Origin of the sequence: Flavobacterium suncheonense GH29-5 = DSM 17707 (assembly GCF_000430025.1) — a bacterium.
Classification (GTDB): domain Bacteria; phylum Bacteroidota; class Bacteroidia; order Flavobacteriales; family Flavobacteriaceae; genus Flavobacterium; species Flavobacterium suncheonense.
In genome coordinates this window covers 1-55,292 of sequence record NZ_AUCZ01000003.1, presented here as the reverse complement: position 1 = coordinate 55,292, position 55,292 = coordinate 1, and the positions used below count along the sequence as shown (strand labels likewise).

Sequence of the window (55,292 nt, the reverse complement as noted above, 5' to 3'; positions counted from 1 at the left end):
TCGGTGCCGTCGTTTAACCAGACTTCAAAACCTTTTTCACCGTGTTCCCAATCTTTGGTAGCGCGGACAATCGTCTTGTTCGGAAAATGTTCTTTCAGAAAAGTATGCGCACCTTCCGGAAGCTGTGACGGATCAATTTTACGGCCTTGTGCATCGCAACTCAATAACGGCAGAAGCAGAAAAACCATTAAAGAAAATACTGTTTTCATACGAACGGATTTTAGTGTTGCTTAAGACTGTTAAAATTACGAAAAATCAACCGGGCGGGCAATCTGTTAAATTGTGAAAGTGTTGATTTTCAATATTTAAGATTTTTGTTTAACTTCCGGTTGATGCTGAAAAATGAAAAAACCTGTAAAATATTGAGCGATAATCAGTTAATAATTTCACTTAATAAATTATTGTGCTTAAATTTGCAGCCTTAATTTTTGACGACGATTTCATCAATTAAGCTTATTTATGGAAAACAGAAAAAAAGTTGCCTTTTACACGCTGGGTTGTAAGTTGAATTTCTCCGAAACATCAACCATAGCGCGAAGCTTTCAGGACGAAGGTTTCGACCGTGTCGATTTCGAAGACGTAGCCGACATTTATGTGATCAATACCTGCTCGGTAACCGAAAACGCCGACAAACAATTCAAACAGATTGTCAGAAAAGCCATGAAGCTCAACGATAAAGCTTTCGTTGCGGCGGTAGGCTGTTACGCGCAGTTGAAACCGGAAGAATTGGCCGATGTGGACGGAGTGGATTTGGTTTTAGGTGCAACCGAAAAATTCAAAATTACCGATTACATCAACGATTTGTCTAAAAACGACATGGGAGAAGTACATTCCTGCGAAATTGAAGAAGCCGATTTTTATGTAGGAAGTTATTCCATAGGCGACCGAACCCGTGCTTTTTTGAAAGTGCAGGACGGCTGCGATTACAAATGCACGTATTGCACCATTCCGTTGGCGCGCGGGATATCCCGAAGCGATACGATGGAAAACGTCTTGAAAAATGCCAGAGAAATTTCACAGCAGGGCATCAAAGAAATCGTCTTAACCGGGGTAAACATCGGCGATTACGGAAAAGGCGAGTTCGGAAATAAAAAGCACGAGCATACTTTCTTCGAATTGGTTCAGGCGCTTGACAAAGTGGAAGGCATCGAGCGTTTGCGCATTTCGTCCATCGAACCGAATCTGCTGAAAAACGAAACCATCGAATTTGTGTCGCAAAGCCGGACTTTTGTGCCGCATTTCCATATTCCGCTGCAATCCGGAAGCAATGACATTCTGAAAAAAATGAAACGTCGTTACTTACGCGAGTTGTATGCCGACCGCGTGGCCAAAATCCGCGAAGTGATGCCGCACGCCTGTATCGGTGTAGACGTCATCGTAGGTTTTCCGGGTGAAACGGACGAACATTTTCTGGAAACCTATCACTTCTTAAACGAACTAGATATTTCTTATCTGCACGTCTTTACGTATTCCGAAAGAGATAATACCGAAGCTACTGAAATGGAAGGTGTGGTGCCGGGTAATGTGCGTGCGAAACGCAGTAAAATGTTGCGTGGATTATCGGTTAAAAAACGCCGGGCTTTTTATGAAAGTCAAATCGGAACCAACCGAACCGTTTTATTTGAAAGCGAAAATAAAGAAGGCTACATCCACGGATTCACCGAAAATTACGTAAAGGTAAAAACGCCCTGGAATCCGGAATTAGTCAATACGCTACACGAAATCAACCTGACCAAAATAGACGAAGACGGTTCGGTACGCATGGAATTTGTAAACGTTCCGGTTTAGTATTTGTAGTGGAAGCGCAGTTTGGTGATGCGGTACACGTTTTCACCCAGTTTTTCGATAAATTCAAATTTGTTCCTTCCGGGTTGGTGGAACGATACGATGGAACCGGCGGAAATTTCGTAATACATGCCTTCGCCTTCCATCATAAAACGGTCGCCGGTTTTGCGGTAGGCCGAACGGATTAAATCGAACTCGAAGAGATTCCACGTAGACAAATCGGCACTGAAATCGCCATAAGAGTTGCAGATGCCTTCGGTAATTTCCGTTTTGCTGCCGTAGTATTTATCGATATCTTCGAAAAAATGAAGGATATCGGTGTAGAATTCTTCTTCTGTCATGCAATAAAAATACACTATTTTTTGAAAAATAAAAAAGTCGTCCTGTTTTGGGACGACTTTTCTTTTTTAAATTTTGATTCCCGGAGGCAGTAAGTCTTTGTAAGAAGGATTTTTTCTGAAAAAACTGGTAATCTTTGCATGCGTGGGAACTACTTTAAATTTTTTCTCCACGGCTATTGCCATGATGTTTTTCAGAAATTCGTCGATGGTTTCCTGTTCGAGTGTTTCGGCGTGATTCAGTTTAGTCAGGAATAATTTTCGTTCCTGTATGGAGTATTCAACGGTAAGTAAACCTTTGTCGGTTTGGTTTTCAAACTGTCGCAATAACTCATTGTTTTTGATTTCCATGACAGTGAAGTTAGGCGTGATGTAATAAATTAATGATAAATAAGACGGATTCGCATTGTGAAATCCTTTTTATTGGATTATTTTTATGCAAATTTCGGAAAAAATCACCGAAAATCATTAAACAGCAGCGTTAAAACATTCGTAATGAGTAAAATCCACGTTTATTTTATGCCGGGACTTGCGGCGAGTCCTAAAATTTTTGAAAGGATACAATTGCCGGAAGATACTTTTGAAATGCATTTTTTGGAATGGTTCTTGCCGGAGAAAAACGAACCGCTGGAAGTTTATGCCAAACGCATGACTGCTGAAATAAAACACGAAAATCCTGTTTTAATAGGGGTTTCGTTTGGCGGGATTCTGGTGCAGGAAATGGCTGAGCTTATTCCGGTGCGGAAAACCATTATCATTTCGAGTGTGAAATGCAGAGATGAATTTCCGATGTTGATGAAGCTCGCCAAAAACGCGAAAGCGTACAAACTGATACCAACCCGGATGTTTTCCAATGTGGAATTCCTGCTGAAATACGGTATCGGTGAAAAAGTGAAAGAAAGACTGGAATTGTACAAAATGTACCTTTCCGTAAACGATAAAAAATATCTCGATTGGGCGATTGAGCACGTCCTGATCTGGAACCGGAAAAAAGCAGACGAAAAAATCGTGCACATTCACGGCGATGCCGACGATGTCTTTCCGATTAAAAACATTAAAAACTGCATTGTGGTGAAAGGCGGGACCCATGCGATGATTCTGTTTAAATACAAATGGATGAATGAAAACCTGCCGGGAATTATTGCCGAATAACGTAAAAAGAGAACTATGCAAGTGATCAGGAGAATCTTAGTAATTGCAACCGTTGCGGTAGTCAGCGGATTGTTTATTTATGCGACGACCAGTTTAAGAAAAACGCATCCTTACGTCCATACAAGCCTTCCGTCGGAAATGGATTTCTGCGGTGAAAAAGTGCCGTTGCAGCTGGCAGATGTAAGCGAACGTTTTGATCGGGAATTAACCGTAAACACCAACCTTCATGCCACTACCGAACTGGTAATTAAAAGAGCCAACCGCGCTTTTCCGGTAATCGAACCGATTCTGAAAAAATACGGCGTGCCGGACGATTTTAAATATTTAGCCGTAATCGAAAGCGGACTGATTAACGCTACTTCGCCCTCCGGAGCCAAAGGAGTATGGCAGTTTATGCCGGCAACCGCCAAAGAACTCGGTATGGAAGTAAACGATATTGTAGACGAGCGTTACAATCTGGAAAAATCTACGGAATACGCCTGTAAATACCTATTGAAAGCCAAAGAAAAATCCGGAACCTGGACGCTGGCTGCCGCTTCCTACAACGGAGGCTTGAACGGTATCATGCGCATGAAAGACGAGCAGAAAGTAAACGATTATTACGACATGCTGCTAACCGACGAAACCTATCGTTATGTTTTCCGCATTCTGGCGCTGAAAGAAATCATGCAGAATCAGGAAAAATACGGGTACATGATGCCGAAAAGTGTTCTGTATCCTGTAATTCCGACCAAAAAAGTTGAGGTGTCGACAAATATTGACAATCTGGCGCAATTTGCTATTGATCAGGGAATTAATTATAAAATATTAAAAATACATAACCCTTGGTTGCGTGATAAAAAACTTGAAGTGCAGCCGGGAAAAGTGTACACGATTCAGATTCCGCTGGAAGGTTATACCCGTTAAAATGAAAAATATGGCGTTATCCACATTACTTATGTTAATGCTCATCGGGCTTCTGGCAGGAATGTTAAGCGGTCTGATTGGAGTAGGAGGCGGGATTATTATGGTTCCGCTGTTGTTACTGATGGGATTTTCGCAGCATCAGGCACAGGGAACAAGTCTGGCGGTGCTGGTTGTTCCGGTTACGGCGGTTGCGGTCTACAATTATTATAAAGAAGGTTATATTGACTGGCGATTTGCCGCGGTTATAGCCATCTTTTTTGTAGTTGGGGGTTACTTTGGAAGCAAGTTAGCAATCAGTGTCGACCAAAAAATACTGAAAAAAGTTTTCGGCGTAATTTTACTGCTGATAGCCGGAAAGATGATTTTGGGCAAGTAATCAGTGCGTCGCAAGTCTGCCTCTGCTTCGGCTTGTTCTTTCGTTGAGCAGCAACGTATTGATGCTTTTTTGAAACTGATTGAAACTAAGGTTAAACGCATCCGCAAAACTGATTTTGGGCCCGGGGTTGCTGTTGCCTCTTTTGATGTTAACCACATTCATGTTTTCATCGATTAAAAAAGTGGTCGGAAGCCCAAAGGTGTGTTTTAGGGTTGCCACCAGATACGCGTCTTTATTGTAGGTTTCGTGGGCGTAACAGACTTCAATCCGCCAACTGAATTTTTGCGCCATTTTCTTCATGTCGTTTTTCCGGTCCCAAAAGACTACCACAATCTGAATGTCTTTTTCGTATTTTTTGGCCAGTTTGTTCAGCGCGGGAATTTCACCTTTGGAAGGAATACACCAGGAAGAATACGTTAGCAGGTAAATCGGTTTTTTGAGGGTATTCAGATGCAGTTTTTTCTGGTTTACTCTTTTGAAGCTGAAGTTGTCAAATTTTGTTCCGATAAGATGGCTTTGTACTAAGGATTCGAAGAGGATTTGTCCGGAAGCGACATCGCCTTTTTCATAAGCGGAATTGGTTTTTTTTATGTAAGGTTTTATGTTCTTGTGCAGGTTGAAAGAGAGCAATTCATGGGCGCTATCTTGTGCGCAAACGGTATAAGATAGAAGAAAAACAACCGGAAACAAGAGGTAGTGTTGTTTCATTTTCTTCGTATTTCGGATACTCAAAATTACGCATTAAAAAGAGGAACGGTTTTTCTTTGTCGGTGAGCGGTTAATTTTACCGATGAAATACATGTAAATAAAAAAAACACCTTAGTGAATAAGGTGTTTTTTAAAACGTTGATAATCATAAAGTTATTAGATTTTTTTCAGCTGATCTTTCATCATTTTAATCTGATCTTTCAACATGTTCTGTTTGTCCAGCTTTTTGGCTTCGTTCAGCAAATTGGTGGCTTCCACTTTTCTTCTTTTGGTCATCGCGATGCCGGCCAATTGTAATTTGGCTAAGGCTAAGTCCTGATCCATGTTCAAGCCTAATTCGATGGCTTTTTTGAAATATTTTTCAGCGGCCGATAAATTCGTCTGCGACACTAAAATTCCATGTAAATAGTTGAAGTAACCCTGTTGTTTTCGCACTAAAGCCGCTTCCGGGTTTTTGATGTGGGAAAGCCATTTCTGGGCGCCTTCCATATTTTGTTTTCGCAACTGCAGAAAGGCAAGCAGAATAAATTCGTTTTTAAAATATAAGAAGATAAAAATAGTGGAAAACAGTAGTAAAAAGATTCCGTTTCCGATGTTGCTTTCCGTGAATTGCCAGATTCCCAAGGCGATGATTAATCCTGCAAGAATCAATTTGATATTTCTGTGAAACATAATGTGTTTAGTTTTGGATTGCAAATGTAGTAAATAGAAACGAGCCGTCAAATTAGTTTTCAGAAACAATGAAAGCCGGAAAAGTGTATCTTTGCCTGACTTTTACGGACGGCATTTGTAAAAAGATAAATATTTTTGAAAAAGGACTTGTCAGAAATAAAAGTCTTTGTATATTTGCACTCGGTTTTGAAGCGACAGATTCATTCAAAGCTGAAACCAATTTTAAAATCACGATTTAAAGATAAAAGCAATGAGTAAGAGAACGTTTCAACCATCGAAAAGAAAAAGAAGAAACAAACACGGTTTCATGGAAAGAATGGCTTCTGCTAACGGAAGAAAAGTATTAGCACGCAGAAGAGCTAAAGGAAGACACAAGTTAACGGTTTCATCTGAGCCAAGACACAAAAAATAATGATTTTTAAATCATAAATAGAGCGTTACTTTTTATCGGTAACGCTTTTTTTGTACCTTTTTGAAAAATTTTTACGCAACATACAACAACACAACACAATGCCTAAAGACACTTCAATAAAATCGGTTTTAATTATTGGTTCGGGCCCTATCGTAATTGGACAGGCCTGCGAATTTGACTATTCCGGTTCACAATCCGCACGCTCGTTACGTGAAGAAGGAATCGAAGTTATCCTGATCAACTCGAACCCGGCTACCATCATGACGGATCCGTCCATGGCCGATCACGTGTATTTAAAACCGCTTACCACCAAATCCATTATCGAAATTTTAAAGGCGCATCCGCAAATTGATGCCGTATTGCCAACGATGGGAGGGCAGACTGCTTTAAACTTATGTTTGGAAGCCGATGAAAAAGGGATTTGGCAGGATTTCGGAGTACGGTTAATCGGAGTGGACGTAAACGCTATCAATGTAACGGAAGACCGTGAGCAGTTCAAGCAATTATTAGCGAAAATTGACGTACCTGTTGCGCCGGCCAAAACAGCCAATTCGTTCTTAAAAGGAAAAGAAATTGCGCAGGAATTCGGGTTTCCGCTGGTAATTCGCCCTTCGTTTACTTTGGGGGGAACCGGAGCCGCTTTCGTACATAAAAAAGAAGATTTCGACGATTTGTTAACTCGTGGTTTAGAGGCGTCTCCAATCCACGAAGTATTGATTGACAAAGCGCTTTTAGGCTGGAAAGAATACGAATTAGAATTATTACGCGATAAAAACGATAACGTAGTCATCATCTGTACCATCGAAAATATGGATCCGATGGGAATTCACACCGGAGACAGTATCACGGTGGCGCCAGCGATGACGCTTTCCGACAGAACGTTCCAGAGAATGCGCGACATGGCGATTTTGATGATGCGCAGTATCGGAAACTTTGCCGGAGGCTGTAATGTACAGTTCGCCGTTTCCCCGGATGAAAAAGAAGACATCGTGGCGATTGAAATCAACCCGCGTGTATCGCGTTCCTCAGCTTTAGCCTCAAAGGCAACGGGTTATCCGATTGCAAAAATCGCTACCAAATTAGCGTTAGGCTATACGCTTGACGAATTACAGAACCAGATCACCAAATCGACTTCGGCTTTATTCGAACCGACTCTGGATTACGTAATCGTAAAAATCCCGCGTTGGAACTTCGACAAATTTGAAGGCGCCGACAGAACTTTAGGCTTGCAGATGAAATCCGTAGGAGAAGTAATGGGAATCGGACGTTCGTTCCAGGAAGCCTTGCACAAAGCCACACAATCTCTTGAAATTAAGAGAAATGGTTTAGGTGCTGACGGGAAAGGCTATAAAAACTACGACCAGATCATTGAAAAATTAACGTATGCCAGCTGGGACCGCGTTTTTGTGATTTACGATGCGATTGCGATGGGCATTCCGTTGTCGCGAATCCACGAAATCACGAAGATTGACATGTGGTTCTTAAAGCAATACGAAGAATTATACGCTTTAGAGAAAGAAATTTCCAACTATAAAATAGATACGCTTCCGAAAGATTTGCTTTTAGAAGCCAAACAAAAAGGCTACGGAGACCGTCAGATAGCGCACATGCTGGGCTGTCTGGAAAGCCAGGTGCACAAATTACGCGACGAAATGGGCGTGAAACGTGTGTACAAACTGGTAGATACCTGTGCCGCTGAGTTCAAAGCGCAAACGCCTTACTATTACTCCACTTTTGAAGCTGAAATCGAAAGACCGGACGGCACTCGTTACGTAGACAACGAAAGTATCGTTACCGACAGGAAAAAAGTGGTGGTCTTAGGTTCCGGACCGAACCGTATAGGACAAGGGATTGAGTTTGATTATTCTTGTGTTCACGGGGTTTTGGCTGCATCGGAGTGCGGTTATGAAACCATCATGATCAACTGTAACCCGGAAACGGTGTCTACGGATTTTGACACGGCAGACAAATTGTACTTCGAGCCGGTGTTTTGGGAGCACATTTACGACATCATTCAACACGAGAAACCGGAAGGTGTAATCGTGCAGTTGGGCGGTCAGACGGCGCTTAAATTGGCAGAAAAATTAAACAAATACGGAATCAAGATTTTAGGAACTAGTTTCGATGCATTGGATTTAGCCGAAGACCGTGGTCGTTTCTCAGAACTATTAACCGAGCTGAACATTCCGTTTCCAAGATTCGGAGTGGCGGAAAATGCGGAAGAAGCTTCTGTTTTGGCCGATTCGTTAGACTTTCCGTTATTGGTTCGCCCTTCGTATGTATTGGGCGGTCAGGGCATGAAAATCGTAATCAACAAACAGGAACTGGAAGAGCATGTGATTGAAATCCTGAAACATATTCCGGGGAATAAATTGTTGTTGGATCACTATTTGGACGGAGCAATCGAAGCTGAAGCCGATGCGATTTGTGACGCCGATGGTAATGTGTACATCATCGGAATCATGGAGCATATCGAGCCGTGCGGAATCCACTCCGGAGACAGTAACGCGACTTTACCGCCGTTCAATTTAGGGGAATTCGTAATGCAGCAGATTAAAGATCACACGCATAAAATTGCCAAAGCTCTGAAAACGGTTGGATTGATTAATATTCAGTTCGCGATTAAAGATGATATCGTATACATTATCGAGGCGAATCCGAGAGCTTCCCGTACCGTGCCGTTCATTGCGAAAGCGTATGGAGAACCGTATGTGAACTACGCTACCAAAGTAATGTTAGGCCACAATAAAGTAACGGATTTCAACTTCAATCCGCAACTGAAAGGATTTGCAATTAAGCAGCCGGTATTTTCGTTCAGCAAGTTCAAAAACGTGAACAAGGCATTAGGACCGGAGATGAAATCGACCGGAGAAAGCATTTTATTTATCGAAGATCTGAAAGACGATCAGTTCTACGAATTGTACTCGAGAAGAAAAATGTATTTGAGTAGATAATATTCGAATTTTGATATAAAAAATCCCTCAGTTTTGAGGGATTTTTGTTTTTATTCGGTTTCAAAAATTGTGTTTAGTTCTTTTTGAATAATATTTTCTCCTGGGTAAACTGATAGGCGGCATCTAAGAATGCTAACATTTTATTCCAGTTGCTGTTCGGCTGATAGTAGGAGGTGTAATATTTGTAAGCTTTAATACGGATTTTATTGCCTTCCACTACAGCTGAACTCACAAAACCACCCGTTTCATTTTCCACTTTTTTGTTTAGTTTTTCTAAACCGGTTGGAGTGTAGCCTTCCGGAATGTCAACGGTGATGTCTTCCTCAAAAGAGCGCGGATATGAAAAATAAACATTATTGGTTCTGTTGCGGTTTTTGTCTTCAATATGAATCTGTGAGCCGATAAGTTTTCCGGCTTCAAAAATGTAATTTTCACCCGCTTTTTTAATCCAGCTGTTTTTAGAATCGAATTTCTCTTTGTAGATGAAAGGCGTTTCTTTACCGAAACGTCCGGTATTCAAAATCTGTAAGCTGTGGTTTTCAATTTCCAGCTCGAATTCCTGAGCTGTGGCGTTTTTGAACTCCTCTTTCTGTTTGTCTTTCAGTTTGCTGATAAGGGAATAGAACTCGTTGGAATATTGCTCTCTTTTCTTTTTATTGGTAACCCGTACCAACAGCGATTTAGACCCGTATTTCATGTAGTCTTCGTCGGTATAATCAAAAAAGTACATTTTTGATGCCTGTTCTTCCGTTTTGTTGTGTCCGTTTAACTGTGTTTCGCGTTCGATGGTAAATTGTCCGAAGTTATCGCCAAAAGTTAAAGCGGTAATTTGTTTGGAAGTGTTGTCTCTGTGTGTCGTTCCCGGTAATTTGATGTTTTCCACATCGGTTACCTTTTTCATTTTGGATACTTTCAGGGCATAGGCATCGGTGTTTTCCAATTGGGAAGAAAATTTGTCTACATCTGAAAACGGAGAAAAATACTCAATATAAATCGGGTTTTCAGCGTTCACTTTTAATAAGACCGTTGCGTTGTTCTGAATTAGCAAATCTTTGATGGGACCGTTGTGACGGTTGGTCGCTACGACAATATCATAATCAATTTTATTGTCTTTTAAGAATGCCATAAAGTGGTTGATGAAAGCTTCCTCTGTTCTGAAGAAAACCGGATTGTTGCCGTACAAATCAAACGGATACATGATTTTGGCTTCGTTGGCTACAAAAGCTTCCACATAAAGGGTGTAATAATAGTGTCTTGTAAAATAATAAACGGCTTTTACTTTTTCTTCGGTGCTGGCAAATTTCTTTTGCTGTAAAAATTTTTCAATGGCTCCCAAATCGCCATATGGACGGAATTTGTTTACATAATAATCCAGAACATCTTCTTTGGAAACCGTTTTCTTAATAATGTTTTCTTTTTCCGGTAAGAAGGCATCGGCTCTCTTTTCAAACTTTCCGGAACGGGCAAAAAACACCTGAAATTTATAGCAGGGAAGCTCTACCAAAGGGTAAAACCAGTTAGGGAAATCATTTTTTTCGATGTCTGTGGCAACGATTTCATATTTGCGCTCGTTGCTTTTATCCAGTGGAATCTGTTTGATTTCCGGTCCGTTGTTGTAGGTGTTGAAGTTTACAAAAAAGTCGTTTTCGGTTTGAAATGTCAGTTTGTAATTCATAATAGGATGGGTGTCGCCAAGTGTTTTTTCCACTTCGTCAAACCCGTATTCAAAGAAGGACTTAAACGATTCGGTGCTGTATTCGTAGATGTCGATAATGTCGCCGATTTCCAGATTCGGAATGGCAATTTTTTTATGGTCATCTTCTTTTACCGATTCCTTGTCAACGTTAATTTCGATTTCTTTTCCGTCTGGTTTTACGATTTTAATACCTAAAGTTGTTTTTACTTCTGTTCCGTATCTCGGATTGGATTTCTCTGAGTATTTAAATTCGGAGAATTCTGTAACGGCAACCAAATCTTGTAATTTCACTCTTTTGCGAAGGGCAGAGCGATAGGTAACACTTTTTCCGAATTTGTGGTAATCATAATCTTCGTATTTGTAAATGATAACGGCAGATTCGTTTTTCCATTTGTCTGGAATAGTGGCCGCATTTTTGTATTCGTCGTTTTTACCCCAGAAAAAATCCCGGATTTCTGCTTTATCCTGTGCAAAAGTGTTCAGGGATAAGGCGATTACAAGAAGTGTTAATAATTTTTTGGTCATGATTACGATTTGGTTAAAGTGATTTGTTCGTTGTAAATTTTGTTGATTTTAGCCAAAACAACGTTCCAGTCTGCAAACTCGTTTGATTTTAGTACCCCGTTCTGAAATTCGAAATTTTTGGTGTACACAATCTCATTGCCCACCTGCTGACAATTGATGCTTACTTTGTAGTTTCCGGTACTTATGGAAAGGGATTCCGGTAATTTAGCTACCTTGTATCCGGCAGGAATTTCCAGTTTAATTGTGGCATTGTACAACTCCTTGAATGGAAATTCAAAGTCATTTTTGCGCTCTTTCAAATCTAATTTTGAAAACTCTCTTTTGAAATCCAGGTCGATGTAAATGTCGTTGTCGAAAGCCGAAACTTTATTGTCCAATCGGATGTCGTAATCGATAACTAATTTGCCTTCGCGGTTGGCTAAATCCGAAGTTTTGATGTTGCTGATTTTATTGTTCTTATCTCCGTCAGACAAGTAGTTGTTTAAAGCTGTTTCTTTATTGTTGTTGCGAACGTTGTTAAAACCATACAAAAAGGAGGCTCTGCTTTCCCCGACAAATGTGGTGTTGGTTTTTCCGATAAGCGATTCATTATCAATTTTAAGCACGGAGGTAAACGTTTCTGTATTGGAAGCAGGACTGCCAACGGGAACTTTGTCTACAATAAAAGTATCGCCGTTTTCAATCAGCACTTCTTTGCCTTGGATGCGTTCGGCATATTCTCCGAAAGCGTTGTATTTTTCCGTTCCGTCCAGGAAGTATTTTTTTCCTTTGTGGAAAAGGGTGCAAATCATGTGGTTGTCTACCGATAAGGAAGGAATAGAGTAATCGTAGGCAATTCTTTTTGTGCCAATCCAGGTTAACCGGGCGTCAAATCCGGCCAGTTTCAGCATTTGTTTGGTAAGGTTGGCCATTCCTTTACAGTCGCCATATCGTTTTTGGAAAACATTCTGGGATTCGTCGGGTTTAAAACCGGCAATACCGTCTTCGAAAGCGATATAGCGGATGTTGTCCTGAACCCAGTAATAAATGTTCTTAATTTTTTCCTCGTCCGATTTTGCGTTTTGGGTAAGTTCGGCTACTTTTTCTTTTAACACCTCCGGATTTTCTTTCATAGTATCCACTAAAGATTTATACCATTTGTACAAATCCTCGGTAGCATTGAACAAGGTACTTTTCTTTCCGTCTTTCGTGTACGATTTTGCAATTATCAAAATATGCGGATACAGATAGCTTGGTCCCGGTGCATTTTTCTCGTTCAGGCCGGCCGGAATATTTTCAATCGTGTAAACGTATTTGGTTGTGTTGTTTTTGGAATCGGTGGTTTTGTTTAACGTGATGTTGAAATTTTTCAGGTTAAATTCCTTAATTTCAAGTTCTAACCAGTTTGGCACTTCGATAATGACCTGTTTGTTTATAACCGGATATTCGTCGTTAAAATAGAGTGAGGTAAAATACTTAACATCTTTGTATTTCTTTTCCATCGAGTAGTTGTATGTGTAACCCTGAACCGGGAAATCGATGTTAGCATATTTTACCCGGGCGTCGTTGTAAAACAACTCGTCACTTTTGTAAAATTCGTCTTTTACGAAAAAGGTGGCTTTTTTATCGTTTCGGAATTTAAAATCGAAACTTTCAATTTCTGACTGGCTGTCGTAAAATTCGAATTTCTGAATGTCAGCCCTGTGGTTGATGTTCATTAATTTTTCGTTGATTGCATGATTTACAGTAACCTTTCCTTCTTTGGAATTTAAACCGAAAGAAATGTTTTCTTTACTGTTGATAATGGCCACATCCGATTTGTCATTTTTTTCACGAAGCGATTTTGCCAAGGTGATGTCTTCGGGTGTGGGATCGATGTTTTTCTGAGCCGTTGTCAAGTTTGTAACCTGCAGAAAAACAGTTAAAAGAAGTAGTTTTATTCGCATAAATTTAAATTTGGAATGCGAATGTAATTAATTTAATTAAAAAAACCTTTTAGAAGGCTAAAAGGTTTTCTTTTAAATAACTAACACATATTTATTTGAGAACAAAGTCAAGATCGATGTTAACCTTTTTCGATACTTTTTTGCTGACTACTTTGGGAATCTGTATGTCGAAATCGTCTGAGTTAACACTGAAATTGGATGCAATTGCAATGCCTTCGTTAGTCTTCTTAATTTTTGCCGGGATTGTTATTTCTTTTGACTTTCCGTGTATCTCCAGAACGCCTTTGATGGAATAATCTTTATTGTTTTCCGTAAGATTGTTAACGTCTAAGCCGTAAACTTTTCCTTTGAAAGTAGCCTTAGGATATTTGTTGCTTTCCATGTAATTTTCGTTAAAATGTTCTTCCATTAAAGCAATTTTAAAACGAAATCCTTTGATTAAGGCCAGTGCGGCAATTTCTCCGGTCTCGGTGTTCAGAACCACCGTCGTGCTTTTGTTTAGTGCCGCTACTTCTTCAAAAGAAGGGACAGATGCTTCAAAATGAATTGCTCCTGTTTTGGTAACCTTTTTAGATTGGGCATGTAATCCGGATGTAAAAAGGAGCATCAGTAAAAAAGGTATAATTGGTTTCATGGCTATAGTTTTATTCCGGCATTCCGGCGTTTTCCCAGGCTATTAACATATCAATTTTACTTTGAGGGAGTCTTTCCCCCATAAACGGCATCCAAAAGTTAGGATCGGTACTCGAAACACGATCCAATAAACCCCGATGCTCAACAGCATCTTTAACGAATGTGTAAGTTGTCAGTGGCATTGGAGCCCCATTTTGAGGAGGCTGGGAATGACACATGATACAGTTTTCCGTAATAATAGGTTTTATATCATTGGTGTAGGTGATGTTTTCCTGAAGTGTACCGTCGTATAAATCCGATTCGGAATCACTTGTACAGGATGATAATACAAAGCCTGAGAAAACAATTGCGTAAAATCGATTCATGATATTTTTTAAAATATTTCTAAAGTTACTATTAAAAATTTTAATAATAAAAAAATATTTTGTTAATTTTGTGAGAAATGATTTATTTAATATGAAAAAGACTGGATATTTATTTATTTTGGTTCTTCTGCTTCTAATGACTTGGGCTTTTTATTCGTATCTGTATAAAGAACATCGGGATATCGCCTCAGAAAAAGGAGCCTTCCAGGTAACGGCCAATGCTATTTATGAAGAATTCGTTAAGGATGAAAAAGCAGCCAATGCAAAATATTTAGATAAAACCATTGAAGTTTCCGGAAAAGTTACCGGTGTCGACGCTAAAGAAAACACGATTGTCATAGATGAAAAAATGTTTGTGTATTTTAAGGATAAACCTTCCGGAGAAATAAAAACGCAGTCGAATGTAAAAGTAAAAGGAAGATTTATGGGTTATGATAATCTGCTTGAAGAAATGAAAATGGATCAGTCGGTACTTGAATAATAAGCAAATGGGGAAAGTGATAATAATATCTGTTCTGCTGTTTTTTTCCGGTTGGGTAAATGCCCAGAAAGATATTTTTGAAATTGCCAGAAACGGTACAGTCGAAGAATTAAAGATGCAACTGAAGGAGAAACAGGGGAGCATTAATTCGGTAAATAACGAAGGATACAGTTTGTTAACTCTTGCGACATACAGAGGGAATAATGAAGTGGCAGCTTTTCTGATAAAAGAAGGAGCCGAGATAAACGGAAAAAGCAACTACGGTACACCACTTATGGCAGCCGTGGTTAAAGGAAATACTGAAATTGTAAAGTTGTTACTGGAAAATAACGCAGATACAGGTATATCGGATGCAACTGGAAATACGGCCCTTATTTACGCTGTTATTTTCAAGAAGTATGAAATAGCCGAATTGCTGGTAAAAGCGAAGGCAAATATTAATGCAACAGATATACGGGGAAAGTCGGCACTCGATTACGCCAAAATGGTTGGTGACGACAGATTAATTCAAATTCTAAATCGATAAAGCCATGAAAAAAATTACATTTCTCATTATGATTCTGCTGTTAGCTACGGCAGGTCTTTTCGCGCAAACGTACTCCACAGGTACTGTATCATTTTTTGGTGGCGGTCCAACAACCGCTTATTCGGGTAAAGTGGATGTTACTAGCACAACAGTTACCGTTACTTTAACAGGTCCTTCAGGAAGTTTTTTAGGTATAGGTTTTGATGCTACGAATCTTATGGATGATGTAGGGAAAGATGTTCTGATTTTTGACGGAACTAATATGACAGACAGAAGTTTTGATGGAGTAGGTGTAACACCGCCAACCGATACGCAAAACTGGACCGTGCAATCTAACACAGTGGTTTCCGGAGTTCGTACAGTAGTAGCTACAAGAAATCGGGTAGCTACTGAAGGAACTGATTATACTTTTCCGTTAGCAGCACAACCTTTGCATTTAACTTTTGCCAGAGGAACTTCTTTAACCGTAACCTACCACGGTCTTGGGAATTGCGGGTCGACTATTGCCAATTTAACGTTAGGAACCGATTCGTTTGCTATGGAAGCCCTTAAAATGTATCCGAACCCGTCAAAAGAATTTGTAAATATCGAATTGCCGCAATTGGTCACCGATGCTAATGTCAAGTTTTACGATTTGTTAGGAAGGGTGGTAAAAACTTCCAATGTAACAGCCGAGGATTCTCGTATAGAAACTTCCGATTTGGGCAGCGGTTCGTATGTTGTAAAAATTAAAACCAGTGTTGGGGAAGGAACCCGAACATTAGTAATCAATTAAGCATGAGGAAATTATTTTGGTTATTGGGGCTTTTTCCGTTATCGGGAATTGCCCAGGACGATTTGCTTTCTGAAATTGATACGGTGAAAGCGAATATGCGTGTGGAATCAGCCTTTAAATCGCTGAAGATTGTCAATCTGGAATCTACGAAACTGGCGGCCAAGAAAGATTTTTATTTCATTGTGGCACACCGTTTCGACTACCTGAAAAACGGTTTCGACGATTTCTTTGGTTTGGATAATGCCAATACACAACTAAAATTTGTTTACGGGTTAAGCGATTGGCTAACCCTTCATGTGGCGCGAAGCGGTTTTCAGGAAACATACGACATAGCGGCCAAATACCGGTTGATGTCTCAACAGCAAGACGGCTTTCCGTTTACAATAGTTGGGTTTAACAGTTTGGCAATTAATACCGAAATGAAAAAAGATAATTACCCGGGCATGAGTTTCGACAACCGGTTGAGTTATGTAACACAACTTTTAGTGTCCCGAAAATTTACCGACGAATTTACCTTAGAGCTGGCGCCGACCTATTTTCATGAAAATACTGTGCGGGATGTTTTTGACGGAAACGGGAATGTAATTCTTCCTAATCCTCAAGATAACAGTCAGTTTGCTATCGGAATGGGAGGACGTTATAAAATTACCAAGCGCTGGTCTGTAAACATGGATTATGCTGCACATTTGAATCGGGCCTCAGAGTCCATTTACAGAAATCCGCTGTCCATAGGCGTGGATTTGGAAACCGGCGGACATGTTTTTCAGATGCATTTTACCAATTCCAGAGCCATGCACGAAACAGGGTTTTTAGGGCAAACATCCGGACGTTGGGATAAAGGAGAAATTTGTTTTGGATTCAATCTGGTTCGGGTCTTCTAAAGATAAATGCTGATAATAAAAAAGCCCTGTACAAACAGGGCTTTTTTTATGGATGTAAACGGATTAGTTTTTCACAAACTTACCGGAGAATTTTTTATTTTCAGTGTTTTCAATCAGAATGATGTAAGTTCCGCTTTGTAAATCACTAACTGCTACTTTATTGTTTAGCGCATTGTCAGATTTTATAAGTCGTCCGTTCAAATCGTAGATAGAAACGTTTTTAATCGTATCATTCCCCGATTTAAGACTTAGGTTTACAAAATCATGAGTAGGATTAGGGAAAAGATTAAAGTTGCCTAAGTGATTTTCGGCTAATCCTAAAGTACTGCCTTCCACCACCATTAAACTTTGGTTAGGATTTGGATTCAGAATCGTGTCGACTACTCCCGAAGGCCATCTAATGATAACCTGAGAGATTTGTGTTTCTGTTCCGATACCGAAGTGAGCATTTAAAGTACTCATGTATTCAAAACCTTCACCACTGCGAATATCTCTGATTTGTTTGCCAAAGTTTCCGTAGATTTCAACACGGGCACCAATTCCGTTTCGGTTACTTTGAATACCTTGTAGCGTAACTTTAATCCAGTTGTTGCCGTTTGGAACAGCATAATGAATCACGTTATTGTTGGCGATATCCAAGAATCCGTCATTGTTTAAATCTCCTACAGCGCCTACAGTCATTCCTGAATAATTTGAGGTGGCAAAAACATTTCCGCCCTGATTGAAGAAAATTTTATTGCCGCCGCCCATAATGTCTACTTTTCCGTCATTGTCGAAATCGTAAGCAATGTAATCTCTGCTGATGGAAGTGTCGGTACCAAAACCGGTTGTCGCTGTAATATTCACAAAAGGTTCTTCTACGCTGTTGGTAGTGTTTAAATCGTTTCTGAAAAATTTATGACCGGAACCGCCATTGGCGCCTATTAAGATATCCATATCGCCGTCATTGTCAAAATCTGCCACTGCAGAAGACCAGGACTGTATCGGAGTGACATTGATTTGTGCTGTGGCAGAAATGTTAGTAAAAACTCCATTCCCGTCGTTTCGGTGTAATTCACACGGAGGACCAGAACATTTGGAGATGAACAAATCCACATCGCCATCGTTGTCGTAATCCGTCCAAATGGATGCGTAATTGCCTCCGGAAGCTAAGGTTCCCAAGTTGTAAGAACCAGCCGTTACCCCACTTTGATAGTGCGTAAAGTTGCCGGAACCATCATTTAAATAGTATACGTTTGGCGCCACATCATGACACGAAAAAGCATCCAGATGCCCGTCATTATTTATGTCCACAAAATTTGTGCGCTGACAGAATATGTATTCGGAAGGATTCACATTGATATATCCGTTTCCGGTACCGTCAGATTTCCAGAATGCTAAACCGCTGCCGCTTCCCAAAACCAAATCATTGTAACCGTCTCTGTTATAATCTCCTGCTGCTAAGCTCCAGGTAGGCATGTCGCTGGTTCCGGGAACTGTATAAGTGGAAACAGAAAAATTACCGGGTGTTGTCTGATGGTGAATTTTTAAGGTGTTGGTACTTACTCCTACAATATCGTCTTTATAGTCGTTGTTCATGTCCACCACGCAAATGTTGTAAGAACTGTTTATCGTGGAGATGGTTTGTGTTGTGTAGTTTACCGGTGCCGGAATTGGCGGTACATAAGGATTTTCAATTAACTGAAAAGTGAACCCTGCAGAACTCCATCGGTTATCCCAGACAATGTAATACGTTGTGCCTGCAGTGGCTGAAAAAGTCTCGACCGAAGAATAATTTAATCCGGAATCATCATCTCCGCCTACACAGGTTAAAGCACCACAGCTTCCGGTATAAATGTGTAACCGGGTGTCTATTCTGGGTGTATTGGCTGCAATATCGGAGGTTACTGTTACATTATAGTTATTGGTTGGCGTATAAATGTACCATTCTCCAAAAGTAGGAGCGGGACCGGAGGTACAGAGCGGGGAAGGTATCTGAGGACCGTTAACCGCACTGACTACATGTAAACCGGCAGTAATGACAGGAGCGGTATTACAGGTATCCTGACCGTAAAAGCACCAGTTAATTGCCAGTAAGAAAAAAAATGAAGTAATTTTTTTCATGTTTCAGTTGTTTTTGGGTTAGTTAATAAGTTAGTTTATTGACATGGGCCTAAAGAATTAATCCATTGCTCCATTAAAGCAACTCCTTCGGTATGTATTAATGTTCTTCCGTGTAAAGGCATCCGAATAGCCTCTTCCGTTGTATTTATTCTGTAGTAAAGCATGGATTTAAAGGTATTGGCCGGTGTAACAATTTTAGCCAGATTTGAAGGGAAACCCTGCATGTCTTCAGTATTTACGCAAACGCCCATGTTAGTGTTCCCGTTGGTGCCGCCGGTTTGGCTGAAAGCAAATCGCATTGGTCTGTAATCACAGTGTTTGTTGTCGGTGTGGCAATGCGCGCAGTTGATGTCTACATAAGAACGCGCTCTTAGATCAAGCGGTTTGGAAGTGTCTTCATAATCTACTGTCGAATTGGCTTCGGTCGGTAAGGTGAAATTGTTTTCAAGATAACCGGCTTCAATCCATTTGGTTAACTGGTTTTTAACTTCCGCAGCACCGTAGTTGTAATTGAAATTCAGGTTTTGTGGCTTAATACCGATTGGAATGTAAATGGTTTCTTCAACGTCATTAATTGTTTGTTTTGTTTTGTGGCAGGTAATACACTGAACATCAGAAGGGATTCTGTAGGTTACATTTTTGGTTTCCCCATTTTCAATCCATGAAATATCCTGATAGCTTCCTGCCAAATCGAAGAAAGCTTCCGTTTGTTCGTCATTCCACACATAATTGGCAAAAATCCAACCCGTAGCTTTGCGGATCATGAGTCGGGTTTCAACGATTTTAACAGTATTGCCCGGCTGCACGTTATCGTAGTAGAAATTTTTGATGATTGCTGCGCCCACCGGAAGTTCTAAAACTTTATCATCACCGTTATAAGTTGCTTTTGTTCCTTTTGGCATCCAGACGAACCTTTTTTTGTGGGCGTAATCGCTAAATAAAGAACTGGCAGGTTTGTAGGGTAACACACCTAAGGCAGGTGTTAAGTTTTTTAAATCGCCTTCGAAAAATTTATAATCGGAAAGCTTCGGATAAGGTACCTGGGTAAGGTCCATCACCACCGGAGAAACCGGTTCGTACTGATCGGCTTCATCACTCGAATTACAGGCAATAATGGTAACGATTAGGGCGAAAACTGTTAGAAAACCTAATAATTTTAGTAGGTATTTTTGTTGCATATTTGTTATTTAAAGTGTGACTATTAATAACAAATATATAATTTTTAAGAAATAATTAAGAAAAACCAATATAAAATCATAAAATATTTTAAGAATGTTATATTTTTATTCTGACGTTCATTTCCCTCAGCATCTGTAACGCTTCTTCGGAAGAATAATCCAGTTTTTCTTCCAGTTCTTTATGTTCTTTTTTGGCAAGGATGCGCTTGTGGGCTTCGCAATACCGTCTTATTTCCTCTAAGGAGCTTAGCTCTAAACGAGGCACTTCGGAAGAATTTCCAAATTCGTCTTTGGCTACCATTGTAAAGTAGGAAGAATTGCAGTGTTTTTCTTTTCCGGTTTGGATATTCTGTGAGGTTACCCGAATCCCCACCACCATGGAAGTCCGTCCCACGTAATTTACGGAAGCTTTTAGTGTGACCAATTCGCCAACTTCAATCGGATTCAAAAAATCAACAGTGTCCACCGAAGCCGTAACACAATACTTTCCGGAAAATTTGGAAGCCGACGCAAAGGCAATCTGGTCCATCAGAGACAGAATATAACCCCCGTGAATTTTTCCGCTGAAATTGGAATGCGAAGGAAGCATTAACTCCGATAAGGTTATTTTCGAGGCACTGACTTTTTTGAATTTTGTTTCCATACCTAATTTAATTAGTTGAAATGAGGTGAATTTTTAAGCGGAACCTTAGTCACTAAATCGGGAATAGCCTCACCACGGAAAGGCGAAACAGCGTTCCGGATTTAATTTTCAGGATTGTGTTCCTTCTCCAAAGCACGGTTCAGAATGCTTTCCGGCAGGGCTTTTTTGGCTTTGGCGCCCATTTTTTTAAGTTTTTCCACACTGGTTACTAAGTTTCCTTTGCCTTCCACGAGTTTGTTCATCGCATTGCCGTATTCCGATTTGGCTTCGTCCATTTTTTTGCCAATTTTGATTAAATCGGACACAAAACCTTCAAATTTGTCGTATAAAGCGCCGGCCTGACGGGCAATTTCATAGGCATTTTCCTGTTGCTTTTGGTTCGTCCACATACTGTCGATGGTGCGCAACGTCGCCAAAAGGGTAGAAGGCGTAACAATCACAATATTTTTCTCAAACGCCTTGTTGTACAGTGTGTTGTCTTCGTTCAGCGCAATGGCAAAAGCCGGTTCCATCGGAATAAACAACAACACAAAATCCGGGCTTTCAATCTGATACAAATCCTGATAGTTTTTGTTGCCCAACTGCTCCACATGGCGTTTGATAGAATTGACGTGCTCTTTCAAAAACGAGTCTTTTGCGTCGTCGTCGTCTTCGTTCACATACCGTTCGTAAGCCGTTAAGGACACTTTGGAGTCGACAATCATTTTTTTGCCGTCCGGAAGGTTGATGACCACATCGGGTTGTACGCGGGAACCATCTTCGGTAGTGAAACTTTGCTGTACTTCGTATTCGCGGCCTTTCTCCAAACCGGATTTTTCCAACACGCGTTCCAAAATCAGTTCGCCCCAGTTACCCTGCATTTTGCTGTCGCCTTTCAGGGCTTTGGTCAGGTTTAGGGTTTCTTTGCTCATCTGTTCGTTCATCTCGCGTAAACCTAAAATCTGCTGGCGTAATGCGGCGTGATAATCGATGCTTTCTTTGTGTGTATCTTCAACTTTTTTCTCGAACAAATGGATTTTCTCCTGAAGCGGGTTCAGAATGTTTTTCAGGTTTTCTTTGTTCTGTTCCGTAAATTTAACCGATTTTTCTTCCAGGATTTTATTGGCCAGATTCTCAAATTCTTTGGTGAATTTTTCCTGTAACTGATTAACTTCTTCTTTCTGTTCTTTGTTGCGCTCCCACAAATTCTCAAAATCGACTTCTTTTTTGGAAAGCTGAATGGCCAGCGCTTCTTTTTCACTGCGGATGTTTTCCTTTTCGGAATTTAAAAGCGCAAGTTGTTTTTCGAAAGTCAGCTGCTCGTTCTGAAGCTGTTGTTTGCCTTGTTCGATTTGCGCCAACAAACCGTTAATGCGTTCTTCCAAAGCGGATTTATCGGATTTTGCCTGTGCCGAAAACAGCAGTTTCCCGATATAGATTCCAATCATCAGGGCAATGACAAATGCGGCTAATACTAAAAGTGTTTGTGACATGGTTTGATTATTTAATCTAAGCAGTAAATGTAGCAAAAAAAATGAAAAACAGTTTCTGGCGCAGTTTTTGAAAGTTCTTTTTTTGAAATGTTTTTCGCGTGTAAGGCAGGAGAAAAACAGCCAGTGGCATACATTGGGAAATTTCAGATTTGCGTAACTTTGAACAGGAATCATTAAAATTTCAGTATATGAAAAAAATAGCCATACTCGCAATCTTTATGGTTGCTTTGCTGAACAGTTGTTCGGCCGTAAAAACAGATTCTTCAAAAGAAATCTATGCCAACACCTGGGAACTGGAATACATTTCCGGAACCCGAATCGCTTTTGAAGGGCTGTTTCCCGATAAAAAACCAGAGCTGCATTTCATGGAAGCCGATAAAATTGTACATGGTTCGACAGGATGTAACGGGTATCGGGCTTCGTATAAATTAGACGGCAATTCGATAACCATTGGCGAACCGGGCGCCATGACCATGCGGTATTGCGAGGGCGGAGGCGAACAGGCTTTTTTAGCCATGATGAAAAAAGTAAACAAAATCAGCATCGATAAAGACGGAAAACTTAATTTGTCACTCAACGAAGTACCGATGATGCGCTTCAAAAAAGTAACAAAAGAATAAAAAAACGCCTCGCAGAATTTTCAGTGAGGCGTTTTTTTATGCATTTATTGTTGCGGTAATTTACTCATGTCCATATAAAAAACTTCCCAGAAATTACCGTCCAAATCTTCAAAACTGCGTTGCTGCATGAAACCGTAATCTTTGGGTTCGGTGGGTTCGGTTCCGCCGGCTTTCAGGGCGTTGTCTGCGGTTTCGTTCATCTTCGCCACACTTTCCATCGACAGGGAATTAATCACGGAAGTCGTTTTCGTGGTATCACCCATTTCTTTTGCAATGAAACTCTTAAAACGGTCGTGTGTCAGCAACATGACAAAGATTTCTTCGCTAAACACCATACAGGCTGCGGTTTCATCGGTAAAACCCGGATTGTTGGTAAACCCGATTGCGGTATAAAATGCCATCGCCTTTTGTAGGTCTTTTACCGGCAGATTGATAAAAATTTGCGATTTCATAAGCTGTAATTAATGCGTTTCGGTATAGCGTTTAAAATTGTTGAGAATAGCCTGCCAGCCGTCCTGTTGCAGTTCAACCGGATGCACTTCTTCGGCTTCAAAGGTTTCGGTGATGTGGGTTTCATCGTCCAAAGCTTCAAAGAGAATCTGGACTTTTCGTCCGTCAGCAATAACGTATTCGATTAGTTCGTTGGTTTTTACCTCGGTATAACGGCCTTCAAAATCGAAACCAAAACTGTTGTCCTTGGCTTCCATGCGGTAGTTGAAGGTTCCGCCTGGCCTTAAATCGTTTGCGGCTTTGGGCGTGTGCCAGTCTTCTGAAGCGTTGTTCCATTGGGTAATGTGTTGCGGCGTTGTCCAGAATTGCCAGACTTTTTCAACAGGAGCGTTTACGGTAGCTGCCACCGTGATGGTTGTTTTTTCGGTTGTTGGCATAATTGTCTGATTTACAGTTTGAAAAGGAAGTGTAAATTTACAATTCTTTTTCGTAAGAATATTTAGCCGGTCTTTAAATGACCGTTTTTTAAGATGAAAGACATTTAACGATTTGAACAGAATTGTGCTCCGGAAACCGTATTTTTACCAAAAATTAAACGATGCACCATCATTTCCTTCTGCACAAACCCCACGGTTATCTGAGTCAGTTTGTTTACGAGAAAAAACGGTTTAAAAAGCTGTTGGGAGAATTGTATGATTTCCCCGAAGGAACCATGGCTATCGGCCGTTTGGATGAAGATTCCGAGGGTTTGCTGCTCCTCACGACAGACGGCATGGAAAGCGAAAACGTCAGAAGCAAAACCGTCGAAAAAGAGTATTATGCCCAAGTGGACGGCCTCGTTACGCAAGCGGCCATTGAGCAGTTAAAAAAAGGGGTTGAAATCGGTTTTAAAGGCATTCGATACACTACAAAACCGTGTGAAGCAAGCATTATTAGTGATTTGCCGGATTATATCGGAACCGGTCGTCGCATTCGGGATGAACGCCACGGACCTACCAGTTGGCTGTCGGTAACGCTTACGGAAGGAAAGTTCAGACAAGTGCGGAAAATGACAGCTGCCGTTGGTTTCCCGACTTTGCGGTTGGTGCGGGTAAGAGTCGGTGGCATTACACTGCAGAATTTAAAAGCCGGAGAAGTTGTCCAAGTTGAAAATTTCTTACTTTAGTAAAAAATCACTTCATGAAGAACCGAAGCGCGTCGCTGGACCTCTTAAAATTAGTACTGGCCTTGCTGGTGGTGGCGCTGCACATTTTTCCGGTTTCCAAAATGAAAGGAATTTCCGGTTTGATTTCGTATGAAATTGCCAGCGGAATCACCCGGATTGCCGTTCCGACTTTTTTTATCATATCCGGCTATTTACTGCGGAATAAGCTGGACGATGTCAGTTATCTCAAAAAATACTGCAAGCGGATTTTGCTGTTGTATGTTGTTTGGCAGTTGCTTTATCTTCCCGATTTGCTGTATCATTATCACATCAAATGGTTTACAACCAAAACATTGATTTACAAGTTGGTGTACGGCTATTGGCATTTGTGGTATCTGCTTGCGAGTGTTTTGGGCGTTGTCTTGTTGCATTTTACCCGAAAGTGGAAGCTTATAACAAAATGGGCGGTAATTTTAGGTTTGTTTGCTGCCGGTTATTTGTTTCAGCTAAGTTATAAGCTCCATATTTTTAAGGAGTTGCCTTTTTTTGTCAATATTTATGAAGGCCTCGGAACTACGCGTAATGCAGTTTTTTTCGCGTTCCCTTTTTTACTGTTGGGTTCGCTATATGACTATTGGAAATTTTCCCCGAAGTATTTTCAATGGATTTTAGGATTGAGTATTACAGCGTTGTTGCTGGAATCCTACCTGTATTATACACTGAAACTGGGCGCACTGGATTTTTTTGTTTCGCTTTTACCTATCAGTATGTTGTTGCTGCATTGGGCCGTTACAGCCAAGCTGATTTTAAAATGGACGATTCCAGGAACCTTGTCTTTGGGAATTTACCTGTGCCATCCGTACATGATTCGGTTGGTTACGGAATTTTTGCCGCAAAAAACTTTAGGTATGATTGTTTGTAAGTATTTCATAATCTGTTTGTTGTCGGTTGTGGTCTGGTATTTTCTTGAAAAAATCAACCGGAAATTCCCTTATTTCCTGTGATTAAAACGGACATGCTTTTGACAGTATTCAGTCTCAGCAGTTCTTTAACCGAAGCATGTAGATTCCTAAACAATTCTGAACAGAAGCAATTGCTTACTTGAAAATTTCATTGAAAAAATCCAGCATGGCAAGCCAGGAACGTTTATCGGCTTTTTCATTGTAGGCTGTTCCTTTGGATTTGTCGCTGCCTGCATCTTTATGGGTAAACGCATGCACCGCATCGGCATAATACACCATTTGCCAATCGGCTTTTGCAGCCCGCATTTCGTCCTGAAACGCTTTGATTTCGGCTTCCGGAACGTAGAAGTCGTCGGCTCCGTGTAGTACTAAAACTTTTGGGTGAATGGTTTCGGTTGGTCTTGCGGTATCTTTCCCCAATCCGCCGTGAAAAGAAACCACGCCTTTAACTGGCATGTTGGCCCGGGCGGCTTCCAAAGCACCACTTCCGCCGAAACAATAACCGATTACCGCAATTTCCTTCGGATTGGCTCCGGATTTAATCAATTGTTCCAGTGCGAGTTGGATGCGGTGCTGATATTCTTTATAATTGGTTTTGAAATGCCCGGCGATTTTTCCGGCTTCCTGTGGGTTGGTTGGTCTTTTGTCGATGCCGTAAATATCGGCTACAAAGGTGTAATAGCCTAATTTTGAAAGTGCTGTGGCGCTTTCTTTGGAATGAGCATCCACACCCATCCAGGCAGGCAGAATCAGCACGCCGGCTTTTTTGGCATTTGCTTTAACCGGTTTTCCGGAAAAGCCTTCCAGTTGCTGATTACCGTCATGGTAGGTAACTGCTTTTAATTGGGATTGTACCGTCATAATCGATAGAAAACTAATCAATAGGGAGAAAAAATAGTGTGATTTCATAACCTTATTTTTTGAAAGTTTAAAGTTACGAAATGTTCCTAAAATAGGACGCTTAACCGATTATGAATTTTCCTTTTTCAGGGTCAAAACGAATGGATTCGTCTTGGAACAGCGCATTGAGCGTTCCGTCTGAAATCAGGCTGCAAGGTTGGTTTTGCACTACTTTTTCAGCGGTCATGACAATCATTTCATCGCTCAGCTGAATGGCTAAATCAATGTCGTGAGTAGAAAACAAAATGCATTTTTGGGTTTCAGACGCCAGTTTTTTCAGCAATTTGAAAAGTTTTACTTTGTGTACTAAATCCAAATGCGTGGTAGGTTCGTCGAGGATGATTAGCGGCGTGTCTTGGGCCAACGCTCTGGCAATAAGTACTTTTTGCAGTTGTCCGTCACTGATTTCATAATGTTTTTTAGAAGCAAAAGCTTGTACCTGCGTGAGTTCCATAGCCTGATGAATACTTTGGATATCGTTATCGGTTAGGGTTCCGATCCAATTAGTGTAGGGCTGGCGGCCTAAAGCGACCAATTCGAAAACGGTCAGGTTGCTCGGCGGTAATTGTTCGGTTAAAACGATGCTCAGGTTTTGCGCCAATTCCAAAGCGGAATAGGAATTCAGATTGCGGTCGTTTAAGAAAACCTCACCGGTCAAAGGCTTTTGTATTCTGGTTAATGTTCGAAGCAAGGTCGATTTTCCGATGCCGTTTGCACCAATTAAAGTGATCAGCGTTCCTTGTGAAAAGGTCAGATTCAAATTTTCGGCAATGCGGATTTTCTCCTGTCGGACAGTATAGCCAATGCTTAAATTGCGGGTATGGAGAATCGGTTTGCTCATCGTTACTTAATTCATCATTCTTTTTTTCCGAACCAGAAGCCAAATTACAACGGGCGCCCCAATAATCGAGGTTATCGCGTTGATGGGCAGCGTAATTTCCGTTCCCGGCATTTGGGAAAGCACATCGCAAAGCAACATGATACCCGAGCCAATCAGCAAGGTACTCCAGAACAAAATCCAGTGGTTGCTGGTTTGAAACAACAGTTTTGCCATATGGGGAACAGCCAGTCCGACAAACGCAATCGGGCCGGCAAACGCGGTAATACTTCCGGCTAAGAGGCTGGTGGCGAAAATAATAAGCAAGCGGGCTTTCTGAAAGTTCAAACCCAGGCTACGGGCGTAATTTTCCCCGAGCAGCAAAGCATTCAACGATTTAATGCTGAAAAGGCTCATCAGGATTCCAAAGGCAACCGTTGCGGTTAAAATGACAAGGGAAGGCCAGGACAGATTTCCTAGACTTCCTAACGACCAAAATGTGAATTTCTGTAATTGTTCCGCCGTGCTGAAATACGTCAAAACACCTACAATGGCGCTGGTAAAACTACCGAACATCAAACCGACAATAAGAATCGCCATCGTATCGCGCAGTTTCTGGGAAACAATCAAAACCAAAAGTAAAACCAGAAAACTGCCTAAAGTTGAGGCCAGAACCACACCGTAGGAAGATAGTAAAACAGCACTTAAAAAAGTAGGCATAAACGAAGCGCCCAAGATCACAAAAGCAACGCCCAGACTCGCTCCCGAACTCAAACCCAAAACATAAGGCCCGGCCAGCGGATTCCGGAACAACGTCTGCATCAGCAAACCACTGACAGATAAACCCATTCCGGCTAAAATGGCGGTTAGGGCTTTCGGCAAACGATAGTTGAGGATGATGTATTCCCAGGCCTGTTTGCTTACGTCATTTCCAGTTAAGGCATTAAAAACGTCCTTAAAAGGAATGTGTACCGAACCGAAACTGATGTTGCAGAAAAACAAACATACAGTCACCACAAAAAGTGATACAAACAAAGCGGTATTTCGTTTGGAATTCGGCAAATTAGTTCAGTTTTTGGAAGAAATACAAGTCATATTCCGGCAACAACTCGGGATTCGTAATTTTAATAAGGTCTTTTAGAACCAAATCCGGACGGTTGGAAGCCTGTTCGTAATAACGAATACCGCCTTTAGCGCCTTTTTTTACCGTAACCGAATAAACATTCCCGGTTTGAAACGCTTTGAATTGCGCGTAATGCGAATTGGTTTCTTTCATTTCCTTCAAAGTTGAAAACATGCCCGGCGCAAACCAGTAATCGGCATTTTGGGCTTTTTCCAGCACTTGCTCAAAACTTAATGCCAGACTTCCGGTTCCTTTGGAATCGTTCCAAAGATAATCAATATTGGCGTCTTTCATAAATAGCGCCACCCAACTGTCTCCTTGCGGTAAATTCCAGGTGTCCTGAAACATGCCACCACTTAAAGCCGTTGGTCTTTTTGCGGTTTTCTGAACCATTTTAACGGCTTCGGTATACTCTTTTTCGATGCTTTTGAAGATAGCTTCGGCCTGTTGTTTTTTATCGTAAAGGGCTCCGAAAAACTTAACCCATTCCGCTTTCCCTAAAGGTGTTTGTTCGGTCCAGTCGCCGTTGTAAAGAATTTTTAAGCCGGCTTTTTCCAGATTGTTGAACGTTTTGTTGTTGCTGTCGATGCTGAAACCCACCAAAACTTCAGGCGTCAGATCGATAGCGATTTCGGTGTTGATGCTTTCGTTTTGCCCCAGGTTTTTGATTTTACCAGCGTCTATTAAAGTACGTATTTTTTCAGAAGAAATCAAATCAGTATCCGGAAATCCGACCAAAGTATTTTCCATGCCTAACATTTCAAGCGAAGGGATATGGGTGGTGGAAGTAACAATAATCGATTTTACGGGCACTGAAATGGTTGTAAAGTGCTGAAGACTGTCCGGTACGATTCCGTTTTCTTTTTTCAGAATATAAGTGAAACCGCCTTCTGCTTTAGGCCACGGATTGGTCACTTTTACAATCGAATAGCCTTCGTAATCGTAAATTTCCAGACCTTTTGCGTGTCGTATGCTGTTTTCAGCTTTTTGTGTGGTTTCCCTCTTTGTATTTTCTTTCTTACAGGAAATCAAAAGAAAAAAACAAGTCATGAGCAGCAGTAAAACTTTTTTTGACATGGCGTGTTTTGTTGAATAAAGTGCAAAGTTAAGGTTATTTCTACAGTTTTTTATGACGGATTACCGCTATTTCTTTAAAAAAACTTGCATTAATTCAAACTTAGCCTTTATATTTGCAGCCGTATTGAGGTTGTGTGCCGGTAGTTTGCCGGCCGCATTAAAAGGGAATTAGGTTAAAATCCTAAGCTGTACCCGCAACTGTAAGCTGTTTCGCTTGTTATCATTCTTCAAACCACTGTTTTTTTACGGGAAGGTCGATAACAGGACGCAAGCCAGGAGACCTGCCCAATGCATCGAGTAACAAACTTTCGGGAAAAAAGGTTTGGGTATGGGTAAATTCTATGCTTTTCTCCCAGATTATTAAAATTTTTTAAACTAAAATGAACAGAAGATGTGTTCGCTTTGGTGCGTTGGCCTTATTGTGGGCTTTAGGCGCCGTAGCACAGGAAAATGACAGCATTGCGAAAGTAAAGCAATTGGAAGAAGTGGTGATTTCCGATTCAAAATTTGCTTTGTCGAAAGAGAAATCCGGAAAAGTTATTACCGTCATTACGAAAGAAGACCTGGAAAAAAAATCCGGGCAGTCGGTTGCAACGGTCTTGAGCAGTGTGGCCGGCGTTGTGGTTAACGGTAACGAAAGCGGTACCGGTAAAAATTTAGGCTATTACATGCGGGGTGGCCGTAACGGACAAACCCTGGTTATGATTGACGGAATTCCTCAGGTGAATGCTTCCGGAATCAATCTGGAGTACGATTTGCGATTGCTTTCAGTAGATCAGATTGAACGGATTGAAATTCTGAAAGGCGCTTCCAGTACGTTGTACGGTTCCGGTGCGGCGGCCGGAGTGGTGAACATCATTCTGAAAAAAGCTGCAAACAGGCAAATTGCAGGGAATGCCTATATGAGTATGGGTACGCAAATGACGGCGCAACAGGTGAAATACAATCCTCAGGAGTTCAATCAGGGCTTTTCGGTAAACGGAACTTTTGAAAAATTCAACTATTATGCCAGCTTGAACAGTACAGAAACCAAAGGAATTTCCGAAGCTGCCATGCCGCAATCGGAAACTTATGAAGACGATCGTTTTTCAAGGGTGAATGCTTTGGTAAAGTTAGGTTTTACACCGACTAAAAAACTGGCATTGGATTTCTTTGCCAATTACGACCGGATGAAGAACGATTTTGACGGTACTTTTGATAATTTTTCCAGTCCCGATGCCACCGAAAACGTGAGTATCTCCGAGCAGTTCCGCTTCGGTTTTTCACCCAAATACAAATACAATAAAGGGGAATTTGTAATCAATTCGGCTTTTAACACGATTCAGCGAGATTACAATACCTTCAACAACTGGACTTCGGCAGTAGAAGTGAGTGATTACGAATCGAAAAGTGTAAGCGTTGATGCATTTAACAAATACCAGATTCTTTCTCAATTGTTTGTTGTGGGCGGAGGTCAGTTCCAGTTTCACGAAATGAATTCGCAAACGCCGTACGATGTTATTATGAAGGAAACCGCGAATTTCAACATCATCGACCCTTATGTAACGGCGGTTTATACGTCCGATTTTGGGTTGAATGTGAATGCCGGCGCACGATTGAACGTACACAGTGTTTATGGTAATCATGTCGTTTATAATATTAACCCGTCGTATAATTTTTCAGGATTGCCGCTGAAAGTTCTGGCTTCGTACAGTACGGCTTATATCACGCCAAGTTTGTATCAGTTGTATTCGCCTTATGGAAATTTGAATTTAACACCGGAAGAAAATGCTACAGCCGAAGTCGGTTTTGAAACGGCTTTGCTGAACCAAAAATTAAATGTAAACGTCGTTGGTTTCCACCGGGAAGAGAAAAACACCATCGGATTTTATACGGATACCACCACCTGGCAGTCTTATTACGTAAACGTCGACGGGAAATACAATACAAAAGGAGTGGAAACCGCCGTGACTTATGCCGTGACCGACAAACTTAAATTAGGCGCGAATTATACGTTTACCCAAACTGAAAGCGTGTTAAGCCGTTTAATTCCGAAGCACAAAGGAAATGCAAATCTCGATTTTCAGGCCACCAGCCGTTTGTTTTTGGGGCTGACCTATCAATATATAGGAGAACGAAACGATGCGTTTTTTGACGGCGGTACTTTTGCAACAGTCCCGGTTTTATTAAAAGACTATCAATTGGTCAACTTTACCGTAAAACACGAATTGCTTAAAAACAGAATGACGGTTTTCGGTTCGGCGACCAATCTTTTTAATGAAGATTTTGTGGAAACCGTGGGTTACAGTACGCGTGGCCGAAACTTCAGGATAGGTGTGAACATACTTTTTTAATAGTAATAAATTCAGTGTGTAAAGCCCGGTTCGTAAGAGCCGGGCTTTTTTTGTAAAAAAATTTTGTTGTATCTTGTAACAAACGCAGGGGTAGTTCGTCTTGCTTATATAAACCAAAACCAACCAGTAGTCAGCATGAATCAGCAGGAGTTTATAAACATAATTTCTCCTTTTAAAGATAAATTGTTTCGGATGGCCAAACGATTATTGGTCAGTACGGAAGAAGCTGAAGATGCCACGCAGGAAGTTTTGGTGAAACTGTGGAACAACAACGAAACGCTTTCCAGGTATTCAAGTGTGGAAGCTTTCGCGATGACGATGACCAAAAATTACTGTTTAGATCAGTTAAAATCGAAAAGGGCATCAAATTTGCAAATTGTACACAGTAATTATACCGATAGCGGGGCAAGCGTTCAGAAACAGATTGAAGACAAAGACAGCTGGAACTGGGTGGAAAAAATCATAGAAACGCTTCCAGAACAGCAACGGTTGATTGTTCAGATGCGGGATGTGGAAGAATACGAGTTTTCCGAAATCGCACAAATTCTGGACATGAACGAAACCGCGGTTAGAGTGGCCCTTTCAAGAGCCCGAAAAGAAATAAGAGAGCAATTGGTTAAAAAACACAAGTATGGCATTGCATAACATCGACATATTAATAGAAAAATACTTTTCCGGAGCAACCAGTATTGAAGAAGAAAAGCAGTTGAAAAATTACTTTTCAGGCTCGGATGTGGCGCCCCATTTAGAGCAGTACAGAGCAATGTTCGGTTACTTCAGCCAGGCGAAACAGGAACAATTTACCAAAGCAGTACCATTACAACCCAGAAAACGAAATTATGTAGCGTGGTTATCTGTAGCGGCAAGTGTGGCCGTGTTAGCCGGAACGTATTTCTTTATGACGCAGGAATCCGGTCATCCGCAGAGTTTGGGGACTTTTGACGACCCTGAAATAGCATTTGCCGAAACGCAAAAAGCCCTGCAGATGGTTTCCGAAAACGTAAACGAAGGCGTGAAAAGTGTCGAATATGTGCATGAGTACAATCAAACAACAAAAACAATTTTTAAGTAATCAAAAAATCATAAAATGAAAAAGTTATTTTTAACACTAGTTATAGCCTTAAGTTCAACCGTAATTTTTGCGCAGTCCGCGTTCGATAAATATGACGGTCAGGACAATGTAACCTCAGTTATCGTAAACAAAAAAATGTTCGAACTGATGAGCAAAGTAAAAGTAGATGCGTCCGATAAAGAAGCGCAGGCTTATATGTCGCTATTGAAAAAACTGGACAATCTGAAAGTGTTTACCACCAACAGTTCCAAAACAGCATCCGAAATGAAATCGACTGTAGGCAGTTATTTAAAATCCAATCCTTTAGATGAATTGATGCGCGTAAACGACAGCGGTAAAAAAGTGAACATTTACGTAAAATCCGGAGCAACCAGCAGTCAGGTAAAAGAACTTTTAATGTTCATTGAAGGTGTAAATGTGAAAGGAAATGAAACTGTTTTATTATCTTTAACAGGTAATTTTGACTTAGATGAGATTTCTGCTTTAACTGAAAAGATGAAGTTACCGGGCGGTGATTCTCTGAAAAAAGCCTCTAAACAATAACATATGAAACGATTACTGTTTTTAATGCTGGTTTCGGCTTTCCTCTTTACGGCTTGTGAACAGAAGCCAACGTTGCAGAAGTATTTCGTTGAGAAAAGTGAAAGTACCGGAGAGGGCTTTACCGTATTGGATGTCTCGCCTACCATTCTGAACCTTGAAAAAGCGAATCTTACCACCGATGAAAAAGAAGTGTTGAATGCTTTCGAAAAAGTAAACATTTTAACGCTCAAAGCCGACGGTAAAAACGGCAACGCAATTCAGGCTGAGAAAGAGAAAATTGCCACGATTTTAAACGACAAGAAATACGAGTCGTTAATCAAAGTGAATTTAGGCAAAGACGGAGCCGAGTTCAAATGCGTGGGGAAGGACGAGCACATCGAAGAATTCATCCTTTACGGCAGCAAGAAAGAAAACGGGTTGGCTGTTATCCGGATTACCGGAGAAGACATGAATCCGACCGCCGTGTTGAAAATGCTGCAGCTGATGCAGAAATCCAAGATTGACGTCGAACAATTACAGCCTTTGCAGGAATTGTTTAAGCCATAAAATGAAAAAAGCCTCAATTCGGGGCTTTTTTGTTGTTTAAAACGGAACTGTTAAGATTTAGCGCATATCTTAGATTCCGTTGTTGACTGTTGTGACTACGATGGAATTAACTTCGTTCCTCTGAACAAAGTTCCGCTTTGAAAATAAAAACCCGCATAAAATCTGTAAAGCTTGCTTTTAAGATTTTATGCGGGTTTTTATTTATTCGTGACCACGATCAGATTCGAACTGACACGTCTTGCGACACCACCCCCTCAAGATGGCGAGTCTACCAATTTCTCCACGTGGCCGTTGTAAACAAAAAAAGTCAAACGTTTTCGTTTGACTTTTGTGACCCCGCTGGGATTCGAACCCAGGACCCCATCATTAAAAGTGATGTGCTCTACCAGCTGAGCTACGGAGTCGTTGCATTATCAGAAATTGATTCTGGATCTTTTGAATAGGATTAACTTCGTTGATCCCTCAAAGCCCTGCTTTGAAAATGAAACTGACAAAAAAGTTTAAAAGCGAGCTTAACACTTTTTTTATTTTCATTTATTCGTGACCCCGCTGGGATTCGAACCCAGGACCCCATCATTAAAAGTGATGTGCTCTACCAGCTGAGCTACGGAGTCTGTAATCATTTCCTGATTGCGGGTGCAAATATAAGGCGTATTATTTATTTTGCAAGGGAAATTTATTATAAATTTGACTTTTTTTTACAAGATATTCTTAAGCGCTTAATTTATAAGGTTTTATTCGGATGCAAAAAATTGTTTTAGTGGGTTATATGGGATCTGGAAAGACGACAATCGGAAAAAAAATGGCGGACAAGACCGGAATTCCGTTTTACGATTTGGACGAAATTATCGAACAAAAAACCGGTAAAACCATTTCGGAACTTTTTTCGGAACAGGGAGAAATCTGTTTTCGGAAACTGGAACACGAAATATTTAATGATTTTATCAAAAATCAGGACAATTTCATTCTGGCGCTTGGCGGCGGAACACCTTGTTATGCAAATAACCATCTTTTATTGCAGCAGGAAGACATTGCCTCGTTTTATCTCAAAGCTTCTATTCAGGAACTGTCAAAACGGTTGCGGCGGGAAAAAAAACATCGTCCGCTTATTGCTAAACTGGACGATGGGGAATTGGAAGAGTTTATAGCCAAACATCTGTTCGACCGCAGCTACTTTTATCATTTCGCTAAAAACGTGATTTCTGTTGATGGAAAGAATCCTTCAGAGTTGGTCAGCGAAATAATTGAAAAATTAGCTTAAATAAGCGTATTCGTCTCCGTTTTCAAAAACCACCTGAATGTGCTCTTGTAGAGAAGTTGAAAGGGATATTCCTTTAAAATCGGCTTTTACCGGATACTTTTTGTGGTTGCGGTCTACCAATACCGCCGTTTTGAATTTTTTAAGCGGCACTTCTAAAAAGTGTTTTACCCCGTAAATTAAAGTGGTTCCGGAGTTTAAAACATCGTCGATTAAAACCAGTCCTTTGTTTGTGTAGTCTTCTTTTTTCAGTGAAGTGATAATTTCATCCTGCGGATTGTTTTTGTTAATCTGCACTTCGCACAGGATTACTTTTAAATCGGAAATCTGTTCCAGTTCGGCGGCAATTTTTTTGGCGAAAGTGAAACCGCTGTTGGCTATTCCGGCTAAAACGACTTCGGTTTCATCGGCAAAGGTTTCGTAAATCTGGTAAGCGATGCGTTTGGTCTTATGCTGGATTTCGTCTTTCGTTAGAATGATGTTTTTCATGTTGTGTTGTTGTTTTGTTTTCAACCGACTTAAAAAGTCTTAGTTCTAAATCGAAACCAAAAATAAAGAATTTTAAACAAAGGTTACTTTTCCTTAGGCTAATTATTATTTGGGAAGAAAGATAAAGAATAACTCTCTCCCGGCTCTCGGTTTAATCGAATTATAAGCCGGTTCCAAGGTTTTAATAGTGAATTTTTCCGAGAACAAGCGCAAATATTCCTCTTTGCTTCCTCCGAAGGGTGGTCCTGCTTCCGTTAGCGGAAAATCGAAAAGCAGGCCGAAAATTTTGCCGCCGGGTTTTAAAAGCGAATGCGTTTTAGCAGCATAGTCCTTTCGCAGTTCAGGATTTAAGGCGCAGAAAAACGTCTGTTCCAGGATAAGATCGAAAGTATCGTCCAATTCAAAAAAATTCTTCTGAATCAGGTGCTCTTTCGGTAAATCCGGATTGCGCTCCTGTATGTTTTTTAAAGGTGTTTCAGCCAAATCAACCACATAAACGTTGGTGAATCCCTTTTCGAGCAGATAATCAACTTCATAACCGTTGCCTGCACCCGGAATCAAGATTTTCAGGTTTTTGTCCTGAATTTGGTCGATGTAGCCTTTCAGCGGGGTAGTGATGCTTCCCACGTCCCAGCCGATTTCGTTGTTTTGGTAGCGGTTTTCCCAGTAGGCTTTATTCAGTGGCATCGTAAAAATCGTCATCGGTTACATAATCGTCGATATCGCGTCGGTCTTTTTTGGTTGGACGGCCTTGTCCTTTGGCGCGGTAATGTTCTTTCGAGAGGCGCAGCATTTCGAGATGTTCGAAAGCTTCGGCAGGTGTTTCGTCTTTTCGGTAGATGTCGACTAATTTGGCGCCTACACGATTTTCAGGAATATCCAAAACGGTCAGCACATAGTTAATCTGGTCTTTCCGGAGTGTGATTTTATCGGAAGGGAAAACGTCTCTGGAAGGTTTGGCTTCCTGTCCGTTAACGGTAATATGCCCTTTTTTGCAGGCTTCTGTGGCGATGCTTCGCGTTTTATAGTAGCGAACACACCATAAATATTTGTCGATTCTCATCGGAATACGTTAAAAACACTGTTAATAGTAGTACAAAAATAAAGTAAAATTGTATCTTGCGCCATTAAATTTTAAGTAATGATGAATAAGATTTTATCGGTTGTAGGACTTCTGTCAATTATAGCTTTAACGAGTTGTAAAAGAGATGATGTGCCCGGACCAGAAGAAGCAAGACCTCATGCGGAAGTTTATTTGGAGGATTTAGCTAAAATTGAAGATTATTTGCAAAGTCACTATATAAAAATCAATGATGATAATGGTAACGGTAAGTTGGAAGTTACAGAAGTTGTCATGGATTCAATAAATGCGGAGAATCCAATTTCAATTTGGGATCAGACCGATTACCCTTTGCAGTATAAAATAGTGAAGTTGTATGGGGTAGATTTTAAAGTCTATTTTTTGAAACTGGATGCTAAAGGGGATACAGATGCGGATGGTAAAAAACCATGTGGCGTTGATAAGGTATGGGTATCTTACAAAGGCAATTTGCTTAATGGAACTCAATTTGACATAGCTGTTAACCAAACCGACTTTAATCTGATTGATGTAGTAAAAGGCTGGGAATATATTATGCCGGAATTCAGAGCGGGATATTATGCAGCTCCAAATGGAGATGGGGTGCTTAATCCAATGAATTATGGTTCAGGAGTTATGTTTTTACCTTCAGGACTTGGGTATTTTAATAGTTATGTGCCTGGTGAAACGTACGCGCCGCTTATTTTTACATTTAATCTTTATGACGTGGTTTATCTTGATCAAGACTCGGATAAAGTTTTGTCGCGATACGAATATTCTTTTAATAGCGATGGTACATTGTTAGATACGGACGGAGACGGTATTCCTGATGTTTTTGATGGAGATGACGATAATGATGGTTATATGACAAGAGATGAAATTAAAATTAATGGTACTTATCCTGACTTTGATGCTATTTTAGATTGTAGTGGTACAACAAGTGGGGTTAAGAAGCACTTGGATGCCAGCTGTCATTAATTTAAACAAGTATATAATAAAAAAGTCCCGCTCATTGAGCGGGACTTTTTTATTATATAAGAGAAGTTAGTTATTTTCGCTTCATCACTTTTTCCACGGCTTCCACAATCGCCTGATGGTTTAATTTGTATTTCTCCATCAATTGTTCCGGTGTTCCCGATTCGCCAAAACTGTCGTTTACCGCTACGAATTCCTGAGGAACCAAATGGTTTTGCACTAAGGTTCTCGACACGCTTTCTCCTAAACCGCCAATGATGTTGTGTTCTTCCGCCGTAACCACACAGCCCGTTTTGGCAACCGATTTTAAAATTGCCTCTTCGTCCAAAGGTTTGATGGTATGAATGTTGATTACTTCCGCAGAAATACCTTTTTCTTCTAATTTTTCAGCAGCTATTAACGCTTCCCATACCAAGTGACCCGTTGCTATGATGGTTACATCCGTTCCTTCGTTTAACATAATTGCTTTTCCGATTACGAAAGGCTCGTCGGCAGGAGTGAAGTTAGGTACTACCGGACGTCCGAAACGCAAATAAGCCGGACCGTGGTGGTCTGCCAAAGCAATGGTAGCTGCTTTGGTCTGGTTGTAATCACAAGTGTTGATTACGGTCATACCCGGCAACATTTTCATCAAACCGATATCTTCCAGGATTTGGTGTGTTGCACCGTCTTCTCCTAATGTTAATCCTGCGTGAGAAGCACAGATTTTTACGTTTTTATCCGAATAGGCAACTGATTGACGAATCTGATCGTAAACACGACCGGTCGAGAAGTTAGCAAAGGTTCCTGTGAAAGGGATTTTACCTCCAATGGTTAAACCGGCAGCGATTCCAATCATGTTGGCTTCTGCAATTCCCACCTGGAAAAAACGCTCCGGGTGGTTTTTCTTGAAATCGTCAAATTTTAAAGAACCGATCAAGTCAGCACATAAAGCCACTACATTTTCGTTCTTTTGGCCTAATTCCGTCATTCCGGCTCCGAAACCGGAACGGGTATCTTTACTTCCTGTATTTGTATATTTTTTCATTGTATGAATAAATCTAATTGTTAGTGTGTTTTGGAAAAACTTCGTCAATTTTAAAAGTAAAATTAAAATCAGTTTCTTCTATGTAGAGTATTTCTGTTTCACTTGAAATTTTTCCATCTTTAAGGTGTAATATTTTTTCAAGATTTTCATCATTCTCAAAAATGATGTTGTATTTATTTGCTAAATAGTGTTTTAAAGATTTCTTACTGGTATTTGTGAGGTTTTGATTTTTTCCAAAAAAGTAATAATGTTCGTTTACAATTTTTTTACTTGTTTTGTTTTTGAATTGTGTGAGATGTATAATTTTTTTATTTGTTACTGTATCATTTACAAATTCAAATTCTTCTCTGGTGTTTTTAAAATGCTTTATTTTTCCGTACCCAACTTTAGTGTAAAGTTTTGAATTGGATAGCTTATGCAAATCTGAAATATTTTTATAATCAAAATCTACATCAAATTTAATCAGCAGTCTGTTTTTTAAATCACTAATAGTAGCTTCTTTTTTGCTTCCATTAATACTGATTTGCAAAAGGTAGGTAGAATCTTTTTGATTTCTGAAATTGATTGTAGATCCATTAAATTTTATACCATAATCTTTATAGTTGTTCTTAATGACCTGATTAAAATAATAGCTCATTTCTTTTTTTTGAGCAACACTCAAAAAAGTAAAAAACAAAAGAACAAAAGCAAATAAAAATTTATTCATTGTTAATAATCTACTTCGTCTTCAGAATAATTTTGAGCTAACGCTGCTGCCAATTGTTCATCATTTGGTGCTTTTCCGTGCCATGCATGGGTGTGCATCATGAAATCTACTCCGTGTCCCATTTCGGTATGTAACAAGACACAAACCGGTTTTCCTTTTCCGGTTAAGGATTTGGCATGATTCATTCCGTTGATGATGGCTTCGATGTTGTTTCCTTCTTTGATTTCCACAACGTCCCAGTCGAAAGCAACGAATTTGGCTTTTAAATCGCCCATGTTTAAAACGTCATCTGTAGAACCGTCAATCTGTTTTCCATTTAAATCTACGGTGGCAATTAAGTTGTCTACTTTTTTAGCAGACGCATACATGATCGCTTCCCAGTTTTGTCCTTCCTGTAATTCCCCGTCACCGGTTAAGGCATAAACAATATGATTGTCGTTGTTTAGTTTTTTTGCCTGTGCAGCACCAATGGCTACCGACAAACCTTGTCCTAATGAACCTGATGCCATTCGAACGCCAGGCAAACCTTCGTGTGTAGTCGGGTGTCCCTGTAATCTGGAATTCAGTTTTCGGAACGTTGCCAGTTCTTTAACCGGGAAATAACCGCTTCTTGCCAAAACGCTGTAAAAAACCGGAGAAATGTGTCCGTTGGACAGGAAGAAAATGTCTTCTCCGATGCCGTTCATGTCGAATTCAGGTTTGCGCTCCATTAAATGCTTGTATAAAACTACAAGGAATTCCGTACAGCCTAATGAACCGCCCGGATGTCCTGAGTTTACGGCATGCACCATGCGAAGAATGTCTCTTCTTACCTGAATCGTTAAATTGTTTAATTGTTGAATGTTAGGTTTCATTGTGAAAGTAAAAGTTAAACTGCTGCAAAGATAATCAGATAATTGGGATTTTAGTTATTTGTTGATTTGGTTATTTGTTGATTTGGATTTTGAAATTTATTTATGGATTTAAAATCGTTTTAACGCGCAATTGACAATTCGTAATTTGTAATTATGTTATCTTTGCCGATTGTAAAATGTTTATATGAAGTTCGATTTAGTACAAAAAGACCCACAAACCAAGGCAAGGGCCGGATTCATCACTACCGATCACGGAATCATTGAAACCCCTATTTTTATGCCGGTGGGAACCGTTGCTTCCGTAAAAGGAGTGCATCAGCGAGAATTAAAAGACGATATTAACCCGGATATTATTCTGGGTAATACCTATCACTTATATTTAAGACCGCAAACCGATATTTTGGAAAAAGCCGGTGGTTTGCACAAATTCATGAACTGGGACCGCAATATTTTAACGGATTCCGGTGGTTATCAGGTGTATTCGCTTTCTTCGAACCGAAAAATTAAGGAAGAAGGGGTAAAGTTTAAATCGCACATCGACGGATCGTACCATTTCTTTTCCCCGGAAAATGTGATGGAAATCCAGCGCACCATCGGAGCCGATATCATTATGGCTTTTGACGAATGTACACCGTATCCGTGTGATTATCATTACGCCAGACGTTCCATGCACATGACACACCGTTGGCTGGATCGTTGTGTGAAACACTTGGAAAATCTTCCGTTTAAATACGGTTACGAGCAAACGTTGTTCCCAATTGTTCAGGGAAGTACCTATAAAGATTTAAGAGCACAGTCTGCGGAATATATTGCCAATGTCGGCGCCCAGGGAAATGCCATCGGAGGGCTTTCCGTTGGAGAACCTGCCGAAGAAATGTACGCCATGACCGAAGTGGTGACCGCCATTCTTCCGGAAGACAAGCCACGTTACTTAATGGGTGTGGGAACGCCAATCAATATTCTGGAAAACATTGCTTTGGGGATTGATATGTTCGATTGTGTTATGCCAACCCGAAATGCCCGCAACGGAATGTTGTTCACGGCCAACGGAACCATCAACATCAAAAATAAAAAATGGGCCGACGATTTTTCTCCGATTGATGAAATGGGCCATACGTTCGTGGATATCGAATACACAAAAGCTTATTTACGTCACCTTTTCGCGGCAGACGAATACTTAGGAAAACAAATCGCAACCATTCACAATTTAGGATTTTACATGTGGTTGGTTCGTGAGGCAAGAAAACATATCTTAGCCGGAGATTTCCGTCAGTGGAAAGAGATGATGGTTAAAAACATGAGTCAGCGACTTTAATTTCTGCAATCCGATGAAAATAATCGATTGGTACATTCTTAAACGGTATTTGGGAACATTTTCGGTAATGTTGCTGCTTTTCATTCCTATCGGGATAGTGGTAGACGTTTCCGAAAAGGTAAATAAGATGATAGAAAACAAAGTCCCGTTTAAAGAGGTTTTGGCCTATTATCTGGATTTTACCATTTATTTTGCCAACATGCTTTTTCCGATATTTTTGTTTCTGTCGGTTATTTGGTTTACCTCAAAATTGGCTAACAACACCGAAATTATTGCAGTTTTAAGCTCAGGAATTTCGTTTACAAGATTTTTAAGACCTTATTTAATTGGAGCAACCATTGTTTCTTTGTTTGCTTTGCTCATGGCGTTGGTTTTGGTGCCAAAAGCCAGTAAAGGCTATAACGATTTTCGCTATACGTATCTGAAAAACAACCCGAAAGTTCGCGAAAACATGGATGTGTACCGCCAGATTAGTCCGGACGAATTCATCTATGTAAGCAATTTCAATTATATGTCGAAAATGGGCTTTAATTTTTCGCTTGAGAAATTCAAAGACAATAAACTGGACTATAAGATAGTTGCGAACCGCATCAAGTGGAATGAGGAAGATAGTACTTATACCTTATATGGTTACAAAAAAAGAATCGTGGGCGAATTAGACGATCGGCTAATTGCCAAGGATCAGTTAAAAATGAAATTGGATTTTGATGTCGAGGATTTAACCCCCGTGGTTTACATTGCAGAAACCATGACGTTGGGCGATTTGAATAAATTCATCGAAAAAGAAAAAGTCCGGGGATCATCTAACATCAACGCTTATTTGGTTGTAAAATACAGGAAGTACAGTTTGCCCGTTTCGGCGTTTATCTTAACGATTATTGCCGTTTCTGTATCTTCCATGAAGCGTCGCGGTGGGATGGGAGTAAATCTTGCTTTGGGTATTGCTTTGGCTTTTACGTTTATTTTCTTCGATAAAATTTTCGGCGTTTTGGCGGAAGCCTCAAGTATTTCCCCTTTGGTAGCGGTCTGGTTGCCGAATGTACTTTTTGGATTCTTAGCCGTTTACTTACTACGCAATGCCAAACGATAAATTAAAGAGTTACTTTCATCTCCATTTCATCGTTTTTGTTTGGGGATTTACCGCGGTTTTGGGAAAACTGATTACGCTGGACGCATTACCGCTAGTTTGGTACCGGATGCTGATTGCGGTTTCAATTATATTTGCCTACATTAAAATTGTCAAACTGCCGTTGAAGATTTCCAGACGGTTACTGTTGGGGTTTCTTTTCTCGGGTTTGGTGATTGCTTTGCATTGGTTTACTTTTTTTCAGGCGATTAAAGTCTCGAATATTTCGGTTACGCTGGCCTGTTTGTCTACAGGAGCCTTGTTTGCTTCGGTTTTAGAGCCGGTTTTTTACGGAAAAAAAATTGTTTTGTACGAGGTGCTTTTTGGTCTTCTGGTGGTCTTTGGGCTAGGGATTATTTTCAGGGTGGAAGGAAACTATATTGAAGGAATTCTGTTGGCCTTAACGTCTGCTTTTCTTTCCGCGTTGTTTTCGGTGATTAACGGTAAATTCGCTAAGCAAAACGACGCTGCAATCATAACTTTTTATGAACTTTTAGGCGGTGTAAGCTTCTTTTCAATATACCTGCTTTTCAACGGCAGTTTTACGCAGGATTTTTTCAGGATTTCCCTTTCGGATTTGCTGTGGTTACTGGTTTTAGGCTCCGTTTGTACCGCATATGCGTTTTTAGCTTCTGTGAAAGTAATGAAATACCTGACGCCGTATACGGTAATGTTAACCATCAATCTGGAACCAATTTACGGAATCATCCTCGGCATCATAGTGTTTAGCGAAAGTGAAAAAATGAGTACCGATTTTTATATCGGAGCCGCCATAATCCTGATAACCGTAATCTTAAACGGGGTGCTTAAGAATTATAAGAAAGTTAAAAACTAATTATGAAATAGTTTCCGCCATGTAAAATGAAAATTTTATCTTTGTGGGCAAACTAAAATCAAAAGAATCAAACACAATGGAATACTTAGATTTTGAACTTCCGATTAAAGAGCTTGAAGATCAATTGGATAAATGCCAGATTATCGGTCAGGAATCGGATGTGGATGTTTCCAATACCTGCAAACAAATCGAAAAGAAATTAGAAGAAACCAAAAAGAATATATACAAAAACCTAACAGCCTGGCAGCGCGTTCAAATGTCGCGTCACCCGAACCGTCCGTATACTTTAGAGCACATTGCCAGTCTTACTAACGGGACCTTTTTGGAATTGTTTGGAGACCGAGGGGTAAGAGATGATAAAGCGATGGTGGGCGGTTTAGGACAAATTGACGGCCAGTCGTTCATGATAATCGGACAGCAGAAAGGGGTAAATACTAAAATGCGTCAGTTGCGCAACTTTGGTATGGCTAACCCGGAAGGGTACCGTAAAGCTTTGCGTTTGATGCGAATGGCTGAAAAATTCAACATTCCGGTGCTTACTTTGGTAGACACTCCGGGAGCCTATCCGGGACTGGAAGCGGAAGAACGAGGACAGGGAGAAGCCATTGCCCGCAATATTTTTGAAATGATGCGCTTAAAAGTGCCGATTGTTACGGTTATTATTGGTGAAGGTGCTTCAGGAGGAGCCTTGGGAATCGGTGTTGGAGACCGCGTGTACATGATGGAAAACACTTGGTATTCTGTAATTTCGCCGGAATCGTGTTCGTCAATTTTGTGGAGAAGCTGGGAATACAAAGAGAAAGCAGCCGAAGCCCTGAAACTGACCGCAAAAGACATGAAAGAGCAAAAGCTGATTGACGGGATTATCCCGGAACCGCTAGGTGGTGCGCACCGCGATAAAGAAACTGCCTTCAGATATGTTAAAGAATATGTGATGAAAGCCTTCAACGAATTGAAAGACTTATCAACAACAGATTTGGTGGCTCAGAGAATGGATAAATACTGCAATATGGGAGAGTTTAAAGAGTAAATTCAACTGTTTCAGGAGTATAGAATCCGAGGCCTTACCGCTTCGGATTTTTTTTGACTTATTAACAGCTGAGAGTCAGTTATTAACCGGTTTTCAACAAGGGTTTCTTAACAACTCGAATTTCAGTTCTCTAAAAAAAAGCTAATTTAGTCCCATGGAAAATCTCAGAAATATTAACCCGGTTAAAGTGGATAAAACGACCATTATCAATCTGGAAAAAGGGAAGTTACCTCCTCAGGCGTTAGACCTTGAAGAAGCAGTACTTGGCGCGATGATGATTGATAAAAAAGGGGTGGATGAGGTTATCGATATTTTAAGCCCCGAAGCCTTTTACAAAGACGCCCACAAGTATATTTTTGAAGCGATTGTACAGCTTTTCAACGACACCCAGCCGATTGACTTATTAACAGTTTCGGCCCAATTGAAAAAAAACGGTAAACTGGAGCTGTCCGGCGGTGATTTTTACCTGATTCAGCTAACGCAGAAAATTTCGTCTTCGGCGCATATTGAGTTTCACTCGAGAATTATTCTTCAGAAGTACATCCAGCGCAGTCTGATTCGCATTTCTTCGGAGATTATTGAAGAATCCTACGATGAAACCACTGATGTATTTGATTTGTTGGACAAAGCCGAATCCAAATTATACGAAGTAACCCAGGGCAACATCAAGCGAAGTTCCGAAACGGCGCAGAGTTTGGTTATTCAGGCGAAAAAGAGAATTGAAGAAATTGCCAACAAAGAAGGTCTGAGCGGAATTCCAACCGGTTTTCACGATTTGGATAAGCTAACTTCAGGATGGCAGCCTTCCGATTTGATTATTATTGCAGCTCGTCCGGGTATGGGTAAAACCGCTTTCGTATTGTCGATGGCCCGAAATATGGCGATTGATGCCGGAGCACCTGTGGCCTTGTTCTCGCTGGAGATGTCTTCTGTACAGTTAATCACCCGTTTGATTTCTTCCGAAACCGGATTGTCTTCGGAAAAACTGCGAACCGGAAAACTGGAAAAACACGAATGGGAGCAACTTTCTATCAAAGTAAAAGATTTAGAAAAAGCACCGTTATACATTGACGATACCCCATCGCTCTCGATTTTCGATTTGCGGGCCAAAGCCCGTCGTCTGGCTTCCCAATACGGCATCAAGATGATTGTAATCGATTACCTTCAGCTGATGACCGCCGGCGGAAACGGAAAAGGCGGCGGCAACCGTGAGCAGGAAATCTCAACCATTTCCCGAAACTTAAAAGCTTTGGCCAAAGAGTTGAACGTTCCGGTAATTGCCCTTTCTCAGTTATCGCGTGCCGTGGAAACCCGTGGCGCCAGCAAACGACCGTTACTTTCCGACTTAAGGGAATCCGGAGCGATTGAGCAGGACGCGGATATCGTATCGTTTATCTACCGTCCGGAATACTATAAAATTGACGAATGGGACGACGAAGAGCGTTCCCCAACACAAGGTCAGGCCGAGTTTATCGTGGCGAAACACCGTAACGGAGGTTTGGATAACATTCGTCTGAAATTCATCGGAAGTCTGGGTAAATTCGACAATCTTGACGATTTCAGTTCGCCTTTCGACGCAATTCCGTCGGGTATGAACCGGGACGATAATCCGTTTATAACGCCAAATCTCCCGAGTCCGAATGAAGCGTTCGGAAGTAATATGAACAGTTTTGATGACGACAGCGATGTGCCATTTTAACATACAGCCTACATTTGTAGGCTTTTTTTATGATTTTTTCATTTGAAAATCGTTTATCTTTGAGAATAATTTTGTGCAGCATGTCGTTTAAAAAACCGTTATATATTTTTCTGTTTCTGCTATCGATGTCGGTTAAAGCCGCCTTTGTGCTTGTTCCGATGGACGCCGAAACCCAGCAAAATCACCTGAAAGCCTACGGAATAACCTATTGGGCTTTAGACAAGCAATACAAAGTAAGCTGGCTGCTCAATTACCGCGGCGGTTCCTTTTTATTGCCCGATGCTCCGGAAATCCGTAAAGAATGCCAGATCCGCGGAGTGAGTTTTGAAGTTTTGTCCGACGCAACGGCTAACGGGATTTTAGAGGAAATCAGTTCGCCTTCTCAAAATATGGAAACGGTGGTTTTGGAAAAAGCACCTAAAATTGCGGTTTATACTCCTAAAGGTAAACAACCTTGGGATGATGCCGTAACGTTGGTTCTAACTTATGCCGAGATTCCGTTTACTCCTATTTATGATGAAGAAGTGCTGAATGACGCTTTGTTGTTGTACGACTGGCTGCATTTGCACCACGAGGATTTCACCGGGCAGTACGGAAAATTCTTCGGAGCTTACCGCAACGCTCCCTGGTATATTGAACAGAAAAAAGAAGCGGAAGCTTTGGCTGCCAAATTAGGTTTTTCCAAAGTTTCACAGGCGAAAATGGCGGTGGCAAATAAAATCCGAAATTATGTGATTGGTGGCGGTTTTATGTTCGCCATGTGTTCGGCTACAGACAGTTTTGATATCGCTTTGTCTGCCGAGGGCGTGGATATTTGCGAGCCAATGTTTGACGGCGATGCAAGCGATGCCAACTATCAGGCTAAAATTGATTACAGCCAAACCTTTGCTTTTAAAGATTTTGTTTTGGAGCGCAATCCGATGCAATATGAGTTTTCGGATATCGACATGACCCTGAAACGCAAAATTTTACCCGACGTGGATTATTTTACCCTAATGGAATATTCCGCAAAATGGGATCCGGTTCCGACAATGTTGTGTCAGAATCACACGCAACTGGTAAAAGGTTTTATGGGACAAACCACCGCTTTCGACAGCGATTTGATCAAATCGAACGTTTTGATTATGGGCGAGAACAAGCAAAATGGGGAAGCGCGTTACATCCACGGCACCAAGGGTAAAGGAATGTTTACCTATTATGGAGGCCATGATCCAGAAGATTATCAGCACAGAGTGGGTGATGCACATACCGTTTTGGATTTGCATCCGAATTCTCCCGGCTATCGTTTGATTTTGAACAACGTTCTGTTCCCGGCAGCCAGAAAGAAAAAATTGAAAACATAAGCTGTTTTTATGGATTTCAGAGCCATTTTAGAAGAAATATACACCGAAGCCAAAGCACTTCCGGCTATCGGAACAGTTGCTTCAACCATTCCGGAGCTTGCTAAAATCAATCCCGATAAATTCGGAATGCATTTAACTACCATTGACGGTCAGGACTTCGGAATTGGCGATTCGGAGGAAAAATTCTCTATTCAATCGGTTTCCAAAGCCTTAACGGTGGCTTACGCCTTTTCCATTTTGGGCGAAAAAGTCTGGGAACGGGTAGGGGTTGAACCTTCCGGAAATCCGTTTAATTCCTTAGTACAGTTGGAATATGAGAAAGGAATTCCGCGCAATCCGTTCATTAATGCCGGCGCTTTGGTGATTGCCGATATTTTAATCACCCATCTGAAAAATCCCAAACAGGAACTGTTGAATTTTATACGAACGCTTTCCGGTTTTGAGACCATTAATTTTAACGAGGAAGTTGCAAAATCTGAAAAAGATACCGGTTTTCGAAATGCCGCTTTGTGCAATTTTCTGAAATCCTTCGGAAATATCCATAACGATGTAGACGAAGTGCTGGATTTTTATTTTCACCAGTGTTCGCTGGAAATGACCTGCAAAGAACTGGCGCATTCGTTTTTCTTTTTTGCCAATGAAGGAAAAACCAGAAACGGCAATCAGATTTTGTCGCAAAGTCAGGTAAAGCGTTTGAATGCACTAATGCAGACCTGTGGCTTTTATGACGAGTCGGGCGAATTTACGTATCGCGTAGGGTTGCCCGGAAAGAGCGGCATTGGTGGCGGCATCGGGGCTTTATTTCCTAAAAATTTTGCGGTTGCAACCTGGAGTCCGCGTTTAAATGAAAAAGGAAATTCCGAATTAGGGATGTATGCGCTCGAGCAATTGACTACCAAAACCGGAATGTCCATCTTCTAAATTACATTGTAGTTTTTATTTTCTGATTTTTTTTCGCAACAGTCTTTCCGAGGTTTGCAGAAGGAGAGAAGTTGTAAAAAGAAAAGCCGTTTCCTTTCGGAATCGGCTTTCAGGTAATGCAATACTGTTAAGCAACAGGCAATTGGGTTGTAATAGCAACGCGGTTCCAGGCATTAATGGTGATAATCATCATCATAATCTGTGCCAGATACTGTGCGTCGAAAAGTTTGGCTGCTGCCTGATAGGCTGCATCGGAAACATGATTCTGAATGAGGGTTATTTCTTCGGTTAAGGCTAATATGGCTTTTTCTTCCTCGTTGAAAAGCGAAGTTTCGCGCCAGGCATTCAACAGATAAATGCGTTGTTCGGTTTCGCCTAATTTTCTTGCATCAGTAGTATGCATGTTGATACAGAAGGCACAGCCGTTAATTTGGGAAGCTCTGATTTTGATGAGTTCTTTATGGATAGGCGTAAGTCTTGATTCTGCCAGATATTTTTCCAACCCAAGCAGGGCTTTGTAGGCTTCCGGTTCTGTTTCAGCGATGTTGATTCTTGTAGTCATGATTTGTTGTTTTAAAATTACATGACAAAGTTCTGACAGTATGTTTTGAAAAAACTTGAACTACTTCAAGAAATGAATTCAGATTTTCCCCGCCCGTATTTTGCTCATGAATTCGGCTGAAAAATCGAGGTAGGAAGCAAGCATGTATTGGGGGACACGTTGCACAAATTCGGGTTGGGCATTTTTGAAATGGAGGTAACGCTCTTCGGCACTCATCGTAAAAAGGAACTTGATGCGCATTTGGGTAGCTGCGAATGTTTTTTGCAATACAATTCTGAAATAACGTTCCAGTTTCGGAATTTCTTTGAATAGTTGTTCCAGCTCTTTTTTAGGGATGATCAGTACTTCCGAATTTTCGATAGCCTGAATATAAAATGCTGATGGTTTTTCAGTGTTGTAACTCATGTAGTCTACAATCCACCAGTCTTCGATGCCGAATTGCAGGGTTTGTTCGTTGCCTTTTTCGTTGATGAGATAGATCCGGCAGCACCCTTTTTCTATGAAACAGAAGAAATCGCAAACTTCCCCTTCTTTGAGCAGCTGTTCTTTTTTCTTCAGCGTCCGATACTTAATTTTGGACAACAGTTTTTCCTCTTCAAGCGCGCTGAGTTCGGTTTTGCGCTGAATATGTTTTAGTAACGATTCACTCATAACGTGTTTCCGTTAAAAACGCCAGACTAAGATACGCGTTATTTTGTTACCTTGTTCCATATTGATGGTTTTGACATCCGTAGCTTTTACTCTTTTTAATACGGAATAAAGTGGTTTCAGATTTTCTTTTTTGGAAACCAGAGAGGAAAACCACTTGCATTGTTTTTGAAAATGCACGCTCTCAAAAATCATGTTGGTGATAAACGCCAGTTCGCCGCCTTCGTACCACAACTCGTTGTTTTGACCGCCAAAATTTAAAACGGGTTTGTTTTCCACGGTTTTGCCGAGATTTTTTAATTTTCGTTTTGTGCCTTCCGTAGCCGCTTCTCTTGAATTGTGAAACGGAGGATTGCAAATCGTAAAATCAAATTGTTCGTTTGGCTGAATGATGCCTTTGAACATGTTTCGTTTGTTTTCCTGTAACCGAATGATGACCGACGCTTTCAGTTCCGGGTTGTGGCTGATGATGTTTTCTGCGGTAAGTTTTGCCGGTTTGTCCACTTCCGTACCTACAAATTCCCAGCCGTATTCCTGATGTCCTATTATCGGATAAATACAATTGGCTCCTGTACCGATGTCCAGAATCCGGATTTGATTTCCGGTTGGAATGGTTCCGTTGTTAGCTTCGGCTAAAACATCGGCGATGTGATGAATGTAGTCAGCACGGCCCGGAATGGGAGGGCAGAGGTTGGTTTTGGGTAATTCCCAGTATATGATGTTGTAAAACTGTTTCAGCAAAGCTTTGTTTAAAGCACGTACAGCATCCGGGTTGGCAAAGTCGATACTTTCGTTACCGAATTTATTGATGGCCACAAAAGATTCCAATTCCGGTAAGACTTCAATTAAGGTTTTGAAATCGTAAGTGCCGTTGTGCTTGTTTCGCGGATGTAACTTTTTTTGCGAGGTATCAGATTTGGTGTTTTTCATGGGAATGGAATTCTAAGACAAAGGTAATTTTTATTCACCGCAGATTCGAAGATTAATGCTGTGATTTTCTGGAAATGTTTTAAGTGATTTTATTGTTGTGGATTTTAAAATTTGTGAATCTGCGCTAAAAGAAATGTTTCCAAAAATTAAAATGGTTTCCTCACTAGCCCCGACAGGAGCAGCTACCGCGTAGCGCGGATGGCGGGAATTAGGTTTGCAAATACATCCCGAACCTTTCGCTCCCCAAACTCAAGAAAATAAAAAACCCACTCTTGCGAATGGGTTTTATAATAAGTAAGATAAATAGGTTTTACAAACGTTTTTCTTATTTCACTTTATTCACGATAGCCGCGAAAGCTTCAGGGTGGTTCATCGCTAAATCGGCAAGAACTTTACGGTTCAATTCGATGTTGTTAGCTTTTAATTTACCCATGAACTGAGAATAGCTCATTCCGTGTAAACGTGCACCCGCGTTGATACGCATGATCCATAACGCACGGAAATTTCTTTTCTTTTGTTTTCTTCCACGGTAAGCATATTGCATTGCTTTTTCTACCGCGTTTTTCGCTACTGTCCAAACGTTTTTACGTCTTCCAAAGAAACCTTTGGCTTGCTTCAATACTCTTTTTCTTCTTGCTCTTTTAGCAACTGAATTTACTGATCTTGGCATAATTCTAAATTGTTTTTTGAAGTAAGGCGGCCATTTGGCTCTTCTAATTTCTAAATTCTAATTTCTGAATTCAGTAAAGCCCACTCCAGGGTTATTAAATTGTTTTAACCGAAGAACGATTAAGAGGTAATCAACAATAGTTGATTAGATAATTCTCAATTGTTCTTTTACACTCTTCACGTCAGACTGGTGAACCAATGCTGAGTGAGTTAAAGCTAACTTACGTTTTTTCGACTTTTTAGTCAGGATGTGACTTTTAAAAGCGTGCTTTCTTTTGATTTTTCCAGAGCCAGTAACTTTAAAACGTTTCTTAGCGCTAGATTTAGTTTTCATTTTAGGCATCTCTTCCTAGGTATTAAATTTATCTTACTTACTATTTTTTAGCTTTCGGCTTTTAGCTAATAGCTGTCAGCTTAAGGCTTATTTCTTTTTCTTAGGAGCGATGAACATGATCATACGCTTTCCTTCCAAAACCGGCATGGCTTCCACTTTTCCGAACTCTTCCAAATCCTGTGCTAAACGAAGCAATAAGATTTGTCCTTGCTCTTTATAGATGATGGAACGTCCTTTGAAGAATACGAAAGCTTTTAATTTCGAACCTTCTTTTAAGAACTTCTCGGCATTTTTTCTTTTGAACTCGTAATCGTGTTCGTCGGTCTGAGGACCAAAACGGATTTCCTTAATGGTAATCTGTGTAGACTTGGCCTTCATTTCCTTTTCGCGTTTTTTCTGCTCGTAAAGGAATTTGCCGTAATCCATGATTTTACAAACCGGCGGCTCGGCATTTGGAGAAATTTCAACCAAATCCAGTTCTAACTGGTCGGCTAAACGCATGGCTTCTGCAGTTTTGTACACTCCAGGCTCTACATTGTCTCCTACAAGACGCACTTCCGGCACACGAATGTTGCTGTTAATTCTGTGGGCGTCTTTCTTTTCTACGCGAGGTTGGTAACCTCTGTTGTTTCTTATTGCTATGGCTCTAAAATTTTAAATTAAACTTAGAATTGTTTTAACGTTTTTGCTATTTCTTCGTTAACTATTGCTGCAAACTGCTCAATAGTCATCGTTTCGTTCGACTTACCGGCTTCTCCGTGGCGACGTACGGAAATCGTTCCGTTTTTCTCTTCTTCCTCGCCAACAATCAGCATGAACGGGAACTTTTTGGTTTCCGCCTCACGGATTTTCTTACCAATGGTCTCGTTGCGGTTGTCAATTAGGGCGCGAATTTCGTGAATTTCCAGCAATTCTGAAACTTTTTTGGCATAATTTTCATATTTCTCACTCAAAGACAGGATGATAGCCTGTTCCGGCATCAGCCAAAGCGGGAAATTTCCGCCGGTATGTTCCAGTAAAATTGCAATGAAACGCTCCATAGAACCAAATGGTGCACGGTGAATCATTACCGGTCTATGTAATTCGTTATCAGAACCTTTGTACGACAAATCGAAGCGCTCCGGTAAGTTGTAATCTACCTGGATTGTTCCTAACTGCCAGCTTCTTCCTAAAGCGTCTTTTACCATGAAATCCAGTTTAGGGCCGTAGAAAGCTGCTTCACCTGGTTCAATCACATAATTCAAACCTTTGTCTTTTGCAGCACTGATGATCGCGTTTTCTGCTTTCTCCCAATTTTCCACCGAACCGATGTACTTGTCCGGATTGCTTAAATCGCGAACCGAAACCTGTGCTGTAAAGTTTTCAAATCCTAACGATCCGAATACATATAATACTAAGTCGATTACGTTTTTAAATTCTGCATCCAACTGATCCGGAGTACAGAAAATGTGCGCGTCGTCCTGAGTAAATCCGCGTACACGAGTTAATCCGTGTAATTCTCCGGATTGCTCATAACGGTAAACCGTTCCGAATTCTGCATAACGTTTCGGTAAATCTTTATAACTCCAAGGTCTTGCGTTGTAAATTTCACAGTGGTGCGGACAGTTCATCGGTTTTAGCAAGAACTCTTCGCCTTCTGCCGGCGTATGAATCGGCTGAAAACTGTCTGCTCCGTATTTCGCGTAGTGACCGGAAGTTACGTATAATTCTTTTTGCCCGATATGCGGTGAAACTACCTGTTCGTATCCGGCTTTTTTCTGTGCTTTTTTCAAAAACTGCTCCAAACGGTCGCGTAATGCAGCACCTTTCGGTAACCATAACGGCAATCCTTGACCAACTTTTTGCGAGAAGTGGAATAAATCCAATTCTTTACCTAATTTTCTGTGGTCACGACGTTTTGCTTCCTCTAATAATTCAAGGTAGTCTGTTAAGTCTTTTTGTTTCGGGAACGAAATTCCGTAAACGCGCGTTAACTGTTTATTTTTTTCATCACCTCTCCAATACGCTCCGGCAACCGATAAGATTTTCATGGCCTTGATAATTCCGGTATTCGGAATGTGACCGCCACGACATAAATCCGTAAAAGAGGAATGATCACAGAACGTAATCGTTCCGTCTTCAAGGTTTTGGATTAATTCAGTCTTATACTCGTTGTTTTTATATAATTCTAACGCTTCAGCTTTAGTGGCCGAACGCATTTTGAAATCGTGTTTTTCTCTGGCGATTTCCAAAACACGGTCTTCAATGGCTTTGAAATCGGCATCGGTAATTTTTTTGTCGCCGAAATCCACATCATAGTAGAAGCCGTTTTCAATAGCAGGACCGATAGTCAGTTTAATTCCCGGATACATTTCCTCTAACGCCTGCGCCATTACGTGCGAAGTCGAGTGCCAGAACGCTTTCTTGCCCTCCGCGTCGTTCCAGGTATATAATATAAGTGCACCGTCGGTCGTTAATTCGGTCGTGGTTTCAATGGTTGTACCATTAAAAGAGGCTGAAATAACATTTCTTGCCAATCCCTCACTGATGCTCTTAGCGACATCCATAGGAGTTACACCTTGTGCAAACTCCCTAACCGAACCGTCCGGTAAAGTAATCTTGATCATATTAAGTATTTATAAGGTGCAAATATAATGTTTATCAAAACGTATACAATATATATATAAGGTATAATTTTATTTTTAGGAGCGAAAGTTCCGGATGTGTTTGTGAAGGCAATTCCCGCTATCCGCGCTACGGGGTAGCTGCTCCTATCGGGGCTAGGGTGTAGACTTTTGGAATTTTCAGTCGGTCTTTAAAAATCTTTATACGTATATATATAGTATATAAGAAACCTTAGCCTCTTGGCTTCTCAACTCCTCAGCACCTTTTAAAGAAAAAAACTTTCATGGATTAAGAAATGGTTATCAGTAAGTTACAAAAAACCTTAAAAAAACTTCGCAAAAAAGACGCATAAAAGTTTGGAAGTGGAGAAAAGAGTGCTACTTTTGCACCCGCAATGAAGCACTAGTTCTTACGACATTTTGAAGCAATCCCAATCAAAAAGATTTTTGAAAAAAAGTTAAAAAAGATTTGGATTGTAAAGAATAAAGCAACTATCTTTGCAGCCCGCAAAATAAGGGAAGTTCTTAAAAATATTGAGCAGTGATTTTTGAAAAACGGTTTAGAAATAAATCGAAAAAAAATTTCAAAAAAAGCTTGCGAGATTTAAAAAGAGGTTCTACTTTTGCAACCCGCAAAATAAGGGAAGTTCATTTGAAATACCGGTTAAAACGGAATGAAAATTTTTTCAAAAAAAAGTTTCAAAAAGTTTTGCAGGTTTAAAAAGAAGTTTTACTTTTGCACCCGCAATCGGAAATGATAGCGAGAATAAAAAAGAAGAATACGTTCATAGACATAT

General features: G+C 40.6%; 60 protein-coding genes, 3 tRNA genes and 1 riboswitch (1 of these 64 running past the window's edge). Of the genes, 28 read left to right on the top strand and 35 right to left on the bottom strand.

The genetic code is table 11. From position 1 onward, the window contains the following. On the bottom strand, positions 1–209 hold the 5' end (the start) of the coding sequence (locus G498_RS0100320; RefSeq protein WP_026979301.1) for a PepSY-like domain-containing protein. Its footprint begins 220 nt before the window's first position; 209 of the gene's 429 nt are visible here — the first part of the coding sequence; it begins with the start codon at positions 207–209; its stop codon lies beyond the left edge, outside the window. Positions 210–459: 250 nt separating this feature from the next. Here G498_RS0100320 and mtaB point away from each other — a divergent pair, with 250 nt between their 5' ends. Continuing rightward, positions 460–1,788 (top strand): tRNA (N(6)-L-threonylcarbamoyladenosine(37)-C(2))-methylthiotransferase MtaB, encoded by a 1,329-nt coding sequence (gene mtaB, locus G498_RS0100315; RefSeq protein ID WP_026979300.1) that lies wholly within the window; start codon positions 460–462, stop codon positions 1,786–1,788. On the opposite strand, the gene G498_RS0100310 is transcribed toward mtaB, so the two are convergent. After that, on the bottom strand, positions 1,785–2,126 hold the full coding sequence (locus G498_RS0100310) for a hypothetical protein (RefSeq protein ID WP_026979299.1): 342 nt from the start codon (positions 2,124–2,126) through the stop codon (positions 1,785–1,787). The genes mtaB and G498_RS0100310 overlap by 4 nt on opposite strands. A gap of 66 nt (positions 2,127–2,192) precedes the next feature. After that, positions 2,193–2,474, bottom strand: a complete 282-nt coding sequence (locus tag G498_RS0100305) for a GNAT family protein (protein ID WP_026979298.1) — start codon at positions 2,472–2,474, stop codon at positions 2,193–2,195. 144 nt (positions 2,475–2,618) lie between these two features. On the opposite strand from G498_RS0100305, the gene G498_RS0100300 reads away from it, so the two are divergent. The 3 genes from G498_RS0100300 to G498_RS0100290 are packed head-to-tail and all read left to right on the top strand — an operon-like array spanning position 2,619 to position 4,557. Beyond that, positions 2,619–3,275 carry an alpha/beta hydrolase gene (locus tag G498_RS0100300; RefSeq protein ID WP_026979297.1) on the top strand — a complete coding sequence of 219 codons (657 nt, stop codon included), beginning with the start codon at positions 2,619–2,621 and terminating at the stop codon, positions 3,273–3,275. A 15-nt stretch (positions 3,276–3,290) separates the two neighbouring features. Beyond that, a complete protein-coding gene (locus G498_RS0100295) occupies positions 3,291–4,181 on the top strand; it encodes a lytic transglycosylase domain-containing protein (RefSeq protein ID WP_026979296.1) in 891 nt (296 codons plus the stop codon). Between the two features lie 10 nt (positions 4,182–4,191). Further along, positions 4,192–4,557, top strand: a complete 366-nt coding sequence (locus tag G498_RS0100290; RefSeq protein ID WP_026979295.1) for a sulfite exporter TauE/SafE family protein — start codon at positions 4,192–4,194, stop codon at positions 4,555–4,557. Here G498_RS0100290 and G498_RS0100285 read toward each other — a convergent pair whose 3' ends face one another. Both G498_RS0100285 and G498_RS0100280 read right to left on the bottom strand, forming a co-directional pair. Next, on the bottom strand, positions 4,558–5,265 hold the full coding sequence (locus G498_RS0100285) for a TlpA family protein disulfide reductase (protein WP_026979294.1): 708 nt from the start codon (positions 5,263–5,265) through the stop codon (positions 4,558–4,560). 156 nt (positions 5,266–5,421) lie between these two features. Continuing rightward, positions 5,422–5,937: a hypothetical protein gene (locus tag G498_RS0100280; protein WP_026979293.1), complete on the bottom strand. Its 516-nt coding sequence runs from the start codon at positions 5,935–5,937 to the stop codon at positions 5,422–5,424. Positions 5,938–6,005: 68 nt separating this feature from the next. Here G498_RS0100280 and G498_RS15665 point away from each other — a divergent pair, with 68 nt between their 5' ends. The 3 genes from G498_RS15665 (at position 6,006) to carB (ending at position 9,303) form a co-directional block, all read left to right on the top strand. Continuing rightward, positions 6,006–6,176 carry a hypothetical protein gene (locus G498_RS15665; protein WP_154656433.1) on the top strand — a complete coding sequence of 57 codons (171 nt, stop codon included), beginning with the start codon at positions 6,006–6,008 and terminating at the stop codon, positions 6,174–6,176. Positions 6,177–6,187: 11 nt separating this feature from the next. Then, entirely contained in the window at positions 6,188–6,349 is a 162-nt protein-coding gene (gene rpmH / locus G498_RS0100270; protein ID WP_026979292.1) for a 50S ribosomal protein L34, read from the top strand. Between the two features lie 98 nt (positions 6,350–6,447). Then, positions 6,448–9,303 carry a carbamoyl-phosphate synthase large subunit gene (gene carB / locus G498_RS0100265; RefSeq protein WP_026979291.1) on the top strand — a complete coding sequence of 952 codons (2,856 nt, stop codon included), beginning with the start codon at positions 6,448–6,450 and terminating at the stop codon, positions 9,301–9,303. A 73-nt stretch (positions 9,304–9,376) separates the two neighbouring features. Here the strand turns inward: carB and G498_RS0100260 are convergent, their stop codons facing one another. From G498_RS0100260 to G498_RS0100245, 4 genes are all read right to left on the bottom strand, one after another. Further along, entirely contained in the window at positions 9,377–11,524 is a 2,148-nt protein-coding gene (locus G498_RS0100260) for a hypothetical protein (RefSeq protein WP_026979290.1), read from the bottom strand. 2 nt (positions 11,525–11,526) lie between these two features. Then, positions 11,527–13,449 carry a transglutaminase-like domain-containing protein gene (locus tag G498_RS0100255; protein WP_026979289.1) on the bottom strand — a complete coding sequence of 641 codons (1,923 nt, stop codon included), beginning with the start codon at positions 13,447–13,449 and terminating at the stop codon, positions 11,527–11,529. 91 nt (positions 13,450–13,540) lie between these two features. After that, entirely contained in the window at positions 13,541–14,083 is a 543-nt protein-coding gene (locus G498_RS0100250) for a YceI family protein (protein WP_026979288.1), read from the bottom strand. 10 nt (positions 14,084–14,093) lie between these two features. Next, positions 14,094–14,447, bottom strand: a complete 354-nt coding sequence (locus tag G498_RS0100245) for a hypothetical protein (protein WP_026979287.1) — start codon at positions 14,445–14,447, stop codon at positions 14,094–14,096. A 91-nt stretch (positions 14,448–14,538) separates the two neighbouring features. Between G498_RS0100245 and G498_RS14470 the strand changes: the two genes are divergently transcribed. Genes G498_RS14470 through G498_RS0100225 form a run of 4 tightly spaced genes read left to right on the top strand, consistent with a single transcriptional unit; the run spans position 14,539 to position 17,110 of the window. Then, complete coding sequence (locus G498_RS14470; RefSeq protein WP_035744325.1) at positions 14,539–14,928, top strand: OB-fold protein; 390 nt, start codon at positions 14,539–14,541, stop codon at positions 14,926–14,928. A 7-nt stretch (positions 14,929–14,935) separates the two neighbouring features. After that, entirely contained in the window at positions 14,936–15,454 is a 519-nt protein-coding gene (locus tag G498_RS0100235) for an ankyrin repeat domain-containing protein (RefSeq protein WP_026979286.1), read from the top strand. Positions 15,455–15,458: 4 nt separating this feature from the next. Next, positions 15,459–16,229 carry a T9SS type A sorting domain-containing protein gene (locus tag G498_RS0100230; protein WP_035754106.1) on the top strand — a complete coding sequence of 257 codons (771 nt, stop codon included), beginning with the start codon at positions 15,459–15,461 and terminating at the stop codon, positions 16,227–16,229. A gap of 2 nt (positions 16,230–16,231) precedes the next feature. Continuing rightward, a complete protein-coding gene (locus G498_RS0100225) occupies positions 16,232–17,110 on the top strand; it encodes a DUF5777 family beta-barrel protein (protein ID WP_026979284.1) in 879 nt (292 codons plus the stop codon). 63 nt (positions 17,111–17,173) lie between these two features. Here the strand turns inward: G498_RS0100225 and G498_RS0100220 are convergent, their stop codons facing one another. From G498_RS0100220 to rmuC, 4 genes are all read right to left on the bottom strand, one after another. Beyond that, entirely contained in the window at positions 17,174–19,213 is a 2,040-nt protein-coding gene (locus G498_RS0100220) for an FG-GAP-like repeat-containing protein (protein ID WP_026979283.1), read from the bottom strand. 35 nt (positions 19,214–19,248) lie between these two features. Then, positions 19,249–20,391: a hypothetical protein gene (locus G498_RS0100215; protein ID WP_026979282.1), complete on the bottom strand. Its 1,143-nt coding sequence runs from the start codon at positions 20,389–20,391 to the stop codon at positions 19,249–19,251. A 97-nt stretch (positions 20,392–20,488) separates the two neighbouring features. Continuing rightward, complete coding sequence (locus tag G498_RS0100210; RefSeq protein ID WP_026979281.1) at positions 20,489–21,034, bottom strand: acyl-CoA thioesterase; 546 nt, start codon at positions 21,032–21,034, stop codon at positions 20,489–20,491. Positions 21,035–21,135: 101 nt separating this feature from the next. Continuing rightward, positions 21,136–22,506 carry a DNA recombination protein RmuC gene (gene rmuC, locus G498_RS0100205; protein WP_026979280.1) on the bottom strand — a complete coding sequence of 457 codons (1,371 nt, stop codon included), beginning with the start codon at positions 22,504–22,506 and terminating at the stop codon, positions 21,136–21,138. 188 nt (positions 22,507–22,694) lie between these two features. Here rmuC and G498_RS0100200 point away from each other — a divergent pair, with 188 nt between their 5' ends. Next, positions 22,695–23,126, top strand: coding sequence for an META domain-containing protein (locus G498_RS0100200; RefSeq protein WP_026979279.1), 432 nt, complete (start codon positions 22,695–22,697; stop codon positions 23,124–23,126). Between the two features lie 44 nt (positions 23,127–23,170). Here the strand turns inward: G498_RS0100200 and G498_RS0100195 are convergent, their stop codons facing one another. Both G498_RS0100195 and G498_RS0100190 read right to left on the bottom strand, forming a co-directional pair. Further along, entirely contained in the window at positions 23,171–23,578 is a 408-nt protein-coding gene (locus tag G498_RS0100195) for a VOC family protein (RefSeq protein WP_026979278.1), read from the bottom strand. A gap of 9 nt (positions 23,579–23,587) precedes the next feature. Beyond that, the gene (locus tag G498_RS0100190; RefSeq protein ID WP_026979277.1) at positions 23,588–24,013 is read right to left on the bottom strand and encodes an SRPBCC family protein; all 426 of its coding nucleotides are present in this window, start codon (positions 24,011–24,013) and stop codon (positions 23,588–23,590) included. 161 nt (positions 24,014–24,174) lie between these two features. Between G498_RS0100190 and G498_RS0100185 the strand changes: the two genes are divergently transcribed. After that, entirely contained in the window at positions 24,175–24,741 is a 567-nt protein-coding gene (locus tag G498_RS0100185; protein WP_026979276.1) for a pseudouridine synthase, read from the top strand. A 14-nt stretch (positions 24,742–24,755) separates the two neighbouring features. Further along, positions 24,756–25,724, top strand: a complete 969-nt coding sequence (locus G498_RS0100180) for an acyltransferase family protein (RefSeq protein ID WP_026979275.1) — start codon at positions 24,756–24,758, stop codon at positions 25,722–25,724. Between the two features lie 93 nt (positions 25,725–25,817). Here the strand turns inward: G498_RS0100180 and G498_RS0100175 are convergent, their stop codons facing one another. From G498_RS0100175 to G498_RS0100160, 4 genes are read right to left on the bottom strand one after another with little or no spacing between them, the layout of a single operon-like run. Continuing rightward, positions 25,818–26,591, bottom strand: coding sequence for a dienelactone hydrolase family protein (locus tag G498_RS0100175; RefSeq protein WP_026979274.1), 774 nt, complete (start codon positions 26,589–26,591; stop codon positions 25,818–25,820). Between the two features lie 52 nt (positions 26,592–26,643). Further along, complete coding sequence (locus tag G498_RS0100170) at positions 26,644–27,423, bottom strand: ABC transporter ATP-binding protein (protein WP_026979273.1); 780 nt, start codon at positions 27,421–27,423, stop codon at positions 26,644–26,646. Positions 27,424–27,429: 6 nt separating this feature from the next. Beyond that, positions 27,430–28,461, bottom strand: coding sequence for an iron ABC transporter permease (locus tag G498_RS0100165; RefSeq protein ID WP_026979272.1), 1,032 nt, complete (start codon positions 28,459–28,461; stop codon positions 27,430–27,432). A gap of 1 nt (position 28,462) precedes the next feature. Then, complete coding sequence (locus tag G498_RS0100160; protein ID WP_035744320.1) at positions 28,463–29,599, bottom strand: ABC transporter substrate-binding protein; 1,137 nt, start codon at positions 29,597–29,599, stop codon at positions 28,463–28,465. Positions 29,600–29,709: 110 nt separating this feature from the next. Then, positions 29,710–29,901: riboswitch (cobalamin riboswitch) on the top strand. A gap of 78 nt (positions 29,902–29,979) precedes the next feature. On the opposite strand from G498_RS0100160, the gene G498_RS0100155 reads away from it, so the two are divergent. From G498_RS0100155 to G498_RS0100135, 5 genes are all read left to right on the top strand, one after another. Beyond that, positions 29,980–31,932: a TonB-dependent receptor plug domain-containing protein gene (locus G498_RS0100155; RefSeq protein ID WP_026979270.1), complete on the top strand. Its 1,953-nt coding sequence runs from the start codon at positions 29,980–29,982 to the stop codon at positions 31,930–31,932. Between the two features lie 135 nt (positions 31,933–32,067). Then, entirely contained in the window at positions 32,068–32,577 is a 510-nt protein-coding gene (locus tag G498_RS0100150) for an RNA polymerase sigma factor (RefSeq protein WP_026979269.1), read from the top strand. After that, entirely contained in the window at positions 32,564–33,004 is a 441-nt protein-coding gene (locus tag G498_RS0100145) for a hypothetical protein (RefSeq protein WP_026979268.1), read from the top strand. The genes G498_RS0100150 and G498_RS0100145 overlap by 14 nt, the downstream gene beginning before the upstream one ends. 15 nt (positions 33,005–33,019) lie before the next feature. Next, positions 33,020–33,547 (top strand): DUF4252 domain-containing protein, encoded by a 528-nt coding sequence (locus tag G498_RS0100140; protein ID WP_026979267.1) that lies wholly within the window; start codon positions 33,020–33,022, stop codon positions 33,545–33,547. Positions 33,548–33,550: 3 nt separating this feature from the next. Continuing rightward, the gene (locus G498_RS0100135) at positions 33,551–34,093 is read left to right on the top strand and encodes a DUF4252 domain-containing protein (protein WP_026979266.1); all 543 of its coding nucleotides are present in this window, start codon (positions 33,551–33,553) and stop codon (positions 34,091–34,093) included. Between the two features lie 208 nt (positions 34,094–34,301). Here the strand turns inward: G498_RS0100135 and G498_RS0100130 are convergent. The 3 genes from G498_RS0100130 to G498_RS0100120 all read right to left on the bottom strand — a co-directional run bounded on the left by G498_RS0100130 (position 34,302) and on the right by G498_RS0100120 (position 34,707). Beyond that, positions 34,302–34,383: transfer RNA gene (locus G498_RS0100130), tRNA-Leu, on the bottom strand. A gap of 41 nt (positions 34,384–34,424) precedes the next feature. After that, positions 34,425–34,497: transfer RNA gene (locus G498_RS0100125), tRNA-Lys, on the bottom strand. 137 nt (positions 34,498–34,634) lie between these two features. Next, a tRNA-Lys gene (locus G498_RS0100120) sits at positions 34,635–34,707 on the bottom strand. 128 nt (positions 34,708–34,835) lie between these two features. Here G498_RS0100120 and G498_RS0100115 point away from each other — a divergent pair. Then, complete coding sequence (locus tag G498_RS0100115; protein ID WP_026979265.1) at positions 34,836–35,354, top strand: shikimate kinase; 519 nt, start codon at positions 34,836–34,838, stop codon at positions 35,352–35,354. Here the strand turns inward: G498_RS0100115 and G498_RS0100110 are convergent. From G498_RS0100110 to G498_RS0100100, 3 genes are all read right to left on the bottom strand, one after another. Further along, complete coding sequence (locus tag G498_RS0100110) at positions 35,346–35,840, bottom strand: phosphoribosyltransferase family protein (RefSeq protein WP_026979264.1); 495 nt, start codon at positions 35,838–35,840, stop codon at positions 35,346–35,348. The two genes, G498_RS0100115 and G498_RS0100110, sit on opposite strands and share 9 nt — an antisense overlap. A gap of 105 nt (positions 35,841–35,945) precedes the next feature. Then, on the bottom strand, positions 35,946–36,542 hold the full coding sequence (locus G498_RS0100105) for a methyltransferase (RefSeq protein WP_240470455.1): 597 nt from the start codon (positions 36,540–36,542) through the stop codon (positions 35,946–35,948). Continuing rightward, on the bottom strand, positions 36,514–36,903 hold the full coding sequence (locus G498_RS0100100) for an RNA-binding S4 domain-containing protein (RefSeq protein WP_026979262.1): 390 nt from the start codon (positions 36,901–36,903) through the stop codon (positions 36,514–36,516). Before G498_RS0100100 ends, G498_RS0100105 begins: the two co-directional genes overlap by 29 nt. Before the next feature lie 78 nt (positions 36,904–36,981). Here G498_RS0100100 and G498_RS0100095 point away from each other — a divergent pair, with 78 nt between their 5' ends. Then, positions 36,982–37,896 (top strand): FKBP-type peptidyl-prolyl cis-trans isomerase, encoded by a 915-nt coding sequence (locus G498_RS0100095; protein WP_026979261.1) that lies wholly within the window; start codon positions 36,982–36,984, stop codon positions 37,894–37,896. A 70-nt stretch (positions 37,897–37,966) separates the two neighbouring features. On the opposite strand, the gene G498_RS0100090 is transcribed toward G498_RS0100095, so the two are convergent. Genes G498_RS0100090 through G498_RS0100080 form a run of 3 tightly spaced genes read right to left on the bottom strand, consistent with a single transcriptional unit; the run spans position 37,967 to position 40,480 of the window. After that, a complete protein-coding gene (locus tag G498_RS0100090; protein ID WP_026979260.1) occupies positions 37,967–38,920 on the bottom strand; it encodes a transketolase family protein in 954 nt (317 codons plus the stop codon). Between the two features lie 13 nt (positions 38,921–38,933). Then, positions 38,934–39,626, bottom strand: a complete 693-nt coding sequence (locus tag G498_RS0100085) for a hypothetical protein (protein WP_026979259.1) — start codon at positions 39,624–39,626, stop codon at positions 38,934–38,936. Positions 39,627–39,628: 2 nt separating this feature from the next. After that, positions 39,629–40,480, bottom strand: a complete 852-nt coding sequence (locus G498_RS0100080; protein ID WP_026979258.1) for a transketolase — start codon at positions 40,478–40,480, stop codon at positions 39,629–39,631. A 184-nt stretch (positions 40,481–40,664) separates the two neighbouring features. On the opposite strand from G498_RS0100080, the gene tgt reads away from it, so the two are divergent. From tgt to G498_RS0100045, 7 genes are all read left to right on the top strand, one after another. Further along, positions 40,665–41,795, top strand: coding sequence for a tRNA guanosine(34) transglycosylase Tgt (gene tgt, locus G498_RS0100075; protein ID WP_026979257.1), 1,131 nt, complete (start codon positions 40,665–40,667; stop codon positions 41,793–41,795). Positions 41,796–41,808: 13 nt separating this feature from the next. Further along, complete coding sequence (locus tag G498_RS0100070) at positions 41,809–42,885, top strand: LptF/LptG family permease (RefSeq protein ID WP_026979256.1); 1,077 nt, start codon at positions 41,809–41,811, stop codon at positions 42,883–42,885. Next, entirely contained in the window at positions 42,872–43,756 is an 885-nt protein-coding gene (locus G498_RS0100065; RefSeq protein WP_026979255.1) for a DMT family transporter, read from the top strand. Before G498_RS0100070 ends, G498_RS0100065 begins: the two co-directional genes overlap by 14 nt. 76 nt (positions 43,757–43,832) lie before the next feature. After that, positions 43,833–44,786 (top strand): acetyl-CoA carboxylase carboxyltransferase subunit alpha, encoded by a 954-nt coding sequence (locus G498_RS0100060; protein ID WP_026979254.1) that lies wholly within the window; start codon positions 43,833–43,835, stop codon positions 44,784–44,786. A 154-nt stretch (positions 44,787–44,940) separates the two neighbouring features. Further along, positions 44,941–46,485 (top strand): replicative DNA helicase, encoded by a 1,545-nt coding sequence (dnaB, locus tag G498_RS0100055; protein WP_026979253.1) that lies wholly within the window; start codon positions 44,941–44,943, stop codon positions 46,483–46,485. A gap of 80 nt (positions 46,486–46,565) precedes the next feature. Then, positions 46,566–47,828 carry a hypothetical protein gene (locus G498_RS0100050; protein ID WP_026979252.1) on the top strand — a complete coding sequence of 421 codons (1,263 nt, stop codon included), beginning with the start codon at positions 46,566–46,568 and terminating at the stop codon, positions 47,826–47,828. Positions 47,829–47,837: 9 nt separating this feature from the next. Continuing rightward, entirely contained in the window at positions 47,838–48,749 is a 912-nt protein-coding gene (locus tag G498_RS0100045) for a glutaminase (protein ID WP_026979251.1), read from the top strand. A 127-nt stretch (positions 48,750–48,876) separates the two neighbouring features. Here the strand turns inward: G498_RS0100045 and G498_RS0100040 are convergent, their stop codons facing one another. The 7 genes from G498_RS0100040 to thrS all read right to left on the bottom strand — a co-directional run bounded on the left by G498_RS0100040 (position 48,877) and on the right by thrS (position 54,498). Beyond that, positions 48,877–49,311, bottom strand: coding sequence for a carboxymuconolactone decarboxylase family protein (locus G498_RS0100040; RefSeq protein WP_026979250.1), 435 nt, complete (start codon positions 49,309–49,311; stop codon positions 48,877–48,879). Between the two features lie 78 nt (positions 49,312–49,389). Continuing rightward, the gene (locus G498_RS0100035; RefSeq protein WP_026979249.1) at positions 49,390–49,962 is read right to left on the bottom strand and encodes a Crp/Fnr family transcriptional regulator; all 573 of its coding nucleotides are present in this window, start codon (positions 49,960–49,962) and stop codon (positions 49,390–49,392) included. 12 nt (positions 49,963–49,974) lie between these two features. Further along, complete coding sequence (gene rlmF / locus G498_RS0100030; RefSeq protein ID WP_026979248.1) at positions 49,975–50,889, bottom strand: 23S rRNA (adenine(1618)-N(6))-methyltransferase RlmF; 915 nt, start codon at positions 50,887–50,889, stop codon at positions 49,975–49,977. 325 nt (positions 50,890–51,214) lie between these two features. Further along, positions 51,215–51,559 (bottom strand): 50S ribosomal protein L20, encoded by a 345-nt coding sequence (rplT, locus tag G498_RS0100025; RefSeq protein WP_026979247.1) that lies wholly within the window; start codon positions 51,557–51,559, stop codon positions 51,215–51,217. Positions 51,560–51,703: 144 nt separating this feature from the next. Next, the gene (gene rpmI / locus G498_RS0100020) at positions 51,704–51,901 is read right to left on the bottom strand and encodes a 50S ribosomal protein L35 (protein ID WP_014164268.1); all 198 of its coding nucleotides are present in this window, start codon (positions 51,899–51,901) and stop codon (positions 51,704–51,706) included. Between the two features lie 78 nt (positions 51,902–51,979). Further along, positions 51,980–52,534: a translation initiation factor IF-3 gene (infC, locus tag G498_RS0100015; RefSeq protein ID WP_394330613.1), complete on the bottom strand. Its 555-nt coding sequence runs from the start codon at positions 52,532–52,534 to the stop codon at positions 51,980–51,982. A 23-nt stretch (positions 52,535–52,557) separates the two neighbouring features. Beyond that, positions 52,558–54,498: a threonine--tRNA ligase gene (gene thrS / locus G498_RS0100010; RefSeq protein WP_026979245.1), complete on the bottom strand. Its 1,941-nt coding sequence runs from the start codon at positions 54,496–54,498 to the stop codon at positions 52,558–52,560. Between the last annotated feature and the right edge of the window lie 794 nt (positions 54,499–55,292).

What these genes read in the sequence shown, in the direction of transcription:
- mtaB (WP_026979300.1), top strand. Translation starts at nt 460, where the DNA reads ATGGAAAACAGAAAAAAAGTTGCCTTTTACACGCTGGGTTGTAAGTTG.
- G498_RS0100310 (WP_026979299.1), bottom strand. Translation starts at nt 2,126, where the DNA reads ATGACAGAAGAAGAATTCTACACCGATATCCTTCATTTTTTCGAAGAT.
- G498_RS0100305 (WP_026979298.1), bottom strand. Translation starts at nt 2,474, where the DNA reads ATGGAAATCAAAAACAATGAGTTATTGCGACAGTTTGAAAACCAAACC.
- G498_RS0100300 (WP_026979297.1), top strand. Translation starts at nt 2,619, where the DNA reads ATGAGTAAAATCCACGTTTATTTTATGCCGGGACTTGCGGCGAGTCCT.
- G498_RS0100295 (WP_026979296.1), top strand. Translation starts at nt 3,291, where the DNA reads ATGCAAGTGATCAGGAGAATCTTAGTAATTGCAACCGTTGCGGTAGTC.
- G498_RS0100290 (WP_026979295.1), top strand. Translation starts at nt 4,192, where the DNA reads ATGGCGTTATCCACATTACTTATGTTAATGCTCATCGGGCTTCTGGCA.
- G498_RS0100285 (WP_026979294.1), bottom strand. Translation starts at nt 5,265, where the DNA reads ATGAAACAACACTACCTCTTGTTTCCGGTTGTTTTTCTTCTATCTTAT.
- G498_RS0100280 (WP_026979293.1), bottom strand. Translation starts at nt 5,937, where the DNA reads ATGTTTCACAGAAATATCAAATTGATTCTTGCAGGATTAATCATCGCC.
- G498_RS15665 (WP_154656433.1), top strand. Translation starts at nt 6,006, where the DNA reads ATGAAAGCCGGAAAAGTGTATCTTTGCCTGACTTTTACGGACGGCATT.
- rpmH (WP_026979292.1), top strand. Translation starts at nt 6,188, where the DNA reads ATGAGTAAGAGAACGTTTCAACCATCGAAAAGAAAAAGAAGAAACAAA.
- carB (WP_026979291.1), top strand. Translation starts at nt 6,448, where the DNA reads ATGCCTAAAGACACTTCAATAAAATCGGTTTTAATTATTGGTTCGGGC.
- G498_RS0100260 (WP_026979290.1), bottom strand. Translation starts at nt 11,524, where the DNA reads ATGACCAAAAAATTATTAACACTTCTTGTAATCGCCTTATCCCTGAAC.
- G498_RS0100255 (WP_026979289.1), bottom strand. Translation starts at nt 13,449, where the DNA reads ATGCGAATAAAACTACTTCTTTTAACTGTTTTTCTGCAGGTTACAAAC.
- G498_RS0100250 (WP_026979288.1), bottom strand. Translation starts at nt 14,083, where the DNA reads ATGAAACCAATTATACCTTTTTTACTGATGCTCCTTTTTACATCCGGA.
- G498_RS0100245 (WP_026979287.1), bottom strand. Translation starts at nt 14,447, where the DNA reads ATGAATCGATTTTACGCAATTGTTTTCTCAGGCTTTGTATTATCATCC.
- G498_RS14470 (WP_035744325.1), top strand. Translation starts at nt 14,539, where the DNA reads ATGAAAAAGACTGGATATTTATTTATTTTGGTTCTTCTGCTTCTAATG.
- G498_RS0100235 (WP_026979286.1), top strand. Translation starts at nt 14,936, where the DNA reads ATGGGGAAAGTGATAATAATATCTGTTCTGCTGTTTTTTTCCGGTTGG.
- G498_RS0100230 (WP_035754106.1), top strand. Translation starts at nt 15,459, where the DNA reads ATGAAAAAAATTACATTTCTCATTATGATTCTGCTGTTAGCTACGGCA.
- G498_RS0100225 (WP_026979284.1), top strand. Translation starts at nt 16,232, where the DNA reads ATGAGGAAATTATTTTGGTTATTGGGGCTTTTTCCGTTATCGGGAATT.
- G498_RS0100220 (WP_026979283.1), bottom strand. Translation starts at nt 19,213, where the DNA reads ATGAAAAAAATTACTTCATTTTTTTTCTTACTGGCAATTAACTGGTGC.
- G498_RS0100215 (WP_026979282.1), bottom strand. Translation starts at nt 20,391, where the DNA reads ATGCAACAAAAATACCTACTAAAATTATTAGGTTTTCTAACAGTTTTC.
- G498_RS0100210 (WP_026979281.1), bottom strand. Translation starts at nt 21,034, where the DNA reads ATGGAAACAAAATTCAAAAAAGTCAGTGCCTCGAAAATAACCTTATCG.
- rmuC (WP_026979280.1), bottom strand. Translation starts at nt 22,506, where the DNA reads ATGTCACAAACACTTTTAGTATTAGCCGCATTTGTCATTGCCCTGATG.
- G498_RS0100200 (WP_026979279.1), top strand. Translation starts at nt 22,695, where the DNA reads ATGAAAAAAATAGCCATACTCGCAATCTTTATGGTTGCTTTGCTGAAC.
- G498_RS0100195 (WP_026979278.1), bottom strand. Translation starts at nt 23,578, where the DNA reads ATGAAATCGCAAATTTTTATCAATCTGCCGGTAAAAGACCTACAAAAG.
- G498_RS0100190 (WP_026979277.1), bottom strand. Translation starts at nt 24,013, where the DNA reads ATGCCAACAACCGAAAAAACAACCATCACGGTGGCAGCTACCGTAAAC.
- G498_RS0100185 (WP_026979276.1), top strand. Translation starts at nt 24,175, where the DNA reads ATGCACCATCATTTCCTTCTGCACAAACCCCACGGTTATCTGAGTCAG.
- G498_RS0100180 (WP_026979275.1), top strand. Translation starts at nt 24,756, where the DNA reads ATGAAGAACCGAAGCGCGTCGCTGGACCTCTTAAAATTAGTACTGGCC.
- G498_RS0100175 (WP_026979274.1), bottom strand. Translation starts at nt 26,591, where the DNA reads ATGAAATCACACTATTTTTTCTCCCTATTGATTAGTTTTCTATCGATT.
- G498_RS0100170 (WP_026979273.1), bottom strand. Translation starts at nt 27,423, where the DNA reads ATGAGCAAACCGATTCTCCATACCCGCAATTTAAGCATTGGCTATACT.
- G498_RS0100160 (WP_035744320.1), bottom strand. Translation starts at nt 29,599, where the DNA reads ATGTCAAAAAAAGTTTTACTGCTGCTCATGACTTGTTTTTTTCTTTTG.
- G498_RS0100155 (WP_026979270.1), top strand. Translation starts at nt 29,980, where the DNA reads ATGAACAGAAGATGTGTTCGCTTTGGTGCGTTGGCCTTATTGTGGGCT.
- G498_RS0100150 (WP_026979269.1), top strand. Translation starts at nt 32,068, where the DNA reads ATGAATCAGCAGGAGTTTATAAACATAATTTCTCCTTTTAAAGATAAA.
- G498_RS0100145 (WP_026979268.1), top strand. Translation starts at nt 32,564, where the DNA reads ATGGCATTGCATAACATCGACATATTAATAGAAAAATACTTTTCCGGA.
- G498_RS0100140 (WP_026979267.1), top strand. Translation starts at nt 33,020, where the DNA reads ATGAAAAAGTTATTTTTAACACTAGTTATAGCCTTAAGTTCAACCGTA.
- G498_RS0100135 (WP_026979266.1), top strand. Translation starts at nt 33,551, where the DNA reads ATGAAACGATTACTGTTTTTAATGCTGGTTTCGGCTTTCCTCTTTACG.
- G498_RS0100115 (WP_026979265.1), top strand. Translation starts at nt 34,836, where the DNA reads ATGCAAAAAATTGTTTTAGTGGGTTATATGGGATCTGGAAAGACGACA.
- G498_RS0100110 (WP_026979264.1), bottom strand. Translation starts at nt 35,840, where the DNA reads ATGAAAAACATCATTCTAACGAAAGACGAAATCCAGCATAAGACCAAA.
- G498_RS0100105 (WP_240470455.1), bottom strand. Translation starts at nt 36,542, where the DNA reads ATGACGATTTTTACGATGCCACTGAATAAAGCCTACTGGGAAAACCGC.
- G498_RS0100100 (WP_026979262.1), bottom strand. Translation starts at nt 36,903, where the DNA reads ATGAGAATCGACAAATATTTATGGTGTGTTCGCTACTATAAAACGCGA.
- G498_RS0100095 (WP_026979261.1), top strand. Translation starts at nt 36,982, where the DNA reads ATGATGAATAAGATTTTATCGGTTGTAGGACTTCTGTCAATTATAGCT.
- G498_RS0100090 (WP_026979260.1), bottom strand. Translation starts at nt 38,920, where the DNA reads ATGAAAAAATATACAAATACAGGAAGTAAAGATACCCGTTCCGGTTTC.
- G498_RS0100085 (WP_026979259.1), bottom strand. Translation starts at nt 39,626, where the DNA reads ATGAATAAATTTTTATTTGCTTTTGTTCTTTTGTTTTTTACTTTTTTG.
- G498_RS0100080 (WP_026979258.1), bottom strand. Translation starts at nt 40,480, where the DNA reads ATGAAACCTAACATTCAACAATTAAACAATTTAACGATTCAGGTAAGA.
- tgt (WP_026979257.1), top strand. Translation starts at nt 40,665, where the DNA reads ATGAAGTTCGATTTAGTACAAAAAGACCCACAAACCAAGGCAAGGGCC.
- G498_RS0100070 (WP_026979256.1), top strand. Translation starts at nt 41,809, where the DNA reads ATGAAAATAATCGATTGGTACATTCTTAAACGGTATTTGGGAACATTT.
- G498_RS0100065 (WP_026979255.1), top strand. Translation starts at nt 42,872, where the DNA reads ATGCCAAACGATAAATTAAAGAGTTACTTTCATCTCCATTTCATCGTT.
- G498_RS0100060 (WP_026979254.1), top strand. Translation starts at nt 43,833, where the DNA reads ATGGAATACTTAGATTTTGAACTTCCGATTAAAGAGCTTGAAGATCAA.
- dnaB (WP_026979253.1), top strand. Translation starts at nt 44,941, where the DNA reads ATGGAAAATCTCAGAAATATTAACCCGGTTAAAGTGGATAAAACGACC.
- G498_RS0100050 (WP_026979252.1), top strand. Translation starts at nt 46,566, where the DNA reads ATGTCGTTTAAAAAACCGTTATATATTTTTCTGTTTCTGCTATCGATG.
- G498_RS0100045 (WP_026979251.1), top strand. Translation starts at nt 47,838, where the DNA reads ATGGATTTCAGAGCCATTTTAGAAGAAATATACACCGAAGCCAAAGCA.
- G498_RS0100040 (WP_026979250.1), bottom strand. Translation starts at nt 49,311, where the DNA reads ATGACTACAAGAATCAACATCGCTGAAACAGAACCGGAAGCCTACAAA.
- G498_RS0100035 (WP_026979249.1), bottom strand. Translation starts at nt 49,962, where the DNA reads ATGAGTGAATCGTTACTAAAACATATTCAGCGCAAAACCGAACTCAGC.
- rlmF (WP_026979248.1), bottom strand. Translation starts at nt 50,889, where the DNA reads ATGAAAAACACCAAATCTGATACCTCGCAAAAAAAGTTACATCCGCGA.
- rplT (WP_026979247.1), bottom strand. Translation starts at nt 51,559, where the DNA reads ATGCCAAGATCAGTAAATTCAGTTGCTAAAAGAGCAAGAAGAAAAAGA.
- rpmI (WP_014164268.1), bottom strand. Translation starts at nt 51,901, where the DNA reads ATGCCTAAAATGAAAACTAAATCTAGCGCTAAGAAACGTTTTAAAGTT.
- thrS (WP_026979245.1), bottom strand. Translation starts at nt 54,498, where the DNA reads ATGATCAAGATTACTTTACCGGACGGTTCGGTTAGGGAGTTTGCACAA.